The following is a 57,671-nucleotide window of genomic DNA, read 5'->3' on the forward strand; positions in this document are numbered from 1 at the left end:
GCTCCTGCGGCCTTTTTTCATGCCTTGATTACATAGCCATAGGCCCGTGTACGGCCGTTTTCTTCCTGCTTCAGGTAAACCCCTTGCAGCTCCGGCGTGAAGCCCGGCAGGGAGTTGATGCCTTCTTCCAGCGCGAGGAAGTACTTGAGCACCGCGCCGCCCCAGATTTCCCCCGGCACCACGCAGAGCACACCCGGTGGATAAGGCAGTGCACCTTCGGCAGCGATGCGGCCGTCGGCCTCGGCCAGCGGTATCAGTTCGACGTTGCCACGGATGTATTCGATCTGCGCCTGTTGCGGGTTCATTGCCTTGGTCGGGAAGTGTTCCTTGCGGAACATCTCTTTCTGCAGTTGCTGCACGTTGTGGGTGCGGTAGAGGTCGTGCATTTCCTGGCAGAGCTGGCGGATGGTGTAGTTGCGATAGCGCGCCTCGTTGTTGGCGTAGATCGTCGGCAGCACGCGACTCATCGGCGCATCGTCACTGATGAAGCGCTCGAAGCGGGCAATCTGCGCCGCCAGGTGAGTCATCTTCGCCCAGTCTTCGGCCGGGGTGAGCAGGAACAGGATCGAGTTGAGGTCGCATTTCTCCGGCACGATGCCGTTCTCGCGCAGGAAGTTGGCGAGAATCCCGGCATGGATACCGAAGTCGGTGTAGCTGCCATCGATCGGGTCGATCCCCGGCGTGGTGAACAGCAGCTTGCACGGGTCGATGAAATATTGCTTCTCGGCATATCCGCCGAAGGCGTGCCAGCGATCCTTCGGATGGAATTCGAAGAAGCGGATGTCGTTGGCGATTTCTTCGGTCGGGTAGTCTTCCCAGGCACGGCCTTCAATGGTTCTCGGCACGAACGGCCGCACCAGGGTGCAGGCTTCGAGGATCAGCTTGCGCGCCTCGATGCCGAACTTCACGCAGTCTTCCCACAGGCGCAGGCCACTGCGGCCGGAATGAATCCGCGCGTTGACGTCCAGCGAAGCAAACAGCGGGTAGAACGGACTGGTGGAAGCCTGGGCCATGAACGCGTTGTTCAGGCGATGGTGGTTGCAGTAACGGGCCTGGCCCTTGATGTGGCGGTCCTTCTTGTGCACCTGGGACGCCTGGGAGAAACCGGCCTGCTGCTTGTGCACCGATTGGGTGACGAAGATGCCCGGATCGTTTTCATCGAGTTCCAGCAACAGCGGCGAGCAGTCCTTCATCATCGGAATGAACTGCTCATAACCGACCCACGCCGAGTCGAACAGGATGTAGTCGCAGAGCTTGCCGATGCGGTCGACCACTTGCCGGGCGTTGTACACGGTGCCGTCGTAGGTGCCCAACTGGATGATCGCCAGGCGGAATGGCCGGGCTTCCTGCGCCTTGTCCGGCGCCACTTCGGCAATCAGTTCGCGCAGGTACTCTTCTTCGAAACAGTGGGAATCGATACCGCCGATGAAACCGTAGGGGTTGCGTGCGGTTTCCAGGTAGACCGGCGTCGCGCCGGCTTGCAGCAACGCGCCCTGGTGGTTGGACTTGTGGTTGTTGCGGTCGAACAGCACCAGGTCGCCGGGGGTGAGCAGGGCGTTGGTCACCACCTTGTTCGAGGCCGAGGTGCCGTTGAGCACGAAGTAGGTCTTGTCGGCGTTGAACACCTTGGCCGCGTGTTTTTGCGCCAACAGTGCCGGGCCTTCGTGAATCAGCAAGTCACCGAGTTTGACGTCGGCGTTGCACATGTCGGCGCGAAACAGCGTCTCGCCGAAGAAGTCGAAAAACTGCCGGCCCGCCGGGTGTTTGCGGAAGAACTGGCCGCCCTGGTGACCGGGGCAGGCGAAGGTGGCGTTGGCCGATTCGGTGTATTTTCGCAGGGAGTCGAAGAAGGGTGGCAGCAGCGATGCTTCATAAGCCCGGGCTGCGGTTTCCAGCTGGTTGCCGTGGTATTCGACGTTGGTCCGCGCCAGATCGAAAATCCCGTTCACTTGCAGCAGGACGTCAGTCAGGTGTTTGTAGACTTCCCGTGGATGGGTGTCGGAATCCGGGGAGGCCACGAGGAAAATCGGAATGTCGAAACCGGTGCGTTGAATGGCATCGAGGGCACCAGCCATTACATCGTTGACCGACACCACCGCCACGGCGACGTTGGTGAAGTCGGTATTGTTGAGCGCTACCACCTCCCGAGCATTCTTGAAGGTTGCAGTGGTGCCTTCGCTGGCAGCTATTTTCAAGGGTTTCATCGTGGTGTCTCCAGGCGGGCATTCATTTGTCCGCAGCGTTTTTCAGAGATCGATCGCCGAGGGAGCCTTCCCGTTACCCTGATCGGAAATCGTGTCACCACTGGTTATAGAGCATTTTTTCGATCTGTCAGGCTTTTCCCGGGCTGTTTAAGGAAAGGCTGACAGACGTCAACAAAAAGGGCTGTAACGACGCATTTGTATCAGCTGTGGACCAGCGCTATCGCGAAAGAAACGACGATCATGCAGGCGAAAGCAAAGTTGAGGTTCATGAGGTGTCCATCCGAAACATGAGTGATGGCGCGATTCTGAACAGGTCCCCTGCAAATAAAAAATTCGATGTAATGATGTGAAAGATCGAAAGAAATGATACTTCGCTGGTCGTTGTGTTTAACCGGGGCTTTGGCTAATCTGGTTTAAACACGCAATTTCATGCACAAACGAGCAAAAACATGCACGACCAACATTCCGCCGCCGAACTGCCCCACCTGCGTCGGCAAAAAATCCTCTTGATACTCGAGCGTGACGGCAAGGTCATGGCCTCGGAGTTGAGCCAGCACTTCGCGGTATCCGAAGACACCATTCGCCGCGATCTGGCGGAACTGGCGAGCGCCGGCCTGGTGCAACGGGTGCATGGCGGTGCGCTGCCACGACCGAAAGACACCGGCAAGGATTACTTCACCCGCATCAGCGAAACCGATGAAGTGAAGATGCAACTGGCGCAACTCGCCGCGCAGCGGGTGCAGGACGGGCAGATCGTGGTGTTCGACTCCGGTACCACGACTTTGCAGATCGCGCGCTCGTTGCCGGTGGACATCGCCATCACCGCGATCACTGCATCGCCCATGACCGCGATCACGCTGTCCGAATACAAGGGCATCAAGGTGATCCTGGCCGGCGGGCAACTGAACCCGGCGACGATGTCCGCCAGCGGCCATGAAACCTTGCGTTTGTTGGCCGGTATCAAGGCCGATCTGCTGTTCACCGGGGTTTGCGCGATTCACCCGCAGGTGGGCTTGAGCTCACTGCATTTCGAGGAAGTGCCGGTGAAGCAGGCGATGCTCGATTGCGCCTCCCATGTGATTGCAGTGACCACGGCGGACAAGCTCGGAGCGGTGGAGCCTTTTGTGGTGGCGCCTTGCAACCGGGTGCACACCTTGATCACCGAGCAGCATGTGGCCTCCGGCAATGTCGAGGATTACCGCGCCTTGGGGGTCGAGGTGGTGCAGTGGGTGGGTTGAGTTTTACCGCGGCAATCTGAGCTCGGCACACAAGCCGCCGCCTTCGCGATTGCTCAGGGTCAACGCGCCACCGAGGGCCACCGCCAGTTGCTGGGCAATCGCCAGGCCCAAACCTGTGCCGCCGGTGCTGCGGTTGCGCGAGTTTTCCACGCGATAGAACGGCTCCATGACCTGCTTGAGCAGGTCGTCGGCGATGCCCGGGCCACGGTCCATGACGGTGATGGACAGGCTGCCATCCACCCGGGTTTCTACCCACAGCTCGGCTGCGCCGGCAAATTTCAGGGCGTTGTCCGTCAGATTCACCAGCACCCGGCGCAAGGCGTGGGGACGGGTGTCGATGACGGCGGCGCTCTTGCCGATCAACTGCACGTCCTTGCCCATGTCCTGATAATCGAACACCAGGCTGTCGAGGAACGAGTCGAGGTCGGTGCGCCGGCTTTCCTCGGTGGAACCGTGCACGCTGCGGGCATAGGCCACGCCTTCGCGCACCAGGTGTTCCATTTCGCCGAGGTCGTTCCAGAGTTTGTCTTTCTCGCTGGAGTCGTCCATGAATTCGGCCCGCAGTTTCATGCGGGTGATCGGCGTTTGCAGGTCATGGGAAATCGCCGCCAGCAGTTGCATGCGTTCCTTGAGATACGCGGCGATACGCGCCTGCATCGAATTAAAGGCCTTGGCGGCGTGGGCGACTTCAGTCGGGCCCTTTTCATCGAGGGGCACCGGATGAGCGTTGGGGTCGAGGTTGTCGACCGCTTCCGAGAGGCGGGTGAGGGGACGGATGGCGATGCGCACGGCCAGCCAGGTGCAGGCGATCATCAGGCCCAGTTGCCCGAGCAGGACGATCGGCAGCCAGGGCGACAGTGGCACCATCGAGGGGCGTACGTCGATGGTCAGCGGACTGCCATCGGCGAGCTTTAGGTGCACCTGGAAGTGTTTGTTCGGCCCCGGAATGTCGGTGAAGGTCATCGGATAGTCATGCCCGATTGCGTCCTTGATCGAGGCAATGGCGATGGGCGCGTTGGGCAACGAGGTGTCCATGGGCGTGCCGGGCGAGCCTTCATTGAGCAGGTAGCTGTAGTTGTGCCGTTCCAGTTGTTGCAGCCAGCTGGCCCGTTCCTCGGCGGGCAGGCGGTCGAGGATGGCGATGGAGGTTGAGACGTCGGTCTCGAGGTTGCCGAGCATGGTGTTTTTCGAGGTTTCGTAGCGCTCGTAGTACTGCGCGCCGAAGGACAGGGCCTGGGCAAGAATCAGCCCGATCAGGAAGATCAGCGACAGCCGTGAGGCCAGGGTGCGTGGCCAGCGCAAGGTCCAGCTCATACCGAATCACCGAGGATTTCCACCGGCAGGGAAAACACGTAGCCCTCGCTACGCACGGTCTTGATGTAGGCCGGCTCGCGGGCATCGTCGAGCAGGCGCTGGCGCAGGCGGCTGACCAGCAGGTCGATGGAACGGTCGAACAGGTCGGCATCGCGGCCCTGGGTCAGGTTGAGCAGTTGATCGCGGTTGAGCACCCGCTGCGGATGATCGAGGAACACCCGCAACAAGCGATATTCCGCGCCGCTCAGGGCGACCATGGTGCCGTCGGTGTCGAGCAGGTGGCGGGCCGAGGTGTCCAGGCGCCAGCGACCGAAGGCCAGCAACCGACCGCTTTCGGTCACCACCAGGTTGGGCGGCAGCATGCGCGTGCGCCGCAGCACCGCGTTAATGCGTGCGAGCAGCTCGCGGGCAGCGAAGGGTTTGACCAGGTAATCGTCGGCGCCCATTTCCAGGCCGATGATGCGGTCAGTTTCATCGTTGCGCGCGGTGAGCATCAGCACAGGCGTGGCCTTGTGCTTGCCGGCGCGCAATTCACGGCACAGCAGCAGGCCATCGTCCCCGGGCATCATGATGTCCAGCACTATCAAGTCCACCGGCGTGGTTTCGAGGAACGCACGCATCTGCCGGCCATCGGCGACGACCGTGGTGCGCAGGCCGTTCTTCTTCAGGTAATTGCCTACCAGTTCGCGGATCTCGCGGTCATCGTCAACGATGAGAATGTGATCGACATGCTCCATGTGGCCAAGCCTCTGCAAGTGGGAATGCACACAGTCTATCGGGCCTTGTTCGGCTTGCCCGCTGCCCTTTGTATTGCACTGTATCTAACCGGTCAACGGATACAGGGCGACGCAAAAACGTGGTTTTTCCGGAGGATTGTATCGCTGTGTATCCCGGCCGGGTGTTGATACGCAGCGATTTACATCCGCCGATTTGCGACACATGCGCGATACCTCGCGGGCTTCAAATAGGTTCCATCGAGGCAAGCCCAGACGCCTCGCTCGAACCTTTCACACATTGAGGACCGTGCCATGAACACCAAAGCCATCTACGCCGCCTGCCTGTTTGCCGCGCTGAACATCTGCACCTTGTCGGCCCGCGCCGAAGCCGATGTGGCACACGAAACCTACACCTACGGCAGCCATCCGGACATCCGCAAAGTGGTGTCACTGAGCGAGGACGCCGAGCCTGCCTGCGGGGTCGTCAATGCCCGGCTGACCTACCTGGACTCCCAGGACCAATCCCACGTCCTGGATTACCGCAAGTTTTCCGACAACTGCACTTCGCAAAACTGAATACACCCATCGCCTATCCCTTTGAACAGGAGTTTCACCATGAACAACCTTACCCGCTATCTGACCGCTTTCGCTTTTTCCGTCGCCGGTGTGGCGGCCCACGCCAATGCCTCTGTCGAACAAAGCGCCTGTGGCAGCAGCACCTGCTTTCAAATGACGCCGGTGGCCGAGAAGGGCGATCACGGCTTCCTTGCCGAGAACGGTTCCAGTCACACGCCGCAGGGCCAGTATCTGGACAACCAGACCGCGTGAATATGCCCGCGATGGTCGTGATGACGGGGTTTTACCGACAGCCCGCGTTGTTCTTGCCTCCATCGCGAGCGTGCTCGCTCCTACAGAAATTTGTGTGAACCGCCGCCCCTGTACTTTTCCAAGGTGATCCCCATGTTTCTCATCGCTTTCCTGGGCGGCATATTGACCGTCCTCAGCCCGTGCATCCTGCCGGTCGTGCCTTTTCTGTTCGCCGGGGCCAACCGCTCGCGTGCCGCGATACTGCTTACCCTGACAGGCATGGTCCTGACCTTTGCCCTGGTCTCCAGCCTGGCAGTGGTCAGCAGTGCCTGGGTGATTCAGGCCAGCAACACCGGACGCCATGTGGCGCTGATCGTGATGGTGCTGTTCGCCCTGTCGCTGATTTCCGCCCAAGTCGGTGACTGGCTGGCACGCCCGTTCGTGCTGCTGGGCAATCGGCTTGACCCCAACTCGCGAAAAAACTCCGGCGCCCTGGCGTCGATCATGATCGGTGTAGCCACCGGCCTGTTGTGGGCGCCCTGTGCCGGACCGATCCTCGGCGTGATTCTCACCAGCGCCATGTTGCAAGGCGCCAACGCCGACACCAGTCTGTTGCTGGTTGCCTACGGCGCCGGCAGTGCCTTGTCCCTGGGTACGCTGATCTTCGCTGGTCGCGGTCTGGTCAATCGCCTGAAACCGTCGATACCGGTCACCGGCTGGTTACGCCGTGGCGCTGGCGTGGCGGTGCTGGCCAGTGCTGCTGCGATTGCCACCGGAGCCAGTGACGTGCTGTTGGCCAACACCTCTTCGCAAGGTGTCGGCCAGGTCGAGCAGGGCGTGCTGGAAAGCGTGCCGAAAGTAGTCGATTACCTGGTCAGCAAGGTCAGGGCAGACAACGCCGCAGACAACGCAAAGGGCGCCATGCCTTCGCTGTCCGGTGCGGTGGAGTGGATCAACTCGCCGGCCCTGAGCAATGAATCGCTCAAGGGCAAGGTGGTGCTGGTGGACTTCTGGACCTTCGACTGCATCAACTGCAAGCACACGCTGCCGTATGTGAAGGACTGGGCGAAGAAGTATGCGAAGGACGGCCTGGTGGTGATTGGCGTGCACACGCCCGAGTACGGCTTTGAACGCATCCTCGACAACGTCAGGGCCAAGGTGAAGGAATACGGCATCACCTACCCGGTGGCGATCGATAACAACTACGCGATCTGGCGCAACTTCGATAACCAGTACTGGCCGGCGCACTACCTGATCGATGCCAAGGGGCAGGTGCGCTACACCCACTTTGGCGAAGGCAGTTACGAGGCGCAGGAGCAGATGATTCAACAACTGCTCAAGGAGGCCGGCACCCAGGCCCCCGCTGCAGGTTGAGTCCGCAGGATCAATGGCTCAGAGTTCACGGGACATGAGCCATTGCTCCTTGCCCCATGCCTGGAATCGCTCCAGCGCCGACCAGCCGCGCTGGGCGTAGTAATCGCTGCGGTCTTGGGTGTGCAGGTAGATCCGGCTGACACCGTTGTCCCGGGCCTTGGCGCAAATCCCCTCGATCAGTCGCTGTGCCAGGCCGGTACCGCGGGCCTGAGGTGTGACGAACACACAGGCAAGCCAGGGGCCGAGATCGGGTCGATGAGCCAGATCTGCCCTGGCCAGCGCCGCACCACCGAGCAGCAAATCGTGATCGTGATCCAGGGCGATCAGGCATTTCCAGTCGTCATTGCGCTGGCCCTCGGAGAATTCCCGTTGCCAGTCGGCCAAGGGCTGCTGTGCGTATTCATAGTGAAACTGTCGGTGGATCCAGGCGGCGAAGGTGTCGCTGTGGTGCATGTGTTCGGTGAGCCAGTCCAGGCGAAGCGTCATGGGGTGAGTCCTTTCCGATAAATGTGAGCACCTGCGCGAGCGTAGCGGATTCAGCCGGTTCGGCAACCCGTGCAACACCTCTCAGGACAGCCTCGCCGTTGTCCCGTGTCCACCGCTCACCTGGCTTCGCCGCCATGCCGCCGGCGGCGCGCCGTACTCGCGCCGAAACGCGCGACTGAACGCGGTATCGGTCTGGTAGCCGACTTCCTCGGCGATCTGCAGCAACGTGCCGCTGCCACTGCGCAGCAGGTTGGCGGCCAGCAGCATGCGCCACTGCGTCAGGTACTGCATGGGCGAGACGCCGACCAACAGTTGGAAACGTTCGGCCAGCACCGAGCGGGACGTGCCGGCGGTGCGCGCCAGCTCATCCAGGGTCCAGGCGTGGCAGGGCTTCTGGTGCAGGGCATTGAGCGCGGCGCCGACGATCCGGTCATGCACCGCCGCCAGCCAGCCGGTACGTCCATCGCTCTGTTCGTTCATGTACAGGCGCAGCACCTCGATGAACAACACCTCGGCCAGCCTGGCCAGTAGGCTCGCGCCACCCGGGCGCGGCGAACGGGCCTCGGCCAGGGCATAACGCACCGACGATTCCAGCCAGACTCCGGCGTTGGAGCCGCGCACATTGACTCGCACCACCGCCGGCAAGCCCTTGAGCAGCATGCCCGCCAGGCGTGTTTCACAGGCCAGGTAGCCGCAGACCAGACGCGTCACCGCGCCACCGCCGCCGTAACTCAGCTGGCGTGGACGGCGCGCCAGCACGGCGTCGAGTCGTGCACCGCTGGCCGGCGGCAAACCGGGGGCGGAGCACATGCGGTGGGCGTCGCCCTGGGGGAAGACCACGACATCACCGGCGCGCAATTGCAGGGGCGGCTGGTCACCCAGTTCGACGAAGCATTCGCCCTCGGTGATCAGGTGAAAAATCACCACGCGCTCGGCGCCGGGCTCGAGAAAGGGCGCCGCCGTATCGGCACGGGGCGATTGATAGCACCAGGGCGCGGAGAAGCGCGCGTTGATGAAGATCGCGCCGACCAGGTGCACCACGCGCAAGGTCTGAGACAGAGCATCCATAGGCATTTCCCGTGGTTTTAGCCCTGATTGTGAGCGCTCGGCGGCGCAGCGTGGAATCTCCGGACGATCGGACAGGGTTGAGCGACGATCGGACAGGACGCCACCGCGTGGCAGCGCGATAGTTTGCCCACAGGGCCACTGTCGGTCCTGACATCGATAACAACAAAGAGAGGTTGCCATGCCCAAGTTCGTCATTGAACGCGAGATACCCGGCGCCGGAGCGATGTCGGAAAGAGACCTGAAAGCCGCGTCGCAAAAATCCTGCCGGACGCTGCGTGATCTGCCGGAGGTGCAGTGGCTGCAAAGCTACGTCACCGGGGACAAGCTGTATTGCGTGTACATCTCGCCCAGCGAAGAGCAGATCAGGGAACACGCCCGGCAGAGCGGTTTTCCCGCCAACCGGATTTCCCAGGTCATGAACATCATCGATCCGACGACGGCGGAATAATCGTTCGCGGACTCGATACCGTTGCACTCCCGGAGACTGTGCAGATGAGTACACCCATTGATCTGACTGCCCTGAAAACCCGTCAAATGGCTTCCTGGGCCAGTGGCGACTATGCCGTGATCGGCACCACCTTGCAGATTGTCGGCGAGCAACTGGCCGAAGCCTGTGATCTGTTGTGCGATGAAAAAGTACTGGATGTCGCCGCCGGCAACGGCAACGCCACCCTGGCCGCCGCCCGTCGTGGCTGTCACGTCACCTCCACCGATTACGTCGGTGCCTTGCTCGAGCGTGGCGAACAGCGCGCCCGTGCCGAACACCTGGCCGTGACTTTCCAGGAAGCGGATGCCGAAGCCTTGCCATTCGCCGACGGCAGTTTTGACGCGGTGCTGTCGACCTTCGGTGTGATGTTCGCGCCGGACCAGGGCAAAGCCGCGTCCGAACTGGCGCGGGTCTGTCGGCCAGGTGGCCGCATAGGTTTGGCCAACTGGACGCCTGAAGGATTTGTCGGCCAGATGTTCAAGACCCTCGGCCGCCACCTGCCGCCGCCACCGGGGGCGCAGCCACCGTCTTTGTGGGGCACCGAGGCCTGGCTGCACGAGTATTTCGACGAGCGCGAGTTCCTGCTGCAGGTGACCCGGCGCACGTTCAATTTTCGCTATCGCTCGGCGGCGCATTTCATCGAAGTGTTTCGCCAATGGTACGGCCCGGTCCACAAGGCTTTCGCCGCGCTGCCGGGGGACGCGGCCAAAGCGCTGGAAGCGGATTTCACCGAGTTGCTGAACAGGATGAACAGGGCAGGAGAGCGGTCGCTGGTGCTACCGGGTGAGTACCTGGAGGTAGTCATCACCAGGCGTTGAGTGTCCCTGTGGGAGCGAGCTCGCTCCCACAGAAATTGCGGTGTGGCGGACCTATTTGTGCCCCTCAAACCACTCCAGCGCCGTGCGCCAGAAGCAGATCCCCAGGAAGTAAGCCGACATCAACAGCCACAAGCCCATCACCAGCGGATTGATCACAGGATGGTTGATCACCAGCGACAGGCTGCACAGCAACCAGATGGCAGTCACGGCAATGTTGATCGGCATGAAGCGGCGCACGCGGAACGGGTGCAGGAATTTCATACGGGTGACGGTCAGCAGCGCCAGGCCAATCACCGTGAGCAAGGTGATCCAGGGTGACGGGGCGATGATGTACAGGCACAGGGCAACGACGTTCCAGGCGGCGGGGAAGCCCTGGAAGTAGTTGTCCTTGCTTTTCATGTTGACGTTGCAGAAACAGAACAGCGACGACACCAGAATCAGCGACACCGTGAGCAGCAGGGTGTATTCGGGCAACGGGATATAGCGGTAGATGAACAGCGCCGGAATGAACACATAAGTCAGGTAATCGATGACCAGGTCGAGGATCGAGCCGTCGAAACTCGGCAGCACCGATTGCACATTGACCTTGCGCGCCAGTGCACCGTCCAGCCCGTCGACGATCAAGGCCACGCCGAGCCACAGCAGGCAGTTGGTCGGTTGATTGTCCAGTAAGGAGAGTGTGGCGAGGAAAGCGGTGACCACGCCTGTGGCGGTAAAGCCATGGGCGCCCCATGCTTTGAGCCTGGCGATGTGTAGAGTCGAAATCACGGGGCGTTCTCCAGAAAATGAAGCCAGCCAGTCAACACCCCCACGCATCGGGGCGGCGGCGAACCGGGTCGGTCTGCAGCTATCGACCGGGTTTTCGCGGGTAAGGTTCACCTATGAATCTTAGCTGCGCTGCAAAAAAATACCGTGCAGAAACCCGCGATAAGGCATGAATGGCCGCCCAATCACCCCGGCGTCGGCCCAACGGTGGTGGCACATTCACCTGCGAGGACTATCGTTGCCTGACCGTATAACCCTCTATAAAGGAGGACATGGTCATGAACACCAGCGATCTGCTTGAACAATTACTGCGGGCCGGGCAGGGCTCGATGACACAACAGGGCGGCGCAGCACCGGCGCAGGGCGGTCTCGGCGATCTGGGCGGCTTGCTTGGCGGCCTGCTCGGTGGTGGTGGCGCCAGTGCCAGTGCGGGCGGCGGCGGATTGGGCGGCCTGCTTGGCGGCCTGTTAGGCGGCGGTTCAGCGATGGGCGGCGCCCCGCAGGGTCGTTCCTCAGGCGGCACCAACTACGCGGCGTTAGCCTCATTGGGAATGATGGCGTTCCAGGCCTATCAGACCTGGCAGCGCAGCCAGGCGTCGGCACCGCAAGCGGCCCCGCGCACCGTCGACCTGTTGGCCGGCCCCGAAGCCGACGAGCACAGCCATGCAATCCTGCGCGCCTTGATTGCCGCGGCCAAGGCCGATGGGCGCATCGACGACAGCGAACAGCAGATGATCAGCACGGAAATCGGCCGGCACACCGATGACCCGCAGTTGCAGCAATGGCTCGACGATGAGGTGGCCAAACCGCTGGATGCCAGCGATGTCGCGCAGTCGGCAACCGACCCGGCGATCGCTTCGGAGATGTACCTGGCCAGCGTGATGGTGATCGGTAACCAGGAAGGTGCCGAACGGGACTATCTGGATGAGCTGGCGGCGGCCCTGCAACTCGATCCGCAGCTGCAATTGCACCTGGAGCAGCAAGCCAGGGGCGGCGCGGCCTGAATCCATCGGCGCCCGTTGGTCCGGGCAAACCGAAGGCCGATGGAATTATTGCTCCCAAGGCTCGCTCTGCTGAGTGACAGGCGTGTGGATTCCACGCGTCGGCACGGACAGCAGGTGAGCCATGGGCCGCAACCTCGATGACTACAATCGCATGCGTGACTTTTCGGCGACCTCCGAGCCCGCCGCGAGCAAACGCAGGCACAAAAAAAACGCCTCGGCCCATGCCTTGCAGTTCTGCATCCAGAAGCATGACGCCTCGCACCTGCATTACGATTTCCGCCTGGAACTCGACGGCGCCCTGAAAAGCTGGGCCGTGCCCAAAGGGCCGTCCCTGGACCCCAAGGTCAAGCGCCTGGCGATCCATGTCGAAGACCATCCGCTGGAATACGCGACCTTCGAGGGCAGCATTCCCGAGGGGCATTACGGTGCCGGTGAGGTGATCGTCTGGGATCGGGGCGTGTGGATTCCCGAGGGGGATGCGCAGAAGGGTTATGCCAAGGGGCACTTGAAGTTCGAATTGCAGGGCGAGAAGCTCGCCGGTCTTTGGAACCTGGTGCGCACGCACATGCCAGGCAAGCAGGAACAGTGGTTCCTGATCAAGCATCAGGATGGCGCGGCGCGGCCACAAGGTGACTTTGACGTCCTCGTCGCCGAGCCGGACAGCGTGCTCAGCGACCGCAGCATCGTCACCGCGCCGAAGACAGCCGCGGACAAGCCCGCACCCGCCAGAAAAGCCAGCGCCAAGACAGTAAAAACCGCGTCACCCAAGCTGACAGGGGCGCGTAAAGCCAGGCTGCCCGCCACGCTCAAGCCTGAGCTGGCAACCCTGGTGGAAAGAGCGCCCGAAGGCCAATGGAGCTATGAAATCAAATTCGATGGCTACCGGATCATGGCGCGCATCGATCACGACGACGTGAAACTCATCACCCGCAACGGCCACGACTGGACCCATAAACTGCCCAGGCAGGCCCAGGCGCTGGCCGCGCTGAAACTGGAATCGGCCTGGCTGGACGGAGAAATGGTGGTCACCGACGAAGAGGGTGTGCCGGACTTTCAGGCACTGCAAAACGCCTTCGACGCCGACCGCAGCGACGACATTCTCTATTACCTGTTCGACATGCCCTACCTAAATGGCGTCGACCTGCGCGAGGTACCGGTCGAAGAGCGCCGCACCGCGCTGGCGACCCTTCTGCGATCCAATGAAGAGCCGTTGCTGCGCTTTTCCGAGTCCTTTGCCGAGGAACCGAACGCGCTGCTCAACAGTGCCTGCCAGATGCGCATGGAAGGGTTGATCGGCAAACGCCTGGGCACGCCTTATGTGTCCCGGCGCAGCAGCGACTGGATCAAGCTCAAATGCCAGCATCGACAGGAATTCGTCATCGTCGGCTTCACCGACCCGAAAGGCTCACGTTATGCCTTCGGTGCGCTTCTGCTGGGGCTGCATGATCGCGACAGTGGCGAGTTGCGCTACGCCGGCAAGGTTGGCACCGGGTTCAACGAGGCGACCCTGCGCAGCATCCATGAGCAACTCAAACCCTTGCAGGTGAAAAAGCCGGCGGTGGTCAACCCGCCGAGCGGGTTCGAGGCAAAGGACGTGCATTGGCTCAAACCCAAATTGCTCGCCGAAGTGGCCTTCGCCGAAATGACCCAGGAGGGCTCGGTGCGGCACGCGGTGTTCCATGGCTTGCGCGATGACAAGCCGGCCCGCGACATCACCGAGGAGCGTGGGAAAACCGTGAAGACATCCTCCCCTGCAAAACGCGCTGCCGAGAAGTCGACGACCTCGCGCAAGACGACCACTGTGGCGCCCTCACAAACCGGCCTGGATGAAGGCAAGGTGCGCATCACCCATCCCGAGCGGGTCATCGACGCCGCCAGCGGCACCACCAAGCTGCAACTGGCGCAGTATTACGCCAGCGTTGCCGAGTGGTTCCTGCCCGAACTCAAGGACCGCCCGGTGGCCCTGGTGCGCGCACCGGACGGAATCGGCGGCGAGTTGTTCTTCCAGAAAAACGCCGAGCACCTGGCGATCCCCGGCATTGTGACTCTCGACCAGAAGCTCACAGGGCAACCCATGATGGTCATCAACAACGCCGAAGCGCTGATAGGCGCGGTGCAGATGAGCACCGTTGAACTGCACACCTGGAACGCTACTTCGGACAAGCTCGACAAGCCTGACCGCTTCGTCCTCGACCTCGATCCGGATCCAGCGCTGCCATGGAAACGCATGGTCGAAGCGACTCAGTTGGTGCTGTCGGTTCTGGATGAATTGGGGCTCGCGGCCTTCCTGAAAACCAGCGGCGGCAAAGGTATTCATATCGTCGTGCCCCTGACCCGCAAGGCTGGTTGGGATGAGGTCAAGGACTTCAGCCACGCCATTGTCAGCCACATGGCCAATTTGCTGCCGGAGCGTTTTTCCGCGGTGTCGGGGCCGAAGAACCGCGTCGGGCGGATCTTCATCGACTACCTGCGCAACGGCCTGGGGGCGACGACCATCTGTGCCTATGCGGTACGCACGCGTGAGGGCTTGCCGGTGTCGGTGCCGATCTTTCGCGAGGAGGTGGCGAAGCTCAAAGGGGCTGATCAGTGGAAGGTGCACAACGTGCAGGAACGCCTGGCCGAAGTGGGGGATGAGCCTTGGGCGCAGATGGGCAAAACCCGACAGTCGATCACCGCCGAGATGCGCCGACGGGTCGGGATGAAGAAGTAACGGCGGGTGCAGGCTGTGGCGAAGGAGCAGGCTCCTTCGCCACAGGGTGGATTACTTCATGAACGCCTGGAAGTCGCTGCCCAGTTTGTCGATGGCTGCCTTGAAGTCCTTGGCGGTGACTTTCTGGCTTTCGTTGTCCAGGGTGCCGCCAAACACTTTACGCACCACTTTGGCCACGGTCTGATTGGACTTGGCGTCGATGAACTCCGCCTCGATGAACAGCGTGGTTTCCTGGTCACGGTGACCGGTAGCGGCCTGGGTCGCGCCGACGACGGCGGCGATGGGCACCACTTCATACCACTTCATGCCTTCGTTTTCGGCATTCACCCCGGTGATTGCCGCACGCATGATCAGGGTTTTCGAGCCAGCCGGTGCGGCGGAGGCGCTGGAGACTACGCGGTATTTCTGACCCAGGCTGCTCTTGGCCTTGTTGGTCATGTAGTTCTGAATGTCGGTGAGGGTCTGCTGGTTGACCCGCTCATTGGGTTTGGGTGCCGGATACAGCTCAAGCTTGTTGAACACCACGGTGTCATAAGCGTTCGGGTTCCACGACGGGGACACCCAGCGCATCGCCGTGCCGCCGCTTGGCGTCTCGACTTCTTGAAGGTTGTTGTAGTTGGAGAGGTAACCGGAGTACTGCTCTTTCTCTGTGACTTTCGAGGTGCAACCGCCCAGCATCAAGGCGGCCAAAGTAGCGCCGACCAGCAGGTTTCGAGACAGGTTCATATTGGTGTGTACTCCTTGGGGAAAATCGTCGTTTCGATCAAGTCATGTTTTGCGGTTTTCGCTTCAATCCGGGTCTTGTCAGATCGATCGGGTAGGCATACGCGCAAATTGTAGACGCCGACTGGGGCGCCGCTAAATTTTCAGTCCCTCGGGAAGAGCGTAGGTTTGAATGGTGAAATATCCAGTACCAATAGATTAAAAATCAGCGTTTACAACGCTTTTGCCGAGTACGTCGCAGGGAGCGGGGGGAATCAGGCGTCACGCAACAGGTCGTTGGCGTTGAGCAAGTCGTAGGCAATTTCCGGGCGTTTTTCCATTGCCCGGCGGATGGCCGCGGGGATCGCTGCACGGGTCTTGCGGCACAGCCCGGGCAGCTCGCCGATCTGGATGGCGATGCCGCGCATGGTGCGCACTTCGTTGAAGCCGGGGGCCACGTCCACGGCAATCCCCAGCTGCTTGAGCATCAGGTGTTGCATACGTTCCAGATCGCTCAGGCTTTGCAGGTTTTCCAGGCGCTCGATCAGGCGTTTCTCTTCGGCCCGGGTCAGAAACAGGATGCGCACATCCGCCCCCGGTGTTTCCAGCAGTGGGTCACGGCCGCAGTCGCAGGCGCCGGGCGGGCAGGGTTGGCGGATTGGAACGGAGGTGTTCATGGGCTCAATCATAGAGCGCCGGGAGCCGATTTGCCCATAGGCTTTGGGCCCGAACATCCACCGCAAAAAAATGTGGGAGCGAGCTTGCTCGCGATGGCGTCATGTCAGTCAACAACGAGGTTGGCTGCACAATCGCTATCGCGAGCAAGCTCGCTCCCACAGAGTGTTGCGTTGTAGCGGTTTACCTTATTTCAGCACCAGCATCCGGTACACGCCGTCTTCGACTTCGATCCCGTGGGTGTCATGGGTGAAGCCCGGGAAGGACAGGTCGAACGCTTCCAGTGCCTTCAGATAGGCCAGCAACGGCCCGTCTGCCGGCCCCGCATTCTCGCCCGGCATCAGCAACGGAATGCCTGGTGGATACGGCACGATACCGGTTGCCGCAAGGCGCCCGGCGGCTTCGTTGAGGGTGACCAGTTCGATGTCGTTGCGTACCAGTTTTTCGTAGGCCTCCACTGGGCTGAACTCGGCTTGCGGCAGAGTGCCGAAGGCCTGGGACATGTTGAAGGTGGTCTTGTGCTTCTTCATGGCGGCGAAGATTTCGTCGGCCAGGTCCTTCAGGCCCATGCCGGCATAACGTTGCTGGTTGGCGCTGTACAGGTCAGGCAGGCACAGCTCCAGTTCGGCGTTGTCATCGTAGTCGCGCTTGAAGTCGAGCAGGGCGTTGAGCAGGGTGCCCCACTTGCCTTTGGTGATACCGATGGAGAACAGGAACAGGATGGTGAAGTCGGTGGTTTTCTCGACCACGATGCCCTGGCGACCCAGGTACGCCGTTACCACGCAGGCCGGGATACCGCTGGCCAACAGGGTGCCGTCGTCGCCCATGCCCGGCGACAATACCGAGACCTTGATCGGGTCGAGCATGCAGTAGCCGTCTTCGATGTCGCCGAAACCGTGCCATACCGCGTTCGGGTGCAGGACCCAGCAGTTAGGATCGGTTTTCAGCGTGGCTGGATCGACTTCATGGAACGGCACCGACGCGGCACCCACTTGCACACTCGGTGGCTGCCAGCAGGTGAAGAACCAGTCGTCCTTGCTCAACATCTCGTTGTGCATGCGCGACAGCACCTGACGGAAACTGATCGCTTCTTCGATCGATTCACCGGTGAGGATCTGCCCGCTCGGCGCTTCCATCATCGCCGAGCTGACGTCGCAGGAGGCCATGATCGCGTAGTTCGGCGAAGTCGAGGCGTGCATCATGTACGACTCGTTGAAGCGTGCATGTTCGATCGGGTTGCGCCCGTCACGCACGTGGATCATCGAGGCCTGGGACAGTGCGGCCAGCAGCTTGTGGGTCGACTGGGTGGCGAACACGGTCGGGCCGTTCTTGTCGTGATCCGCCGGGTCGCCGTGCATTGCATGACGGCCGGTGTACAGCGGGTTGAAACGTGCGTAACCATACCAGGCTTCGTCGAAATGCAGACGGTCGACGCTGGCGCCCAGCAGTTCCTCGACGCGGGTGACGTTGTAGGTCAGGCCGTCATAGGTGGAGTTGGTGACGATGGCGTGCACCGGTGTCGGGTCGATGCCTTTCTTGACCAGCGGGTTGCTGGCGATGGCGGCCTTCACGCCTTCGGCGCTGAGGGTCTGTGGCAGGATCGGGCCGATGATGCCGTAGCGGTTGCGGGTCGGTACCAGGTAGGTCGGAATGGCCCCGGACAGGGTCATCGCGTGTTCAGCGGATTTGTGACAGTTACGGTCGCACAGGGCGATCTGGTCACGGGTCACACTGGCCATCAGGATGACGCGGTTGGACATCGACGAACCGTTGGTCACGTAGTACGTGCGGTGTGCGCCGAAGACCTTGGCCGCGTAACGCTCGCCCTGGCCGATGGGGCCGCTGTGGTCGAGCAGGGAGCCGAGTTCGCCCACCGAGATCGACAGGTCGGAACGCAGCAGGTTTTCGCCGAAGAACTCGTAGAACGCACGTCCCGCAGTACTCTTCAGGAAGGCGGTACCACCGGCATGGCCCGGGGTGTGCCAGGAGTATTCATAGGTGCGGGCAAACTTCACCAGGGCACCGAACATCGGCGGCAGGGCGGCCTGACGATAACGTTCGATGGCCGCCAGGATACGGCCGCTGAGGAAGCCCGAGGTGTCTTCCGGCAGCCAGATGAAGTCGTCCGCGTGTTGCATCACCAGCAACGGAATGCTCGAGGCGGTGGTGCGGTCGCTGATCAGGAATACCGGTACGCGGGTGTTGCGCTCGCGCAGTTTGACTAGCAGCTTGATGCAATCGGCGTGGCCTTCGCTGGTGTCCATTTCCCAGCGGATGAGCACGCACTGAACGGCAGGGTCCGAACGCAGGATCGATGCCGCGTCGGTCAGGCTTTCCGAAGCCAGTACGCTGACACCGCGACCTTCCACGTCATGGACCAGGTGATCCAGGGCGCGGCCGAAGACGGTACGTTTGTCCGGCGGGCTGCTGACCAGCAGCGCCAGCATGCCCAGTGAGTGTTTATAGTCCGTCACGATTGAACCTCCAGAGTGGCTTTATTCAGATTGTTGACCGGCACCGGATCGGCGCTGAGGTGCTGCGCACTGACGGTTTGCGTCGGTACGCTGTTGTTCATTGCTTCCAGGCGGATCAGGCGGTTGTTGACGAAGCCGAACAGGGTGTAGCCAAAGATGGTGGCGACGCCGCCGAGCATCAGCGCCTGTTCGCCGGAGCTGTACAGGGCGAGGTAGCTGTAGGCTGCCGCGACCACAGCGATGAAGTTGGTGACCATGGCCTTGTTTGCCGGAACGTTGGAGACCTTCTGCATGGTCATCAGGGCCGCCATGGACAGGATGTACGGCACCAGGTTGGTGACCACCGCGAGGTTGACCAGGGTGTCGAACTGCTTGCTCAGGTTAGGGCTGATGGTGAGCAGGGCCAGTGCGGTCTGTGCTGCCAGCAGCACCAGCATGCCGATGATCGGCGTACCGGCCTTGTTACCCTTGGCGAAGATCGGCAGGAAGTAACCGGTGTTCGCCGAACTGGCGTACACCTGGGCAATGGTGAACTGCCAACCGAGCAGCGAACCGATACAGGCCAGGACCATTGCCGCCATCACGATGTCACCCACCAGCGGGGTGAACATGTGGGCGAACACCAGGCCGAACGGTGCGGTGGAGGAGACCAGTTCCGCGTTGCCGACGATGCCGAAGATCACGTTGGTGGACACGATGTAGATCACCGCCGCTCCCAGGGTGCCGCCCAATACCGCAATCGGTACGTTTCGCTCCGGGTTTTCCACCGCGTCGGTGTTGGCGCAAGCCGATTCGAGACCGAGGAAAGCCCACAGGGTGATGGCGACCGAGGCGCCGGCCGCTTCGTACCAGGCCTTGTCGTGCGGGTTCCAGCCGGCGGCGTAGACGCTGCTGTCGAACCAGAACCAGCCAATGGTGGAGACCAGTACCACCGGCGCGATAACGCCCCACACCGTGACCGCACCGATGCGACCGGTAATGCGCGCACCGCCGAAGTTGGCGAAGGTGGTGATCCACAACAGGGCAATAGTTGCCAAGCCTACTTGCAGTGAGTCGAGTTTGATATTGAACAACACCTGAATATAGCCGACCGCCGTAATACTGATTGCGACGTTGGCAATCAACAGTGACAGACCATAGGTGTAGTTGGTGATGTAGTTGCCTGCTTTACCGAAGGTGTATTCGGCGTAGCCACCCATGCCGCCGGTCTTTCGACTGAGCATCCCGCATCGCGCAAAGGCGTATGCCAGAGCGAGCGAGCCGGTGGCCGTGACGAGCCAGGAGAGGATGGAAATCGCACCGACTTCAGCAAGTTTTGTCGGAAGTAGTACGATGCCTGAGCCCAACATGTTGACGGCGGTCAACATAGTCAGTTGCCCCACACTCATTTTCTTTGCGGCTGACATTCCGTTGCCTCACTAGTTGGCTGTATGGATTGTTAGCTATAGCAAAGGATTGAGAACTAGCAAGGAACCCAGATCAGTGTTTCATGCTTTTGTTGAATTTCGTTTAAGGCATTTTGCTGGCCCCCAAGTGCTTGAACAGTCGGCAAAATCAGCCGAATTTCAGGTACTTGGATGGTTTGGATGGGCACTACATGGAAAGCATTAATCCCTCTGGTTGTTGTGGGTATCGCCAATTCTGCTCAAGGCAGGCCGTTGACGACCAACGATCAATATATGTGCAGTTGGGGCGCGGGCACGGCGGCCAGGGCCCAGGAACTCAAGCTCTCCGGGGTTTCGCTGTACGCGGCGCGGCAGAAACTGCAGACCTATAAATTCGCCAAGCCCTGGATGCGCATGATGGCGATGGGCATTACCGAGCAGACCTATGACAGCGCTTCGAAGATGAAACCGGCCGCCGTGCGCCAGGGTTTTTACGACGACTGCCTGCGTTACAAGGTGGCGCGAAAGTAGTTTTTGAAAAAAACTGCCCTGCGGCTGATACCTTTTTCCCTGTCGTTCGGTGTGTAGAGGAATTCTGAATTTTCCTTGTTCCCACAGGCATGCCGAATGATTTCCCGACCGCACCTGCGCTTGCGCACCCGCCGTTTCGCACCACCTCCCTTGAATGTATTGGGCCTGGCCATCGCCCTGACGGCCATGGCGCCGGTGCACAGCGCTGGTGCAGCGCAGGTCGGTGAAACGAGTGCCGTGCGCAGTTATGCCATCGAGTCGGGCTCGTTGGGCAATGTGCTGGCGCAGTTCGCGCTGAAGTCCGGGGTATTGCTGTCGTTCAATGCCGCGCTGCTCAATGATCGGCCAAGTGACGGCTTGCACGGCAGCTTCACGGTGCAGGACGGTTTTGCCCGGCTGTTGCAGGGCAGTGGTTACAGGCTGATGAGCACCGGTGCCAACAGCTACACCCTGGCACCGGTGGCAGAGGTCGGCGGGGCTTTGGAGTTGGGTGCGACCACCATCAGTGGCGTCAACAATGAAACGGCCGAGACCTACGAAGGCGGTCAGGTGGCGCGCACGGCGCGTCTGGGCGTATTGGGCAATCGCTCGATCAGCGACGTGCCATTCAGCGTGGTCAGCTACACGGCGAAAACCATCGAAGACCAGCAAGCGCGAACCGTCGGTGACGTGCTGCTCAACGATGCCTCGGTACGCCAGTCGGCGGGCTTCGGCAATTTCTCCCAAGTGTTCACCATTCGCGGCTTGCCGCTGACCACTGACGATATTTCCTTCAATGGCCTGTACGGTGTGCTGCCGCGGCAGATCATCACCACCGAGGCCCTTGAACGCGTCGAGCTGTTCAAGGGCCCGAACGCCTTCATCAACGGTGTGGCGCCGTCAGGCAGCGGCATCGGCGGCAGCGTCAACCTGGTGCCCAAGCGCGCCCAGGATACGCCGACCCACAGCGTGACCCTCGATTACGCCAGTGACAGCCAGGTCGGCGGCCACCTCGATCTGGGCCAGCGCTTCGGTGAGGACAATCAGTTCGGTGCGCGGGTCAACCTGGCCCGGCACGGTGGCGATACCGCGGTCGATGATGAATCCCGGCACTCGCAGCTGATCGCGGTCGGCCTCGATTATCGCGGCGAGCGCCTGCGTGTCTCCACCGACCTGGGTTATCAGAAAGAGCGCATCAACAACGGTCGCTCGGTGGTGTACCCGACCGGCACCAAGGTGCCGCATCCACCGTCGGCGAGCGACAACTACGCCCAGGACTGGAGCTGGTCCGAGCTGGAAGACACCTACGGCATGCTCAACGCCGAATACGACCTCAATGACAACTGGACGGCGTACGCCGGCGCTGGCGCCAAGCACACCCGGGAGAACGGCGAGTATTCTTCGCTTTACGTGGCCAATGACGGCAGCGGCAAGGTCGGCTTTCTGTACTCGCCCCATGACGAGGACAACAAAAGCGCCATGGCCGGTTTGAACGGTCACTTCAACACCGGCCCGGTGACGCATCAGATGAACTTCGGATTGTCGGGGATCTGGGGTGAACAACGTTCGGCGTTCGAGGCGATCCTGGTCGCCAACCGCGTGCCCGGCAACCTGTACGACCCAACCCAGGTGCCACGACCGACCAACACCTATTTCGGCAGCGATATTCATGACCCGCGCATCGTCGGCAAGAACCGCATCAAGAGTGCGGCGGTGTCCGACACCCTCGGCTTCATCGACGACCGTGTGTTACTGACGCTCGGCGCTCGGCGCCAGACCCTCGAGGTCGACAGCTGGAACACCACCAGCGGTGCGCGCTCGGCCAACTATGAGGAGACCATCACCACGCCTGTCTATGGCCTGGTGATCAAACCGTGGGAGCACGTGTCGTTCTACGCCAACCGCATCGAGGGCCTGGCGCAAGGGCCGACGGCGCCGACCACGGGCGTGAGCAACCCCGGCGAAGTGTTTGCGCCCACCCGCAGCAAACAGACCGAGGCCGGGGTCAAGCTTGACTGGAACAGTTTCGGCGCGACCCTGGGTGTGTACCGCATCGAGCAGCCGAACAGTGCGACCTCAAGCGTGCCTGGGGTGCGCCTGCCAACCTTCAGCGTCGATGGCGAGCAGGTGAACAAGGGCGTGGAACTGAATCTGTTCGGTGAACCGCTGGACGGCTTGCGGGTGCTGACCGGCGCGACCTGGATGCACACCGAGCAGAACAACACCTCCAACGGCCTCAACGACGGCAACCGCGCCGCCGGGGTGCCGCGCTTCCAGTACAACCTGGGGGCGGACTGGGACATACCGGGGGTGCAGGGCGCTGCGCTTAACGGGCGTCTGCTGCGCACCGGCGGTGAATACGTGAACGCGGCGAACAGCTTGAGCATTCCGGCCTGGACCCGAGTCGACCTGGGCGGACGCTACAGCTTCAAGGCGGACGACAACACCATCACCCTGCGGGCCAACGTCGAGAACGTGGCGAACAAGGCGTACTGGTCATCGGCATCGACGGCCAACAACTACCTGACCCAGGGCGAGCCACGCACGTTGAAATTGTCGGCAACCGTGGATTTCTAAGGGGAGCGTTGCCGCTCCCACAAGGGATTTGTGCCCAGCACAAAAACTGGAAGCAACCCAAGACAATGTGTGCGAGCTTGCTCCGGGCGGCGTTCCGACGATGGAGGTCAACGATAACGCGTTATGCCAGACAGCCCGCGCCGCCCATGCGTCCATCGCGAGCAAGCTCGCACAAGGGATCAATGCATTTTGCTGTGATCCATGGTGTCGAGGGCCTTGGCGACGGCCTGCACTTCGATCGTTTCTTTCTGGCCCTTGGCATCTTCCACGGTCAGGGTCAGCGGCACCTTGTCGCCTTCCTTGATCTGCGCGGTCAGGCTCATCAGCATGATGTGGTAGCCGTGTGGGTCAAAGCTCACCGGCTTGCCGGCTGGCAGGGCTACCGCGTCGACCTGCTGCATCTTCATCACGTCGTCTTTCATGCTCGACTCGTGAATCTGCACCACCTTGGCCACCGGCGATTGCACGTTCAGCAACTTGCTGTCGCTGTCGGCGGTGAGGGTCATGAAGGCGCCGCTCGAGGATTGACCGGCGACGGTGGCGCGAACCCAGGCATCACTGACCTGGGTCTGTGCCGAGGCTTGAAAAGCCAGGCCGACCAGGGATACACCCAGCAGCAGTTGCTTGCAGCGTTGGGCAAAACGGTTGTTCGTCAGCGGGGCATTCATTTCAGCAAACCTCCATCACGGTGAGCAGGTCTTCTGCACACTCTTTGGCTGTCAGGGACGCGGACAGGCCCAGGCGCAGGTTGCCCCGGGAGTCGAAGACAAAACTGGTCGCGGTATGGGAGAGGGTGTAGGTGTCGCCGCTCGGGACCTTTTCATAGAACACGCCGAATTCCTTGGCGGTGGCGGCGGTTTCTTCCAGGGTGCCGTACAAGGCTTCGAAGCTTGGGTCGAAGGCCTTCACGTACTTGTCGAGCATCTCCGGCTTGTCGCGCTCGGGGTCGAGGGTGATGAAGATCACCTGCAGGCGTTCACCGTCGCGGCCCATCAGTTTCTTCGCCTGGGCGGCACGGGCGAGGGTGGTCGGGCACACGGCCGGGCATTGGGTGAAACCGAAGAAAACCATCGGCATCAGGCCGCGGTAGCTGCTTAGTGTGCGGTATTCGCCCTGGGCGTCCTTGAGCTTGAAGGTGCGCCCCATGATCTTGTCGCTGAGGTCCTTGCCGTACTTGAACGACAGCTTGCTGCTGCCGTCGCAACCGGCCAGCAGACCGAGGCTCAATAGCCCCATGCCCTGGAGGACGGTTCGGCGGGTATACGAAGTACTCATTGAAAAAGCATCCTGTTGAACAGGCTGAAATGACAGCGTGATGACTGTACAGACGAAAAAAACGCAGGGATGGTACCAAACTGTGCTGGTCGCGGATCAGCGGATTCGACCATCGGACCGGCAGGCGGGCGTGACATAGTGTCGCGCCGGTTGGATACAGACAAAGACCCACAAGGCTTTTGTGGCGAGGGAGCTTGCTCCCGCTGGCCTGCGCAGCAGGCCCCTGCACAGTGTCGAGCTGGTTTGATGCAAGCCAGGACCCACAAGGCCTTTGTGGCGAGGGAGCTTGTCGGATCGCCGCACCGTCCCGTTGGCCTTGCGCAGCAGGCCCCCTTGATCCCGGTCGCTGAGTGATTCAGCGACGCAGTTTCGCGCAGTGATCCTGCTCCGGTTGTGCCGCGGTGTACCACACATAGTCGGCACTGGCGGCGGTAACCGTCTTGCCCACTTCGGCCAGCACCAGTACGACATTCCCTGCGCCGTCACCCAGGTCCTTGAGGTGCAGCGGCACGCCGAGGTCCTTGCGCACATGGAAGGCACCGGCCAGCAACAGTGCCGGGGTTGGCGCGGCCATCAGGCGTTCCGCCATGCGCCGGTCGCGTTGTTGCTGCACGGCGAGCATGGCCGGCATCTGCGACTCAGGCAGCAGGCCGCAATGGGACTCACGAATGTCATCAAGCAAGGTCGCCTGCACCTGCTGGGTCGTCGAGGCTTCACCCTTGAGCAGCGGGCGCTGCTTGTAGATCTGCATGATCTGCGCGCGGTCGAGGTTGGCGGCCATGAGCGGGTACGGCTGGCGCAAGGCATAGGTGACCAGCGCGCCATACACGCCCCAGTCCCAATTGGCCTGCCAGCTCAGTGCCTGATAGGCATCGACTGGCGGTTGGCCGGCGCGGGTCGCGGTTTGTGTCGCATCGACCTTGTCCTGCTGATCCGGGTTGAGCATTTCCATCAGCAGGCTGCCCTGGGGGCGTTGCGCTGCCAGTTGGCGCAGCAGCCACAGTTGCAGGGCGTGGTGATCCGGGTTGTCGTGCTGTTCACCGACCAGCACACGAGGGGCGGCGGCCAGGCGTTCGACCAGCTCCTGGGGTGTCAGCGTGCGACCGCTGGCCAGTTCGCGAATCACGCCCAGGTCGGCATGCTCGCGTCCTTGCGGGGCAATAGGCGCCGGAGGCGGCGTTACCTGAGGATGGGTTTGGCAGGCAGCCAGCAGGCTGAATGCACAGAGCAACAGAAAGCGCATTTCTTTTCCTTTATAGACAGTGGCCACCCTCGCTCAGCGAACGAGGGCAGCGGTATCAGCGCGCGATGATCAACGGATGGCCGCGTTCCGGGTGCTGGTGGATCAACACCTCAAGCCCGTACACCGTGGCCATGGCCTCGGTGGTCAGCACCTCGGACGGTGGGCCATAGGCGTGGGGCAGGCCGTCGTGCAGCAACAGCAACTGGTCGCAGTAACGCGCGGCCAGATTGAGGTCGTGGAGGATCACCAGCACGGCGGCGCCGCGTTCGGCGAAGTCACGCACGGCTTGCAGGATGGTGTGCTGATGCAGCGGGTCGAGCATCGAGGTCGGTTCGTCGAGCAGCAGGGTCTGGCCTTCGGCGCCCGGCCATAACTGCGCGAGGACCCGCGCCAGGTGTACCCGCTGGCGTTCGCCACCGGACAGCGCCAGGTAACTGCGCTCGGCCAGGTGCAATGCGTCAGCGGACCTCAGCGCCTCGGCAACGATTTCGGCATCCCGCACGCGGCCAGTGGCATGGGGCAGACGACCCATGCCCACCACTTCGTTAACAGTGAAGGCAAAGTTCAGCGACGAACTCTGCGGCAACACGGCCAGGCGTTTGGCGCGCTCCTGGCCCGGCCAGTCGGCGAGCGCACGTTGGTCGAGGTGCACCGTGCCCTCACTGGTTGCCAACTCACCGCACAAGGCGGCGAGCAGGGTGCTCTTGCCGGCGCCGTTCGGTCCCAGTACACCGAGCACTTCGCCGGGACGCAACGCGACGTCGATGTTGGCCAGTACCGTGCGTGAACCGCGCCGTACCAGCAGGTTGTTTGCCCGCAGCATCAGGTACGCCCTCGCACCAGCAGATAAAGGAAGAACGGCGCACCGATCAACGCGGTGACGATACCGATGGGCAGTTCAGCCGGCGCCAATACCAGACGCGCCGCCAGATCGGCCAGCAACAACAGGCTGGCCCCGGCCAACAGCGACGCTGGCAACAGCACCCGGTGATCCGGACCAACCAGCAGGCGCATCAGGTGCGGCACCACCAGGCCGATAAAGCCGATCAACCCGGCCGCAGCCACCGCCGCGCCGACGCCCAGCGCCGTGCACAACACCAGTTCAAGCTTGATGCGCTCGATGTCGAAACCCAGGTGACGGGCTTCGGACTCGCCCAGCAGCATGGCATTGAGCGCCGCCGCACGACGCGGCAACCACAGGGCGACACCGATGGCGACGATCAGCAGCGGCCACAAGCGCGGGTAACTGGCACCGTTGAGGCTGCCCAGGTTCCAGAACGTCAGGGTGCGCAGCGTGGCGTCGTCGGCCAGGTAGGTGAACAGACCGACACCGGCGCCGGCCATGGCCGTCATCGCCACACCCGCCAGAAGCATGGTGGCGACATCGGTCTGCCCGTTGCGACGCCCGAAGCGGTAGACCACTGCGGTGACGATCAGGCCACCGGCGAACGCGCAAATCGACAGCAGGTACGGTTCGAGGGCGGGTGGGATGCCACCGAGCAGGCTGCCGCCGACAATCGCGAACGCCGCGCCGAGCGCAGCGCCACCGGACACGCCGACCAGACCGGGGTCGGCGAGGGGGTTACGGAACAACCCCTGCATCGCCACGCCGGACAACGCCAGCACCGAACCGACGGCGATGCCGAGCAAACTGCGCGGCAGACGAATCTGGCCGAGGATCAGTTCCGCCTGTTGGGTGTCAGCGCCTTGCAGCGGCAAGCCCAGCAGACGCATCCCGGCCAGCAGGGTATCGCCCAGCGGCAGGCTGACCGGCCCGAGGGCCAGGGACAGCCAGAACACCAGCAGCAACAACAACAGCAAGCAGATCAAGGTCGGCCGCGGCCGAAAAATCGCCGTCATTGGCTGATCTCGGCCGTCTGCGCCTTGACGTCCGGGTAGAACGCCGTGGACAGGCGCGTCAGCGCATCGGGTATGCGCGGGCCGAGGCCACCGACCAGCAGCGTCGGGTCGATCACCACGATGCGGCCATCACGACCGGCCTGGGTTTGCGCGAGGATCGGGTTCTGCTCCAACAGGGTTTTACTCGCTGTTTCTCCGTCCGAACGACTGCTGGCGAAGATGATCACCTGCGGATCGAGGCTCAGCATGGCTTCGTTGGACACCGGCTTGTAGCCATTGTGCTCACCGAGGCTTTTACCACCCGCCTGTTGAATCATCCACGCGGCCAGGGTGTCCTTGCCCGCCACTTGCAGGTTGCCGCCGGAATGACTGAGCAACATCAGTACCCGTGGTGCAGGTTGCTGTTGTTGCGCCGCCTTGACCCAATCGGCCTGAGATTGCAGGCGCTTGAGATAGCCGCCCATCAACGCCTGCGCTTCGGCGTCCTTGCCCAGCAACTGGCCGAGTTCGGTCAGGTTGTGTTGCAAGGCCGGCACGTCGGGCTTGGCCGAGAGTAATTCAATGCGCACGCCGGCGGCCTTGAGTTGTGCCAGCACCGGCGGCGGGCCCATCTCGTCGCTGCCCACCAGAATGTCCGGTTTCAACGCCAGAATGCCTTCGGCGGCCAACGCACGCTGGTAACCGACACCCGGCAGGCTGTGCAGCGATTGCGGGAACTGGCTGGTGCTGTCGACACCCACCAGTTTGCTCTCGCCGCCCAGGGCCACGACCCATTCACTGAACGCACCGCCGGCACTGACCCAGCGCTGGGGCAGGGCGTCGGCGACGGCCATCTGGGTGACGAGCACGCCGGCGCACGCCAGCAGTGTTTTCATTCGCATCGGGACTGTTCCTTAGCCGATCAGGGGAGTGGCGGTTTCAGCCAGGGCACGCCAGTCGTCACGCTCCGGGATGCCCGGCTTGCGCACGCCGAACAGCTGGATCACCAGTTCGCCGTCGGCGTCGAAACCTTCGTAGCTGGTGATGATGCCATCGACGCTCGGCTTACGCACACGCCACAGTTCGGTGACGCCGGTGGTTTTCAGGTGCAGGTTGAACATCGGGTCGAGTACGTTGAACCAAGTGTCCATCCAGCGCAGGTTGCTCACCGGGCCGGAATGGATCTGGATGCAGTGCTTGTTGCCGACGAACACCATGATCGGCACTTCACCCTTGCCGGCGGCCTCGATGACCCTGGTCAGTTCGACGGTGGCCAAAGGTTCCGCCCACTCGTGACCGGCCAGGCGCAGGGCCTGGGTGCGCGCCACGTCATTGCGCTTGAGCAGCAGGAAGAAGTCGTGGGTGTCCTTGAGCTGCGACCACTCGCTGCGCAGGGTGGCCACGTCCACTTCGCTGTCGGCACGAGGTGCCGGGGCTTGCGGCAACGGTTGCAGGTCCAGCTCGGCGCTTTGTTCTTCGGCGCGGAAACGCTCGATCAGCGGTGCCCAGGCGGCTTCCTCGCTGGTGGCGGTGAGGTAGACCTTGTGCACGGCAACGCCCTGGCGGTCGAACACCTGGATGCTGCGCTGCGGTCCGCGTGGGGTGGCTTCGTCGACCGCGAACACGCTGGCCCAGCCGCTGAGGAACAGGCGCAGGTCGATGTCCGGCGACAGCACCATGCCCATCTGGCCGCTGCCCATCACCGTCACTTCGCTGTACACGCCCTTGCGCTCGTGCACGCAGTGCTCGTTGCGGGTCAGGGCCATGATGGTGCCCAGCTCGCCGAGGGCCGGCAGCAGGTCTTTCCATTCCGCGCGCAGGCGCACGGTATCGGTGCCCAGGCGGCTGGCGGTCAGTTCGGCTTCGCTGACGCCCAGCCGGGCGGCGGCATCGCGGGCGCGCAGGCCCGGTTGCTCGGCGCGCAGTTGTTGCCAGTCCTGATAAAGGGCCGGGGCAACGGGCAGGGCGGAAGTGTTTGCGGTCATGTGAAGCTCCTTCAGGATCAACGGTTCGCCGTGAGGGCGAATTCTATTGGTATCTCTACGCGGCTGGGCACGGCCCGGCCGTCGACGATTTCGGGGCGAAAGCGCCAGCTGGTCACGGCCTCGAGGGCTGCCTGGTCAAGGCTTTCAATCCCGGAAGAACGGATCAGCGTGAGTTTTTGCTGCTGGCCGCGTTCGTCAAGGCGCACCTCGACCCGCACCACGCCTTGCTGATTGCGCCGGCGGGCAGTGTTGGGGTAGCGCGGCGGTGGTGGCGGGGTGACGAAGGTCGGACGCAAGCTGACCACGGGGGTGAGCTGCGGCGCCGGGGTGGCTGCGACCGGCGTGGTCGGGCTGACGGTTTTGTCGGTCGAAGCGGCCGGTGCCGGGGGCGTTGGGCGTTGGCTTTGCACCATGGCCGCCGGCAATTCAACGGGCTGTGCGGGGCGCGATTCTGCGCGAGGCTGCGGTTTGGCTGGCGCCTTGGTCGCAGTGGGCGCCTTGGCGATTTCGCCCCGTGGGCTGGCTGGCAAGGGCCTGACCGGCTCGGCCACAGGTGTGGCAGGTTCGATCTTCGGCACGACCGAGGGTTTTGTCGGGGTGCTTGTGGTCACCGGCAGTTGCACAGGTCTTGGCTGAACGGCGGGCGCCGGAGCGGGCGGGCTCAACGGCGCCAGGCTGACCAGCTGGATCGCCATCGGTGGCTGGAAGGGCAGCGACTCAGGGGCGGCGTGCAGCTCGCGCACGAGCCAGCCGGCGCTCAGATGCAGCGCAATCGAGATCCCCAGGCAAGTTTGTAAGTGCTTCATGCACGCTCGTTCTTATTCTTAAAAAGAACGCACATGGTAATAATTTGCATTTACAAGTCAAGCTGGTTATCTTCGCCGCCGCTGTCGACAAGCGTTTTTGTATACAGCCCTTCGACAGAAAGGGTGCAAACGCTTTGGTCATAACAAAATCAAACACACGCCGGACAGTGTCCGTCACCCGCGCAGACCCCCTTGAATCCTGCATGCGTGTGACCGCTGTCAGACCCAGGAGTAAAAGTTAGATGTCGATCCGCCCGCCATTCGCCCAGCGTCCCTGGCTGTCCTTGCTGCTGCTCTCGCCTTCGCTCGCCTTCGCCGCCGAACCTGTGACCCAGTTCGATACCGTCAGCGTGACCGCCACTCGCACCGAGCAGACCCTGATGCAGGTGCCAAGCACGGTGTCGGTGCACACCGAACGTGAAATCGACCAGCAGAACGACAAGGACCTCAAGGACCTGGTGCGTTATGAGCCGGGCGTGTCGGTCAGCGGCACCGGCAGCCGCTTCGGTCTGTCCGGGGCGAACATCCGCGGTATCGACGGCAACCGTGTACTGACCCAGGTCGACGGCGTGCGCGTGCCGCAGAGCAACTTCTTCAGCCCGTTCCAGGACGTGCGCAGCAACTACGTCGACCTCGACACCATCAAGCAGGTGGAAATCATCCGCGGCCCGGCGTCTTCGCTGTACGGCAGTGATGCCATTGGCGGCGCGGTCAGCTACATGACCAAGGACGCCGGTGACTACCTCGAAGAGGGTGACGATACCTACGCACGCTTCAAGACCGGCTACGACGGCAGCGATGACAGCTGGCAGCGCAGCGCCACCTTCGCCGGCCGCACCGGCAGCGTTGATGGCTTGCTGCACCTGGGGCGCCGTGACGGCCAGTCCACCGATACCGCCGGCAGCACCGGCGGCGTCGGCGCCAGCCGCGAAGAGGCCAACCCGCTCGACTACACCACCGAAAACGTGCTGGCCAAACTCGGCTGGGACTACGGCGACGGCGATCGCCTGCAGTTCACCTACGAGCGTTATCAGGACGATGCCGACAGCAACCTGCTGAGCGATATCGTCACCCGAGCGACCGTCACCAGCCCGGCGATCCTCGGCTCGCAGGCCAAGGACAGCATCGACCGCACCCGCTACAGCCTGGCGCACACCCTGAGCCTGGACAGCGCGATGGCGGACAAGCTGCAATGGCAGTTGAACTACCAGGAAAGCAGCAACCATCAGGACACGTTGCAGCAGCGTCAGACCACCGCGCGGGTCAACCGCCTGCGGACCCGCGAGTCGTCCTACGATGAGCGTCTGTGGAGCCTCAATACCCAGCTCGACAAAGAATTCGCGATTGCCGACACCCAACATCACCTGATCTACGGCGGCGAGTACAAGCGCATCGAGTCGAGCAACCTGCGCACCGGCAAGGAAGTGCGCCTGGACACCGGCGCCACCGTGCCCGCCACCGAGAACTTCCCGGTCAGCGACTTCCCGGACCCGACCAGCGAATCCCTCGGCCTGTTCGTCCAGGACAGCATCGAAATCGGGCGCTGGACCTTGCTGCCGGGCCTGCGCTACGACTACTACCGCCAGACGCCGCACGTCACCAATGAGTACCTCAACGGCCTGCCGTCGGACACCGATCCGTCGCGCATCACCGACGATCACATCTCGCCGAAATTCGGCGTGACCTATCAGCTGACCGACCACGAAAGCCTGTACGGCCAATACGCCGCCGGTTTCCGTGCTCCGAACCCGGTCAACATGTTCGGTGAGTTCAGCAACCCGCAATTCGGCTACAAGCAGATCGGCAACCCGAACCTCAAGGCGGAAACCAGCGACAGCTTCGAGACCGGCCTGCGCGGTCGCTACGACCTGGGCAGCTTCGGTATCGCGCTGTTCTACAACAAGTACAAGGACTTCATCGACACCGTCAGCTTTGTCGATCCGACCAGCGACATTCCGCTGACCTTCCAGTCGCAAAACGTCAGTAAGGTCACCATCCGCGGTGCCGAGGCCAAGGGTGACGTCAAGCTGGACGCCTTCATGCCAGCCGGCACCCGCGCCCTGGGTTCGATCGCCTATGCCCGTGGCAAGAACGAAGACACCGGCGAGGCACTCAACAGTGTCGACCCGCTGAAGGCCGTCATGGGCCTGGCCTACGATGCGCCGAACGGCGTGTACGGCGGTCAGTTGATGTGGACCCTGGTTCAGGCCAAGGACCGTGTCGACCACAGCGGCGATGCCGACCAGTTGATCACTCGCCAGTTCGAAACCCCGGGCTACGGCACCCTCGACCTGAGCGCCTGGTGGCAGGTGACCCAGCAAGTGTCGATCAACGGTGGCCTGTTCAACGTTACCGACAAGAAGTACTGGAACTGGGGTGACGTGCAGGGCCGCGACGAAAATGCCGCGGGTCTTGATCGCCTGACCCAGCCGGGGCGTTATGCAGCGGTCAACCTGATCTGGGAGATCTGATCGGTCCTGTAGAGGCAGATCATTTCTGCCTCTACAGGCATGATCCATGAAATTAACTGGGGCAATAATTGTGGCGAGGGAGCTTGCTCCCGTTGGGTCGCGAAGCGGCCCCAGCTCTTCACTCGAAAAGCTGGGACTGCTGCGCAGTCCAACGGGAGCAAGCTCCCTCGCCACATTGGGTCTAAGGCTAGGGCCGTGCCTGCATCATGTGCAGCAAGGGCGCATATTCGGCGTGAGTGACCGAGACGATGCCGCTGGCTTCCTGGGAGTCGAGGAAGCTCGCCAGTTGTTCTTGGTTGCTCAGCATGGCCGCGCGAATGCGCTTTTTCAGCGGCGCGCAGAGGCTGCCGCTGAACACGAACGGGTCGTAGTAGATCGGGTCCGAGCGCCACAGCACCTTGAAGGTGTCGCGGCCGATCTTGCCGCTGTTCAGGTAGGCGTCGGCGCGCACGCTGGAGACAAACGCCGCATCCACCTTGCCTTCGAGCAGCGCATCCATGGATTTGTCATGGGAGCCCGAATAGACAATGGAGCTGAAAAACTGCAGCAGCGGTTGACCCGCCAGCGTCGAGAACTCGGTGTTGGGTACCACGCTGCCGGAGGTGCTGGCCGGGTCGGTGAGCACCACGCGTTTGCCGCGCAGCGCGGTCCAGTCGCTGGCCTGGTCACCGCGTGCCAGCAACAGCGCCTGGTAGTGATGGCCCGCCGGGGTGAAGTAGCCGCCGCTGATGGTCAGGCTGGCGAATGGCTCGATCCGCGGGTCGCGCTGGTAGGCCAGCATGTAGGACGCCGGGCCCAGCCAGGCGATGTCCACGCCGCCGGAGACGATGGCGTCGACCACACTCTCATAAGAAGAAGAGGGCACGATGTCCACCGGCATGTGCAGCTCGGCGCTGAGTCGATCCGCCAGGGGTTTGTGCTCGCGCAGCACGTCCATGTTCTTCTTCGGAATGACGGCAATGCGCAAGCCCTGCTGGGTGCATTTGGCGTACGCCGGGGTGGTGAGAAAACAAGCCATTACCAAAGCGGTGAACCATTTCACTGCACGCATGGAGTTTCCACTGAGTTGATGAAAGGGGCGTATTGGTCAAGTTGCGCCGCCGACAACGGCCGGCTGAAGTGATAACCCTGGGCCACGTCGCAGCCGGCCAGTTTCAGGCACACCACCTGCTCGCGGGTTTCCACGCCTTCGGCGACGATTTCCAGCCCCAGGCGTTTGGCCAGGATGATGGTCGACGAGACAATCGGACTGTCGTCGGGGCTGTTGGAGAGCGGTGCGATCAGCGTGCGGTCGATCTTCAGCTTGGTCAGCGGCAACGATTGCAAGTGGGCAAAACCGGCGTAACCCTTGCCGAAGTCGTCAAGGCTGATGTGCAGGCCGGCATTGCGCAGGCGCTGCAGGTGTTCGATGGCCTGGCCCTGATTGTCCAGCACTGTGGTTTCGGTGATCTCCAGTTCCAGGTAGTGCGGCTCAATGGCGTAACGATCCAGTTCGGCCAGCACCCGGTCACTGAAGTCGGCCTGGCGCAACTGGATCGTCGACACGTTGATCGACAGCGGAATGTAGCGACCTTGCCGTTGCCACAGGATCAGGCTCTCGCAGGCCAGGCGCAGCACCTCCCAACCCAGGGCGACGATGAAGCCGCTGCGCTCGGCCAGGGAGATGAAACGATCCGGGTAGAGCAGGCCGAACTCCGGGTGTTCCCAACGCACCAGCGCTTCGTAACCGTCGACCAGCAGGGTGTCGAGGCGGATCTGCGGCTGGTAATGCAGGATGAATTGCCGCTCGCTCAAGGCTTCGCCAAAGGCTTGCTCGAGGGTGAACTCTTCAATGTCGGCAACGTTCAGCGAAGGGTCGAAATAACGATACTGGCCGCGACCGGCGCGTTTGGCCGAATACATCGCGGCATCGGCGCTGCGGATCAACTCATCGATGTCCTGGCCATCCCGCGGGCACAGGCTGACGCCGACGCTCGGGCTGGTGCGCAGTTCGTGATGGTTGAGCGAATAGATCGCCGACAGCTTCTGTACCAGGGTCCGCACCCAGGTATCGATTTGCTCCTCGGTGCGTTCACCCGCCAGCAACACCACAAATTCGTCGCCGCCGAAACGCGCTGCTTCGTCGCCGGGTTCCAGCAGCCGTTGAATGCGCCCGGCCACCGCTTGCAGCAACAGGTCGCCGACCTTGTGCCCGAGCGAGTCATTGATCGATTTGAAGCGGTCCATGTCGATGAACAGGATCGCCAGCAACTGGCGTTTGCCACGCTGACGCGACAGGGTGAACGCGGCGACTTCGAGGAACTGCCGACGGTTGTGCAGGCCGCTCAGGTGATCGGTGGCGGCGGCATGGCTGCTGCGTCGGTGCTCTTCTTCGAGGCGGCCGATCAGTTGCTGGTTGACCTGTTGTGCCTGCTCCAGGGCGTTGAACGCCTCCTGACGTTTGCGCAGCACCCGTAGGGTCCACATCAGGCTGACCAGAATCAGCACGGTCATGCTCAGGTTGAGCCAGAACTGGCGCCTGTAGGTCTGCCGCGACGACTCGAGGATTTCATCGTCGGCCTGGCTGACCATCACCGTGAAGCCGCGCTGGGGCACGCGCAGGTACATGCTCTGGAACGGTTCGATGCCGACAAACTGGGTGACCTTGCCCGCCAGGTCACCGCTGCCCGGCAATTCCGGGGTGATGGGCACGCCGGACAACACCACGCCGCTGTTGCTGATGCGTAAACGCTCCTGACCGTCGCTGTCGAGCAAGCGCAGCATGCCGCTCTGGCCCAGGTCGATGTGCTCGAACAGGCCGGCCAGATAGCCGATGTCCAGTTGCACGACGAGGATGCTGTCCATTTTGCCGCTGGCCGAATCCACCAACGGCAACAGGAAGGGCAAGCGCCAGTTGGGCAGCGACGAATTGACCGGCGACGACAGGTCGGGCAGCAGCGGTTTGAAACCGTATTGGCTGGTGTGCCGGCGCAGTTGCGTCATCCACTGTACCGGCAGCTCTTGCGGTTCTTCGGAATGGCTGGTCGACAACAGGCGCCCGTCGCTGTCGTACAGGCTCATGCGCTTGAACACCGGGTCTTCGGCGAGCATGCGCACCAGCCCGCGACTCTGTTGCCCGAGGTTCTCGATGTCGCTGCGTGTCACCTTGCCCACGGCCTGGGCACGATCCACCAGTTGGCGCAGGTTTTCCGCGGCAATCGTCGCCAGGTTCAGGTGTTCGGCGGATTTGGCCGCCAGGGCCTCATGCTGCGAGGTGGCTTCCTGCTGGAAATGCAGGGCCCATAGAAATACCAGGGTCGCCGCGCACAGACTCATGAGCAGCAACTGCAGAAAGTTCAGAGAGGAGAAGGACCGGCGGATCACTCGTTATTATTCCTGCCGCGAAGTGGTGGCAGATTAGCATCAAGCACCGCTCCGATAATGAACATTTGATGTCTGGCGCCATGAAGTTGTCGTGATACGGGACGGGACAACGGGCGATGCGCTGCTAGACTTTTTGCCGGATCAGCCCGGGGGGAGGTTGTTTGACAGGTGAAGACAAACACGACCGGAGACCCGACATGACTACGCATTCGACTGACGCTGAACAGATTGACCTTGCCGTGCGCAACTACGTGCAGGGCATGGTATTTGCCGACGAAGCCTTGTTGCGCCAGGCCTTTCATCCCGCCTGTTGCATCATCGGCCACTATCAGCAGGAACTGGAATGGGCATCGCTCGATGATTTCATCGCCGCCATCAAGGTAGAAGGGCCGGCGGCAGCGGGGGTGCAGCCGTTCTGGCAAGTATTGCATGTGGATGTCACGGGGGACGCGGCCACGGTCAAAGTCATCGACGACTATGCCGGCATGCGCTTTACCGATTACCTGTCGCTGCTGAAAGTCGACGGCCGCTGGGTGATCATCAACAAGCTGTATTACCTCCACGGCTAGGCTGCGATTGAACGGAATCAGGGGGCGATGGGCCGCTGAACATGAATCTGCCTTGATGAGCAAAACTCGTGATCATCACGATTAAAATGAGTTTGTCTCACAAGTACCCGAGTTACGACAATGACGCCATCAACCACATGGAGTTTTTGTCATGGCTTTGGCCCATTCCCTTGGATTTCCCCGCATCGGTCGCGACCGCGAACTGAAAAAGGCTCAAGAAGCGTTCTGGAAGGGCGAACTGGACGAAGCCGGCCTGCGCGCCGTTGGCCGTGACCTGCGCAAGCGTCACTGGGATTTGCAGAAAGACGCCGGCATCGAACTGCTGCCGGTAGGCGATTTCGCCTGGTACGACCAGGTGCTGACCCACTCGCTGATGTTTGGTGTAGTCCCGGAACGTTTCCGCCCTCATGACAGCAAGAACACCCTGCAAACCCTGTTCGGCATGGCCCGTGGTGTCAGCGACAGCTGCTGCGGCGGTGCCCACGCCCAGGAAATGACCAAGTGGTTCGACACCAACTACCACTACCTGGTCCCGGAATTCAGTGCTGACCAGCAGTTCCAGCTGGGTTGGGAGCAACTCTTCGAAGAGGTCGAAGAAGCCCGCGCACTGGGTCACAACGTCAAGCCGGTGATCATTGGCCCGCTGACGTACCTATGGCTGGGCAAGGCCAAGGGCGCCGAGTTCGACAAGCTGGACCTGCTCGATCGTCTGTTGCCGCTGTATGGCCAGATCTTCCAGCGTCTCGCTGCGCAAGGCGTTGATTGGGTACAGATCGACGAACCGATTCTGGTCCTCGACCTGCCGCAAGCCTGGAAAAATGCCTTTGAGCGCGCCTACAACCTGATCCAGCGCGACCCGCTGAAGAAACTGGTCGCCACCTATTTTGGTGGTCTGGAAGAGAACCTTGGCCTGGCCGCCAACCTGCCGGTCGACGGCCTGCACATCGACCTGGTGCGCGCACCGGACCAGTACCCGACCATTCTCGATCGCCTGCCGGCCTATAAAGTCTTGTCGCTGGGAGTGGTCAATGGCCGCAACGTCTGGCGTTGCGACCTGGAAAAAGCCCTGGTGACCTTGCAACACGCCAGCGAGCGTCTGGGCGATCGCCTGTGGGTTGCACCGTCCTGCTCGCTGTTGCACAGCCCGGTGGACCTGGGCCGCGAAGACAAGCTCGATGCCGAGTTGAAAAGCTGGCTGGCCTTTGCCGTGCAGAAGTGTGAAGAGGTGGCGGTATTGGCCCAGGCCGTCAATCAACCGCAGGCACCCAGGGTCGTTGAAGCCTTGGCGCAAAGCCGTGCCGTTCAGGCCGCCCGTGCTGCTTCGCCACGTATCCACAAGCCTGCGGTTCAGGCCCGCGTCGCAGCGATTACCGCCAAAGACAGCCAGCGCCAATCGCTGTTCGCCCAACGCATCGAGAAACAGCGCGCCGGTTTGAACCTGCCACTGTTCCCGACCACCACCATCGGTTCGTTCCCGCAAACCGCGTCGATCCGGCTGGCGCGTCAGTCGTTCAAGCAAGGCAAGCTGACCGAAGCCGAGTACACCGAAGCCATGCACAGCGAGATCCGTCACGCCGTGCAGGTGCAGGAACGCCTGGGCCTGGATGTGCTGGTGCACGGTGAGGCCGAACGCAACGACATGGTCGAGTACTTCGCCGAGCAACTCGACGGCTACGTGTTCACCCGGTTCGGCTGGGTGCAGAGCTACGGTTCGCGTTGCGTGAAACCGGCGGTGATCTTCGGCGACCTGAGCCGCCCGAACGCCATGACCGTGGAGTGGATTCGCTACGCCCAGGGCCTCACCGACAAGGTGATGAAGGGCATGCTCACCGGTCCCGTGACCATGCTGATGTGGTCGTTCCCCCGCGAAGACGTGAGCCGTGAAGTGCAGGCGCGTCAGCTGGCCCTGGCCATTCGCGACGAAGTGGTCGACCTGGAAGCGGCCGGCATCAGGATCGTGCAGATCGATGAAGCGGCGTTCCGTGAAGGCTTGCCGTTGCGCCAGGCGCAGTGGCAGCACTACCTGGACTGGGCAACCGAAGTGTTCCGCTTGTGTGCCAGCGGCGTGCGTGACGAAACCCAGATCCACACGCACATGTGCTACAGCGAATTCAACGACGTGATCGAGTCCATCGCCGCCATGGATGCCGACGTGATCACCATCGAGACCTCGCGGTCGGACATGGAGCTGCTGGACGCGTTCGAAGCCTTCGCGTACCCCAACGAAATCGGCCCGGGCGTGTACGACATCCATTCGCCACGGGTACCGGACTCGGCGGAAATGGCCAACCTGTTGCGCAAGGCGGCGCAGCGAATTCCGGCTGAACGCCTGTGGGTCAACCCGGACTGCGGCCTGAAAACCCGCGGCTGGCCGGAAACCGAAGCGGCACTGGTGCACATGGTCAACGCCGCCCGCAAGTTACGCGTCGAATTGGCCTGACATTTATCGCGAATAAAAAAACCGGAGCACCTCACTGTGCTCCGGTTTTTTTATGCAGTCGCGATCAACCGTTCGCGTGTTTGTTCAGCGCCGCTTCCGCCGCGGCGATCTCTGCCTGACGCTTGACGATCACGTCGCCAATCGGTGGGCCCTGGAAGCGCCGGGCTTCAAAGCCGAACCAGACGATGGCGGTCAGGATCAGGAAGCCGATGGTGATGTACAGCGCCCAGTCGTTCGGTGGCTGAATGCCAATGATGAAAATGATCACCATCGACAGCACCGAGAGCAGGGCGACCACCGTGTACCAGAAGCGGCCCATGCTCCAGGGGCCCATGGTCGGCCATTTCGAGGTGCCGTAGGCGAACAGCCCGAGCACGATGGGGATGATGAACGAGAAGAACAGGAAGATCACCGTGCAGGAGACGACGATGGTGTAGACCGGCGTGGCGCCGACCGAGATCACCGACGAACCCCAGTCGAACAGTACCGCCAGCACGGCACCGGTCCAGATCGCGGCCACCGGGCTGCGAAACTTCGGCGAGACCGAAGACAGCGCCTTGGAGCAGGGCAGGCCGCCATCCCGGGAGAAAGCGAAGATCATCCGCGACACTGAGGTCACGGTCGCCAGCCCGCAGAGGATTTGCGAGACGAAGATCGCCAGGTACAGCGCCTCTTTCACACCGGGGCTGACCTGGGTGTTCATCGCCCAGAAAAACACGTTCCAGCCTTGCTTGGCTGCATCATCCATGTTCGGTAGCAACAGCACGAACGAGCAGAGCATCAGCCAGCCAAACAGCAACGACCAGACCACCGACATGACCATGCCGCGCGGCACCGAAACCGCCGCATTACGGGTTTCCTCCGAGGTGTGCGCCGAGGCGTCGTAGCCGGTGATGGTGTAGATCGGCAGCAGCAGGCCGAGCATGAAGATCCAGCCGTTGGACACTTGCGGCCAGACCGCGCCGCCGGCATCGCCCGAATAGTTGCTGAAGGTCCACAGCCGCGAGAACTCGTAGCTGGGGGCGAAGATCAGGCAGACGATGGTCAGGGCCAGTGCCGTGGCGAAAATCAGGTAACCGGAAAAATCGGTGAGCCTGGCGGTCAGGCCGATACCCAGGTGGTTGCACAGCGCCTGCAGACCGGTCAGCACCGCGAGAAAAATCACCCGGACAGTGGTCGTGTCTTCCATGCCCAGCGCCGGACCAAAGGCGCCGAAGAAGAAGTAATAGGTGCCGACGTTGATCGCCCCCAACACCGTCACCAGCCCGAGCAGGTTGAACCAGGCGGTCAGCCAGCCGGTGAAGCGGTTGCCGAGGATCGAGCCCCAGTGATACAGGCCGCCGGCGGTAGGGTAGGCCGAGGAAATCTGCGCCATGGCCAGGGCAAAGACCCCGGAAATCAGGCAGCCGATCGGCCAGCCGATACCGATGGAAGCACCGCCCGCGCCCGAAGTGCCCTGGGCCAGTGAGTTGATCCCGCCGGAGAGGATGCAGATGATCGAGAAGGAAATCGCGAAATTGGAGAATACTCCCATCCGACGCGAGAGTTGCTGGGCATAGCCCATGCTGTGCAGCGCCTTGGTGTCATCGTCCAGCGGTGCGCCCGTATCGGGCTGATTGTTAGAGTTCATTGCATGTGCCCCTGCAGGTTTTGATACGCATCCACCCGGTTCTCGGATGGCCTGGCCTTCAACCCCTTGTCGTACTGCTCCTGTTGTCTGTTGCCTGAAACCTGCCCCTATGGCGACGCCGGGCAGTCGATTGCTCTACAGGCGGCCGTGATACGCCGCGCTGAAAATCTCCGCCACGCCGGCCCGGGTCAGGGGCAGCGGGTTGCCGCCGGCCGACGGGTCGACGATGGCCATGTCCGCGATCAGCTCGGCCTGCTTGTCGTCCACGCCCAGCTCGAACAGCGTGTGCGGCACGGCGATGTCCTTACGCAGCTTGAGGATGAACGCGAGAAAGCTGTCGAAGCCCGGGGAGGGCAGGCCCAACCAGGCGGCCAGGCGCGTAATGCGTTCCTCGATGGCCGGGCGATTGAACTTCAGCACATAGGGCATCAACGTCGCGTTGGTCATGCCGTGATGGGTGTCGTACAGCGCGCCGATGGGATGGGCCAACGCGTGCATGCCGCCCAGGCCTTTCTGAAAGGCCGTCGCACCCATGGCCGCCGCGGCGAGCATCTGCCCGCGGGCTTCGAGGTCGTCAGGTACGTGCACGGCGCGCACCAATGCCTGGCTCACCAGACGCATGCCCTCGACCGCAATGCCGTCGGCCAGCGGGTGGAAACCGGGGGCGCAGTAAGCTTCAAGGCAATGGGACAGGGCGTCCATGCCGGTCCCGGCGGTGATTTTGGCCGGCATGCCGACGCTTAGGGTCGGGTCACTGATGACTACGCGTGGCATCATTTTCGGATGGAAGATGATGCGTTTGGTGTGCGTGCGCTCGTCGATGATCACCGCCGCGCGGCCCACTTCGGAACCGGTGCCGGCCGTGGTCGGCACGGCGATCACCGGGGCGATGCGACTCTCATCGGCGCGGGTCCAGTAGTCGCCGATGTCCTCGAAATCCCAGACCGGACGGGACTGACCGCTCATGAACGCAATGAGCTTGCCCATGTCCAGGCCGCTGCCGCCGCCGAAAGCCACCACGCCATCGTGCTTGCCGTTGCGCCAGGCGTCGAGACCACCGGCCAGGTTGGCTTCGACCGGGTTGGGCTTGAGGTCGCTGAACAGCGCCGCACCCAGGCCGGCATCGCGCATGGCGTCCAGTGCGGCGAGGGTGATCGGCGCTTTCGCCAGGCCACTGTCGGTGACCAGCAAGGGTCGCTGGATTCCCTGGGCGCGACAGACCTCGGCCAGCTCGGCGATGCGCCCGGCGCCGAAACGAATGCTCGTGGGGTAGTTCCAGTTTCCAGTCAGGCTCATGGTTCAGATCTCGTGGCGCAAATGGAAGGATTTGGCGCGGGTCAGGTGCTCGTAGCCCAGGCTCGACAGGGTGACGCCGCGTCCGCTGTTCTTCACCCCGGTCCAGGCCAGGGCCGGGTCGAGGTAATCGCAGCGGTTCATGAACAGGGTGCCGGTGTCGACCTGCTCGCCCAGACGCTCGGCGGCATCAAGGTCGCGGGTCCAGATCGAGGCGCTGAGCCCGAACTCACTGTCGTTCATCAGGGCGATGGCTTGGTCATCGCCCTTGACCGGCATGATGCCGACCACCGGGCCGAAGCTTTCGTCGCGCATGACTGACATCTGATGGCTCACATCGACCAGCACTTGAGGGGCGAGGTACGCGCCGCCGGGCACATCGGCAGCAAAAGCCTGTGGATCGATCAGCGCCCGCGCACCCTGGGCCAGCGCTTCGGCGATCTGCCCGCGCACGAACATGGCCGCACCGGGTGTCACCATCGGGCCCAGCGTGGTCGCCTCATCCAAGGGGTTGCCCAATACGTACTGGCGGGTGAGGGCGGCGAAACCCTCGACGAATGCCGGGTAGATTTTTTCATCGACGTAGATCCGCTCCACGGCGCAGCAACTCTGCCCGGAGTTGAAGAAACTGCCGTCCACCAGGTTTTCCACGGCATGCTCCAGGTTGGCATCGGCGCGTACATAGGCCGGGTCCTTGCCGCCCAATTCCAGGCCCAGACCGAGGAAGCGTCCGGTGGCGGCGCTCTCCATGGCTTTGCCGGCATCCACCGAACCTGTGAAGTTCACTTGCTGCACGCGTCCGCTGGCAATCATCGCGCCGGTGTCGGTATGGCTGAGCAGCAGGTTGTGGAACAGCCCCTCGGGTAAATGCGCGCGGTGCATGGCTTCGGCGAATCGTTCGCCCACCAGCAGGGTTTGCGAGGCATGTTTGAGGATCACGCTGTTGCCGGCCATCAACGCCGGAATGATGCTGTTGACCGCCGTCAGGTAAGGGTAATTCCACGGCGCAACCACCAGCACGGTGCCCAATGGATCACGTTTGATGAAGCGACGAAAACCCGCGACGGGCGAGGGTTCGACCACTGCCAGAGCTTGCGCGGCGATGGCGATCATGTGCCGCGCCCGCTCCTCGAAACCGCGCAGCTCGCCGGCGCCAAAACGCACCGGACGGCCCATCTGCCAGGCCAGTTCCGGGACGATCTGGTCTTTCATGCCGAGCATGGCGTCAACCACGGCATTGCAAAACGCCGCGCGTTCGCTCAGGGGCCGGCGTTGCCACTGCGCCTGGGCGCTGGCGGCGGCCTGCAGTGCCTGTTCGATCTGAGCCGGCGTGGTGTACGGACGTTCGGCATAGACCCGGCCATCAACCGGGGAAATCAGTTGAATCGTTGCAGTCATGATGTTCTCAACCACCCTGGTGTCAGTAACGTTCGAAGCCGCGCTGCAGTTCCCAGTCGGTCACGCGCCGGTCGTACTCTTTCTGCTCCCATTCGGCGGTGTGCACGTAATGGTCGACCACCTCGTCACCGAAGGCTTCGCGCAACATGCCCGAGTGCTTGAGGGCGGCGCTGGCCTCGCGCAGGGTCTTGGAGACTTCCGGCAATTGCTCGTCGAGGTAGGCATCACCTTCGAAGGGCGGGGTAAGGCTGAGCTTTTCGTCGATCCCCGCAAGGCCGGCGGCGATCAGCGCGGCGAACGCCAGGTAGGGGTTGAGATCGGCCCCGCCGATGCGGCATTCGATGCGGATGGACTTGCTGCCTTCGGCGCACAAACGGAAGCCGGCGGTGCGATTGTCCAGGCTCCAGACCGCACGGGTCGGCGCGAACGTGCCGGCCTGAAAACGCTTGTAGGAGTTGATGTAGGGGGCGAGAAAACAGGTGATGTCGTTGGCGTATTTGAGCTGCCCGGCGACCCAGGAACGCATCAGTTTCGACATGCCAAACTCGGCCTTGGCATCGAAAAACAGCGGCTTCTTGCCGTGCTTGTCCCACAGTGAATTGTGGATGTGGCTGCTGGAACCGGCAGCGTCATAGCGCCACTTGGCCATGAAGGTGATTGCCTTGCCCTGGAGTTGGGCGATCTCCTTGCACGCGTGTTTGATGATGACGTGGTGGTCGGCCATGGTCAGCGCATCGGCGTAGCGGATGTTGATTTCTTCCTGGCCCGGTCCCCATTCGCCCTTGGAGTTCTCCACGGGAATGCCGCAGGCCTGCAGGTGCTTGCGAATGGCGCGCAGCACCGGTTCTTCGCGGGTGGTCTGGAGGATGTTGTAATCCTCGATGTAATGACCGGCGGTCTTTGGCTTGAAGTAGTTGCGCTTGTGGATGGCCTCGTAGCTCTCGTCGAACAGGTAGAACTCCAGTTCCGAGGCGAACATGCCGGTGTAGCCGCGCTCACGCAGGCGTTCGACCTGTTTTTTCAGGATCGCCCGGGGGCTGTGGGGCAGGTCTTGCCGATGGTGGTGATCGAGCACATCGCACAGCACCAGCGCCGTGCATTCCAGCCAGGGCACCTTGCGCAGGGTGCTCATGTCCGGCTTGAGGACGAAGTCGCCGTAGCCTTTGCTCCAGCTGGCTGCCGCGTAGCCGGGCACCGGCTCCATGTCGATGTCATCGGCCAGCAGGTAGTTGCAGCAGTGGGTTTCTTCGTGGCCGCTATCAATGAAAAATTCGACCTGGAAGCGCTTGCCGACCAGGCGTCCCTGCATGTCGACCATGCACACCAGAACGGTATCGATTTCGCCTGCGGCGGCAGCACGCTTGAGTTCGTCAAAACTGAGGGTGGGCTCGGTCATCACGGCAGTCCTGCGCAAATTGTCGGGTCTTTCTGAAATAGCTGTTGCAGACGCTCTCCAGGAAAAACCAACTACTGCAGCCGCGAGCATCGGGGGCAATTAGCTGACCCTTAGCTTAGCCTACTGTCGCTTTTCGCAAGTTTTGCCGAAAGGAAATTTGCCCATGGGTGTTAAATGGGGCGCTCGGGATCATCGGCTTTTCTGAAGTCGGCTGCGGCAACCTGCTGCTCCAGCCACGCCAGAAATTCGCAAAAGCCGCTCGAGCGTTTCACCCGCTTCGGGTAGACCAGCGTGTAGCGGCCCCCCGTCACGATGCGACCGGCATGCACCCGCACCAGTTGCCCATTGAGCAGCTCATCGCGCGCCAGCACTGCGTCGACCAGCGCGATGCCTTGGCCACACTTGACCGCGACAATCGCCGACTCCAGCGTATCAAACGTCAGGTGTGGATTGTCGTTGCCGGTGGAGCCGGGGTAGTACTCTTCCCAGCGCCGCCAGTCCAGGCGGTCCATGCTCGAGTCCACCAGCCGTGCAGTGCGCAGCAACGCCTCTGGCGAAGTCCCGGCCAGCAGCGCCGGTGAGCACACCGGTATCAGTTGTTCTTCCCACAACTCCAGCGCTTCGAAGTCCGGCCAGGTGGCCGTGCCGTAGGCGATCATGGCGTCGACCGACTCGAAGGCAAAATCGGGGAAGCGGTGATACACGGTGTCGACGCTGACGGTGACCTCCGGGTGCCAGCGGAAAAACTCCGTCAGTTGCGGGATCAGCCAGCGTGCGGCCATGGTCGGGTGTGCGCGCAGGCTGACGCTGCGGCCCACGGTGGTGAGCATCTGCGAGGCATCCGACAGCAGTCCGATCACTTGCTCGGCCACAGGTTCCAGGGCCTTGCCCTCGTCGGTGAGCACGATCCGCCGGGTGTGACGCTCGAACAGGCGACTGTCCATGCGCGCTTCCAGTTGCGCCACCTGCCGGCTCACCGCGCTCTGGCTGAGGTTGAGCAGCTCGCCGGCCTTGCCGAAGTTGCCGGTCTTGGCCACGGTCAGAAAGGCTTGCAACAGCTCGATGGAAGGCAGTTGTCGACTCACGTTTCTATGCGCTCCTGGCATCGGATTAATGCAGATACATCACTGTCATTTCCCGGGGACGGGGCACATTCTTAACGCAAACCTCGATGCCGCGCCATGCGTCATTCTCAATCTGACGGTTTCCACTATGAATATTCCAGAAGCGGCATTTGCCAGCGCGTCGGTCCCCCGGAACGGTGGACTGCCCCATGAAGTCGACGTGGCGATCATTGGCGCCGGCCTGATGGGCTGCGCCTGCGCGTACTACCTGAGCAAGGCGGGCGCCAAGGTGCTGCTGCTCGATAAAAGCGCCCTGGCGGGCCAGCAGTCTTCGCGGGCCTGGGGCTTTGTGCGCCAGCAATCGCGGGATGAAGCCGAGGTGCCGATGATGCAGGCCAGCATCGAAATCTGGCGCTCGCTGGAGCATGAACTGCAGACCGACCTGGGCTGGCGCAACGACGGTTGCCTGTTCGTCGCCGCCAACGAAGCGGAGCGTGACGGCTACGAGTCGTGGCTCAGCGTCGCGCGCAGTTTTGCCCTCGACACCGTGATGCTGTCGCCCCGTGAGGTTACGAAAAAATTGCCGGGTTATGCCGTGCCGCAGCTTGGCGGCCTGTTTACCGCCAGCGATGGCCAGGCTGAGCCGACCCTGGTGGCACGGGCTTTCGCCAAACGCGCCCGTGAGCTGGGTGCACAGATCGTCGAGCAGTGCGGCGCCAAAGGCATCGACGTTGCGGCCGGTCAGGTGGTGGGCGTTGAAACCGAACTCGGCTACGTCAAGGCGAAAACCGTGGTCTGCGCCGCCGGCGTCACCACCTTTCGTTTGCTCAAGCGCCTGGGGATCAACTTGCCGCAGCAACTGGTCCGCGGCACCGTGGCGCGGACCACGCCCGGCCCGGCGTTGAGCGGCATCTCCACCATTGCCAATGGCGTGGGCTTCCGCCAGCGCCTCGATGGCAGCTTCAACATTGCCGACGATGCCCATGTCGACGTCGACATGACCCTGGGCCATCTGCGCGCCCTGCACTGGTACGCGCCTTCGCTGTGGGCGCACCGCAAGTCCTTTCGCTTCAATCTCAACGGCGCCTGCCTGAGCGACCTGCAGCAGCGCATGCCGTGGTCGGAAGCCTCACGCCTGGGCCCCGGCATTCACCAGCGCAACCCGCTGATCCCGCCCAACGACAAAGGCCTGGGCCGGGCCATGCACGCGCTCAAGGCGGCGTTCCCCGGGCAGGTGCATACGCAGATCGCCGACCGCTGGGCGGGGGGGATCGATGTCTTGCCCGACGGCATTCCGGTGATCGACGCCAACACCACGCCCCGTGGCCTGGCGGTGGCTACCGGTTTCTGCGGGCACGGTTTCGCCATGGGGCCGATCGTCGGCAAGACCCTGGCGGACTGGATCGACTCGGGCGACCCGGGGCTGGACATGCATCAACTGCGTTTGTCGCGCTTCGCCGAGGGCGACGTCAAGCCGCCGTCTTCGCTGTTCTAGTCGATAGCCACGGGTTTTCATTTCACATCTGCCGGGGGAAACACAGTGACCAAAGCCATTTATTACGATCCGGCCTCGGTGGCCGGCAAGGCGCCGCCGATCAACGATGACACCGATATCCTTATCGTCGGTGCCGGCCCGGCGGGGCTTGCCGCCGCGCTGGCGGCCGCCGGGCATGGCCTGAGCGTGACGCTGGTGGACGAAAATCCGGTGCCCCTGGAGACCATGGGCGAAGAAGTGCCGCTGCATTTTGGCGGCAGGATGGGCGCTGCCGCCGGCAACCGCAACAGCGTGCTGCAAACCTTGCTCGATGCTCGTCCGCAGATCGCCGAGGCGCTCGAGGCCGGGGTCGATGTGCGGCTCGGCACGGCGGTTTGGGGCCTGTTTCCCCAGCAACCTACTACGGCCTGGATCGACGGCGCCGTGGCGGGGCTGGCCGATGATGATCATGCCTGGCTGTTGCGCTTCAAGCAGGTGATCGTTGCCGCAGGCCGCCGCGACATGGGCCTGGCCTTTGATGGCTGGCAGCGTCCAGGGGTCATGGGCGTCAGCGCGGCGCATCGATTGGCGAGCGTGTATGAGGCGCTGGACTGCCAGCGTGCCGTGCTGATCGGCAGTGATACGCAAGCGCTGGCCTCGGCCTGTGGGTTGCTCGACAAGGGTGTGCGCATTGTCGCCATCGTCGAGCAGGCCGCCGAGCCAAGCGGTGACGCGACCTTGCTGAGCCGGCTGGTCGGGCAGGGCGCGCGAGTGCTGACCGGACAGGTCATTCGTGAAGCCCTCGGCGATGCCTTGGGCGTCAAGGGCATTGTCGCGGTCGCCGTCGATTCCACGGGCAAGCCGATTGAAGCTACGGCGATTGAAATTGAGTGCGACACCGTGCTGCTGGGTGTAGCGGCCATTCCGGCCATCGAGTTGGTCGAGGCTGCCGGCTGCCGTACAGCGTTTCAGGCCGACCGCGGCGGCCACGTTGCGCTTGTCGACCCGGCGCAGCGCACGTCCTTGCCGTTCGTATTGATGGCCGGCGATTGCGCGGGTGTCTGGCCGTCGAAAAGCCTCGAAGAAGAGATTGCCCGCCGTGAAGGCCGGATTGCTGCGCACACGGCGCTGGCCGCACTGGGCGTCGACATTGCCCTTGAAGACTCGGCGTCGCCGCCTGATGTGCCGGCCATTGATATTGGCGAGCGACGTACCGCCTGGGTCCGCGCCGTCACGCTTCACGCTCGAAAAGAACCGTTTGTGTGCCTGTGCGAAGAAGTCACCGCCAGCGAGATTCTTGGTCAGCAGCCACCGCGTTATCTCGGCTGGAAACCCAGCGATCCTGCACAACACAACATCATGACGTCTTCACACAAGGCGTCACCCAACCCGGATGTGACCAAGCGTCTGACCCGCGCCTGCATGGGCCCATGCCAGGGCCGTCGTTGCCGTGAACAGGTGGCGACCCTGCTCGGCATTGGCGCGGGCATGAAGGTCGAGGACATTGCCCTGGCCTCGTTTCGCCCACCGGTACGGCCGTTGTCGCTGCACCAGGCCGGCCAGGTCGAAGAAGTCCCGCAGATGCAGAGCCGTTGGGATACCTGGTTCGACATGCCGTCGCAATGGACGCCGTTCTGGTTGTGCAGCGGTCAGCCGACCGTCGCCAGACGCGCCCCGGACGTCCGTCCCGCCAACCCGCTGCCGACCGAGGGCTGAGTCATGCAGGTCATCAAGAAATCGTCGAACCGTGCGTCCGTGGTCATAGTCGGTGGTGGTGTCACCGGTTTGAGTGCCGCCTGGTGGTTGGCCCGCGAAGGCGTCGATGTGCTGGTGCTCGAAGCCGGCCTGATCGGCTGGGGCGCCTCGGGGCGTAATGGCGGTGGCTGTTCCCATCACCACAGTCCGTTGTTTGCCGAGGAGCAACGGCTGTGGCCGATGATGGACGAGTTGCTGGGTTATCCGACCGAGTATCGCCCGGACCGTATCAGCATCGACCTTACCGAGCACCAGGTTGCACTGGATCAGAAAGTCGTGAACGAGGCCGCCTGGTATGGCCTGCGCGTCGATTCCCTGGACCCGCAACAGGTGCGCGAGCTGGTGCCCTTTGCCGGCGATAACGTGCTGGCGGGCTTTTATTATCACTTCGGTGGGCACGCCAATCCCCATCGCACCTTGCAGGCTTATGCCTGGGCGCTGAACAACCTCGGTGGCAGGGTGCTGGAACACTCACCGGTGGTCAGCATCGAACGCCAGGGTGAGCGTGTGACGGGTGTGCGCACGGCCAATGAGCTGATTGCCTGTGATCACCTGGTGATTGCCGCAGGTCCCTATACCGGTGAACTGGCCGCGCAACTGGGTGTACATATTCCGCTGGTCACGGCTCGCGCCGAGATGATCGTCACCGAGCCGCTGCCGTTGCTCGACATCGGTGGCGTGGATGGCAACGGCCTGTACGGCCGGCAAACCCTGCGCGGTAACCTGGCCTACGGCGGCGGGCCCCATGAATGGGTCGATCTGGCGGACCTGCAAGGCACCCGCGCGCAGTCGACGCCGCTGCAATGCAACATCGCCAGACGGCTCGCCGAACTCTTCCCCAAGGTCGCGCACAAGCGGGTGATTCGCAGTTGGGCCGGGTTCATTGAGAACACGCCGGATGGCCGCCCCGTCATCGATCGTGCGCCGTCGCTGGACAACCTCACCGTGGCCACGATGTCCGGTGTCGGTTTCGGCCTGTCGCCGGCCAGCGGTCATGCCATTCGCGATCTGGTGATGGACGGGCGCTGCGGTTTTGCCGACCTGTCGACGTTTTCGCTTTCACGGTTTTCTGCACTGGAGCCTGACTGGCAGGCCATCCAGGGTTGGCTGCCTTTGCCCGTACCCGCGGCCTAAACGTTTTTTGCAACATCGCTGCACGCCATTGGACCGTTCCATCCATAACAATCCTCCTGATAAAAAAGGATCGACCATGAAACGAATGTTCCGCAATCTGACATTGCTGGCCTCAATCGGCATGACGTTGTGTTCCTTTTCGACAGTCGCCGGCGCCTCCCAGGACAAACTGCGCTTTGGTGTCGCCGCCGAGCCGTACCCGCCGTTTCTGGTCAAGACACCCAGTGGGCAATTCACCGGTTTCGAACCCGACCTGATCCGTGCGTTGTGCGAGCAGATGAAGGCCGATTGTGAAATCAAGGAAGTGGCATGGGACGGCATCATCCCGGCCTTGATCGCCAACAAGTTCGATGTGCTGTTCAACTCCATGGGCATCAGCCCGGAACGGCAGAAAGTCATCGCCTTCTCGCGGCCTTACTACGAAACCACCGGCATTTTCGTTGCCGCGAAAAACGTCGAGCTAACCCTGACACCAGAAGGCCTGGCCGGCAAATCCATCGGTGTGCAAGGCTCGACCACCAACGCCGAATTCATCCGTACCGCCTACGGCAAGACTTCGGACATCCGTATCTACAACACCCAGGACGATTGCAACGCCGACTTGCTGGCGGGGCGCATCGACGTGATGTTCCTCGACAAGCTCGGTGACATCGACTTCCTCAAGTCTCGCGACGGCCTGGCCTATGAAGAAAAAGGCACCGGCAGCGTCAAGATGGACCCCTTGCTCTACGGGCTGGGTGTCGGAGCCGGGCTGCGCAAGGGCGATACCGCACTCAAGGCGCGCATCGACGACGCGCTGACGCAACTTTATGCCTCGGGCCAATACACGAAGATTTCCGAGAAGTACTTTCCGATTGATCTGTGGCCGCACTGAGTGGCGCGCGACGGGGAGCCATGGGTTGCGGCTCCCCCGAACCTGCAAGAGGCGCTGTTCTAGAGAGTAAGAACAAACCGGCGTTCGTTACCTGTTTGCTGGATAGCAACGGGGTCAGGCACGAAGCCGCAGCGCTCCAGCACCTTCTGCGAGCCCGCATTGTCCTCGAAGACGTACGCCAGCAACTGCGTCAGCGCCCAACGCGACCTCGCGGTCTCGATCAGGTGCCTGAGCGCCAGGGTCGCCAGTCCCTGCCCGCAGAACTGCTCGCCAACACGGTAACCGACTTCCGCGCAGCGGCTCGTCGCGTCGATGTTTTTCAGGTTGGCGCGCCCGACGATGTTTCCCTGGACGTCTTCGATCACCAACGGGTGCCAGGCGCCAACGGCAAAACCGGACAGGTATTCACCGATGTGTTCGGCCACCCCTTGTAATGAGTAGAACGCCGGCTCGCGGGCATCGATATGCGCTTCGAACCATTCACGGTTCTGCACTTCGAAGGCCAGCAATGCCTGGGTGTCCGTGGGTGCGAGTTCGCGGATGTTGAATGACGTCATTGATCACCCTGGCCCAGTTGCCCGGCGATGCGCTGACGCAAGTCGCCATGGGTTTCTTCGCAGTAGGGAATGGCGTTTTTCCAGTCATAGAACCAGACCGGCATCTTGCGTTGACCTTCCGGTTCTGAGGCGTAGCGAGGGAAGAGGTGGCAGTGCAGTTCCGGTTCGCTGTTGCCGAGGATTTCATAATTCATGCGCAGGGCATCGGTGACCTGCAGCACGGCGTCACCCAGGCGAGCCATGTCCAGCAGGTAGCTGGCTCGGGCTTCGGCGTCCAGATCGTTGAGGCTGGGCACGACCGGGTCGGGCAGCAGCAGGCAGTAACCAGGGAGAAACTGCACATCGCCCATGACCGCCCAGCCGGACGGCATGCGGCAGATGACTTTGTCATTGAGGCCCTGGCGGGCGAGTTCCACGCGTTGCGTAATCAGCGACATTCATGATCCTTGATGAAAGAGCGGCATCCGGGCCGGGCCTGAAGTTATCAGGCTGGAACGACCATTTAAACACGAACTGCGACGGGCGCACCCGGTGCAACCGGTCGGCGGCCACGGCGGAAAGCACGAGACTTCCCGCGCAAAAGCCGGATAATGGCGGCCAATTTGTTTAGCTCGTTATTCTGGTACTCGCGCATGGAAATCAAGGTCAACTTTCTCGACAACCTTCGACTTGAGGCCAAGTTCGACGACTTCACGGTGATCGCCGACCAGCCAATTCGCTACAAGGGCGATGGCTCGGCCCCGGGACCGTTCGACTACTTCCTGGCCTCGTCGGCCCTGTGCGCGGCGTACTTCGTGAAGCTGTACTGCGAAACCCGCAACATTCCCACCGACAACATTCGCCTGTCGCAGAACAACATCGTCGACCCGGAAAACCGCTACAACCAGATCTTCAAGATCCAGGTCGAGCTGCCGGCGGACATCTCGGCCAAGGACCGTCAGGGCATCCTGCGTTCCATCGACCGCTGCACGGTAAAAAAAGTCGTGCAGACCGGGCCCGAGTTCGTGATCGAGGAAGTCGAGAACCTCGACGCCGATGCCCAGGCGTTGCTGATGCCGAGCTCGGTGTCCGACGGCGGTACTTACATCGCCGGCAAGGACCTGCCGCTGGAGCAGACCATCGCCAACATGTCGGGCATTCTCGCCGACCTTGGGATGAAGATCGAAATCGCTTCGTGGCGCAACATCGTGCCCAATGTCTGGTCCCTGCACATCCGTGACGCGCATTCGCCGATGTGCTTCACCAACGGCAAGGGTTCGACCAAGGAAAGCGCCCTGGCCTCGGCATTGGGCGAGTTCATCGAGCGCCTGAACTGCAACTTCTTCTACAACGACCAGTTCTGGGGCGAGGAGATCGCCAATGCGCCGTTCGTGCATTACCCGGACGAGCGCTGGTTCAAGCCTGGCGCGAAAGACGAACTGCCGACCGAGATCCTCGACGAATACTGCCTGAAGATCTACGACCGCGAGGGCGAGTTGCGTGGCTCGCACCTGTACGACACCAACTCCGGTAATACCCAGCGCGGCATTTGCTCGCTGCCGTTTGTGCGCCAGTCGGACAACGAAGTGGTGTACTTCCCGTCCAACCTGATCGAAAACCTCTACCTGAGCAACGGCATGAGCGCCGGCAACACCCTGGCCGAAGCGCAGGTGCAGTGCCTGTCGGAAATCTTCGAGCGGGCGGTGAAACGCGAAATCCTCGAAGGCGAGATGGCGTTGCCGGATGTGCCGCAGGAGGTGCTGGCCAAGTACCCGGGCATTCTGGCGGGTATCAAGGGCCTGGAAGAGCAGGGCTTCCCGGTGCTGGTCAAGGATGCGTCGCTGGGCGGTGAGTTCCCGGTGATGTGCGTGACCCTGATGAACCCGCGCACCGGCGGCGTGTTCGCTTCGTTCGGCGCCCACCCAAGCTTTGAAGTGGCGCTGGAGCGCAGTCTTACCGAATTGCTGCAAGGCCGCAGTTTCGAAGGCCTGAACGATTTGCCGCAACCGACTTTCTCGGGTCAGGCGGTCACCGAGCCGAACAACTTCGTCGAGCACTTCATCGACTCCAGCGGTGTGGTGTCGTGGCGCTTCTTCAGCGCCCAGTCCGATTACGAGTTCGTCGAGTGGGATTTCTCCGGCCAGGGCGAAGACTCCAACGCCGAGGAAGCCTCGACCCTGTTCGGCATCCTCGAAGACATGGGCAAGGAAGTCTACATGGCGGTCTACGAGCACATCGGTGCCAAGGCCTGCCGCATCCTGGTGCCGGACTACTCGGAAATCTATCCGGTCGAAGACCTGATCTGGGACAACACCAACAAGGCCCTGCAATTCCGAGCCGACATCCTCAACCTGCACAACCTGAGCAAGGTCGGCCTGCGCAACCTGGCCAAGGGCCTGGAAAACGCCGAGCTGGACGATTACACCGACATCACCACGCTGATCGGCATCGAGTTCGACGACAACACGCCGTGGGGCAAGCTGACCATCCTCGAACTGCGCCTGCTGATCTATCTCGCGCTGCAGAAGTACGAGCAGGCCAAGGACCTGGTCGAAGCCTTCCTGCAGTACAACGACAACACCGTCGAGCGCGGCCTGTTTTACCAGGCGGTGAACGTGGTGCTGGAGATGGAGCTGGACGAAGACCTGGAACTGGCCGACTACGAAGTCAACTTCCGTCGCATGTTCGGCGACGAGCGCATGGACGCCGCCATCGGTTCGGTGAACGGCAGCGTGCGCTTCCACGGCCTGACCCCGACCAGCATGAAGCTGGAAGGCCTCGACCGCCATCTGCGCCTGATCGACAGCTACAAGAAACTGCACGCGGCGCGGGCCAGTGTGACGGCTTCGTCGCGCTGAACGGACGCACTTTCTGTAGGAGCCGGCTTGCTCCTACAGGGGAGAAGGCAATCACACCTCGATGTGCAGCCTCTGTCTTTTCTGGTCCGGATCTGTTTCGGACTTTTTGTGCAGTTGATCCAGCCAGGAATCTGAACTGCTCAGGTCAAGCGCACCCTTGTTCAGCAACAACCCATAGTCGATCAGCTTGTGAAAGTTGCTCAGGTCCAGGGTCACCTTGCCTTCGAACTGTGGCTTGTCCAGCTGGACCATTTCGATCACCAGTTTGGCGTGCTTGAGGGTCAAGGGTTGCAAGCCTTTGGTCTCGTTCAGCAGGGCGGTCAGGATTTCCTCATCCCGGGCGGTCAGCGTATTGGGAGGCGAGGTGACTTTCAGCTGGCCGTCCTCGCTGACCGTGAAACCGGTGGCGAGGTGTGCCAGGCCTGACCACTGGCTTTGCAGGTTTTGCTTGAAGTTGGCGTAGAGATCTTCCATTTCACGGAGGGCGATTCCGGCCTGGATTTCTTTGCCGAGGAGGAAGTAGCCTTTGGTTCTTTTTAGCTGCATACCTACTCCAAAATCATCAGGGGTCAGGTTGTTCGCCTCTAAAAATGCATCCAGCGCATCCACATCTTCGCTGGTGATTCCTTTTTGCTCTGAGCGACGCATAAGTATGTCGATGGCCAGCATTGCTCTTTTTTCATCAACTCCCGGTATTTCAACCTTATCGGACTTGGGGGTTTCCAAAAAAGTCTTTGCGACTTGCGAAAACGCAATTTGAAGCGATATAGCACCTGTTACGTTCATTTCAATCTCTCATGGCAGGAGGGGTCTAATGACTTAACGGCCAGTTCCTGAATTGGATGACCTGATAAACATGTAGGAATAATCCGAACAGGAAGTAGGTGCTTTCACATGTGCCGTTTTTATTGGAGTTGTATACATATCTACCGCTTCTCACCTTGGGCAGGTCGATCAAATGCAGATGCCATTTTGGTGGAGAAACTCCGGGAATTTTTGATTTCCGGTATCTGGTTTAAATGATGAGAGCGTTGCTATGTGGATTACTTCAATTAAAAAGTTTTGGTTGAAACTGGTATTTTTGTTTGGGGGGGGATTGTTGGTAGCAGGTACAGCGGGGGCGATGTCTTTCATGAGTGGGGCGGCTGTGTCGGGTGTTGCGACTCAAATCACGTTGATGCCAGCGGTGCTGCCGGACAAACTCAACACTCTGGTGGAGGGACTGGCTGACGAGACGGAAGTGAAGCACTACAGTTTCACTTCAGTTCGGGGACAGGACGTATTGATCCATGCACACGTGAAGAACAACCGACCTTTGACTGTGGAATATAATCACGAAGGAAACTGGTCGGTTATTCCTTGGGGAGAGGCTTTAAAGTTGACAGGGTTGGCGCCTGATCAGGAGGTTCAGGTTCGTATCTCGAAGAAACCGTCCAATGCTTTCGTAGCGGGGGATACCTATATTCTTGAATTGGGTTCAGCGCCTTATTACGCAGACAGCCGAGTCCGGGGTGATGCCGCTGAGATACCACTCTACTGGGCAACCACTCAGGCATACCGGGTTTTGAACTGGTCAGTCTTGTTGAAGGACTCGACAGGTCATCCGGTCGAAGGCGCTACTGCGACTTTGATCTTGAACAAAGGTGGAACTGATATTCCTTTCCCTCTTGTAACGGATAGTACCGGAAGCGCAGCCGATGCCATTCAGTTGGGCAGTTGTCACGGTCTTCTGACCTCCAACCCGTTCTGGACCAGCAGTGGCAAATACCGCTACAAATGGGAAGTGGAATACAACCGCGGATATTGGCTGATTCAGGTTCAAGGTAAAGAGGCCTCCGGAGTCGGGGGCCATAACGTACCGAACGTTTCCTTTGCGCAGATTTGCTATCAAAGAATGTTGCGCAGCTAAATCGTTGTGTTCCCGGCGAAGCGAAGGTTCACAAACGTTTTGTCGGGATTCTTCAAGCTATCAGAGCCAGATGCAGGCTCTGTCATTTCTGTTCCGGATCCTCCTCGGATTTCTTGTGCAGTTGGCCCAGCCAGGGACCCTCTGCTCAGCTCAAACGTTCCATTGTTCAGCAACGATCCGGAGCGAATCAGCTTGAGTTGGAGGCATCCGAACAGTTTGCAGGCGCTTTCGAATGTGCTGTTTTCCGCCATGGAAAGCGCTTGTATTGTCATTTCGGTCAATATTTTCTCGGGTGTTACTGAAAAATAATTCAGTTAATGCCTTTCCTGTTATTGAATGTATTTTCAGTATCGCCTAGCATCGCCTCCGCCTGACAAGAACAAGATGAGGTGTTGCGGTGGCAGATTTGAAAGACCAGGCCTACTGGCTTGCACAAGCGAAAACGCTCGAGATCGAAGGCCGGGCGTTTGTCGATGGCGTCTATGTCGACGCCCACAGTCGTGAGACCTTCTACTCCTACAGCCCGATCGATACCGCGCCGTTGGCCGCGGTTGCCCGGTGTGAAAGCGTCGATGTTGATCGTGCGGTAGCGGCAGCGCGGCGCAGTTTTGAGGCTGGGGTCTGGGCAGGGCTGGCCCCCGGCGAACGCAAGGCTGTGCTGTTGAAATGGGCCGCCTTGCTCGAAGCGCACACTGAAGAACTGGCCTTGCTGGAAACCCTGGACAGCGGCAAGCCCATCGCCGATACCCTTGGCGGAGATCTGCCCGGAACCATTTACTGCCTGCGCTGGTTTGCCGAGTTGATCGACAAGGTGCACGGCGAGGTACCCGCGACATCCCCAGCGTTTTTCGGCACCGTCACGCAACAGCCCATGGGCGTTGTGGCGGCGGTCGTGCCCTGGAACTACCCCTTGCTGATGGCGGCCTGGAAGTTCGCTCCGGCCCTGGCGGCCGGTAACAGTGTGGTCCTCAAGCCCTCGGAAAAGACCCCGCTCAGCGCCTTGCGTATTGCCGCACTGGCGATGGAGGCGGGGATGCCTGCGGGT

General features: G+C 61.8%; 48 protein-coding genes (1 of these 48 running past the window's edge). 20 read left to right on the top strand and 28 right to left on the bottom strand.

The genetic code is table 11. The annotated features are described in order from the left end of the window. Positions 1–17: 17 nt before the first annotated feature. Positions 18–2,204: an ornithine decarboxylase SpeF gene (gene speF / locus EIY72_RS11535; protein ID WP_093223092.1), complete on the bottom strand. Its 2,187-nt coding sequence runs from the start codon at positions 2,202–2,204 to the stop codon at positions 18–20. Between the two features lie 449 nt (positions 2,205–2,653). Between speF and EIY72_RS11540 the strand changes: the two genes are divergently transcribed. Then, entirely contained in the window at positions 2,654–3,442 is a 789-nt protein-coding gene (locus EIY72_RS11540; protein WP_093223090.1) for a DeoR/GlpR family DNA-binding transcription regulator, read from the top strand. A 3-nt stretch (positions 3,443–3,445) separates the two neighbouring features. Here the strand turns inward: EIY72_RS11540 and EIY72_RS11545 are convergent, their stop codons facing one another. Further along, entirely contained in the window at positions 3,446–4,756 is a 1,311-nt protein-coding gene (locus tag EIY72_RS11545; RefSeq protein ID WP_093223088.1) for an ATP-binding protein, read from the bottom strand. Continuing rightward, a complete protein-coding gene (locus EIY72_RS11550) occupies positions 4,753–5,493 on the bottom strand; it encodes a response regulator (protein ID WP_093223085.1) in 741 nt (246 codons plus the stop codon). Before EIY72_RS11550 ends, EIY72_RS11545 begins: the two co-directional genes overlap by 4 nt. Before the next feature lie 291 nt (positions 5,494–5,784). Here EIY72_RS11550 and EIY72_RS11555 point away from each other — a divergent pair, with 291 nt between their 5' ends. The 3 genes from EIY72_RS11555 to EIY72_RS11565 all read left to right on the top strand — a co-directional run bounded on the left by EIY72_RS11555 (position 5,785) and on the right by EIY72_RS11565 (position 7,653). Next, positions 5,785–6,048, top strand: coding sequence for a DUF2790 domain-containing protein (locus EIY72_RS11555; protein WP_093223082.1), 264 nt, complete (start codon positions 5,785–5,787; stop codon positions 6,046–6,048). 39 nt (positions 6,049–6,087) lie between these two features. Continuing rightward, entirely contained in the window at positions 6,088–6,300 is a 213-nt protein-coding gene (locus EIY72_RS11560) for a hypothetical protein (RefSeq protein WP_093223079.1), read from the top strand. A 132-nt stretch (positions 6,301–6,432) separates the two neighbouring features. Then, complete coding sequence (locus EIY72_RS11565) at positions 6,433–7,653, top strand: cytochrome c biogenesis protein DipZ (protein ID WP_093223077.1); 1,221 nt, start codon at positions 6,433–6,435, stop codon at positions 7,651–7,653. An 18-nt stretch (positions 7,654–7,671) separates the two neighbouring features. Here EIY72_RS11565 and EIY72_RS11570 read toward each other — a convergent pair whose 3' ends face one another. After that, positions 7,672–8,139 carry a GNAT family N-acetyltransferase gene (locus tag EIY72_RS11570; protein WP_093223075.1) on the bottom strand — a complete coding sequence of 156 codons (468 nt, stop codon included), beginning with the start codon at positions 8,137–8,139 and terminating at the stop codon, positions 7,672–7,674. Between the two features lie 81 nt (positions 8,140–8,220). After that, positions 8,221–9,207 carry an AraC family transcriptional regulator gene (locus EIY72_RS11575; RefSeq protein ID WP_093223073.1) on the bottom strand — a complete coding sequence of 329 codons (987 nt, stop codon included), beginning with the start codon at positions 9,205–9,207 and terminating at the stop codon, positions 8,221–8,223. Positions 9,208–9,385: 178 nt separating this feature from the next. Between EIY72_RS11575 and EIY72_RS11580 the strand changes: the two genes are divergently transcribed. Beyond that, complete coding sequence (locus tag EIY72_RS11580; protein WP_093223070.1) at positions 9,386–9,655, top strand: DUF4242 domain-containing protein; 270 nt, start codon at positions 9,386–9,388, stop codon at positions 9,653–9,655. A gap of 44 nt (positions 9,656–9,699) precedes the next feature. Beyond that, positions 9,700–10,512, top strand: coding sequence for a class I SAM-dependent methyltransferase (locus EIY72_RS11585; RefSeq protein ID WP_093223068.1), 813 nt, complete (start codon positions 9,700–9,702; stop codon positions 10,510–10,512). 51 nt (positions 10,513–10,563) lie between these two features. On the opposite strand, the gene pcsA is transcribed toward EIY72_RS11585, so the two are convergent. Further along, positions 10,564–11,280 (bottom strand): phosphatidylcholine synthase, encoded by a 717-nt coding sequence (pcsA, locus tag EIY72_RS11590; protein ID WP_093223066.1) that lies wholly within the window; start codon positions 11,278–11,280, stop codon positions 10,564–10,566. A gap of 275 nt (positions 11,281–11,555) precedes the next feature. Between pcsA and EIY72_RS11595 the strand changes: the two genes are divergently transcribed. Both EIY72_RS11595 and ligD read left to right on the top strand, forming a co-directional pair. After that, positions 11,556–12,281 (top strand): tellurite resistance TerB family protein, encoded by a 726-nt coding sequence (locus EIY72_RS11595; RefSeq protein WP_093223064.1) that lies wholly within the window; start codon positions 11,556–11,558, stop codon positions 12,279–12,281. A gap of 121 nt (positions 12,282–12,402) precedes the next feature. Beyond that, positions 12,403–14,991, top strand: coding sequence for a DNA ligase D (gene ligD / locus EIY72_RS11600; protein WP_093223062.1), 2,589 nt, complete (start codon positions 12,403–12,405; stop codon positions 14,989–14,991). A 51-nt stretch (positions 14,992–15,042) separates the two neighbouring features. On the opposite strand, the gene EIY72_RS11605 is transcribed toward ligD, so the two are convergent. The 4 genes from EIY72_RS11605 to potE form a co-directional block, all read right to left on the bottom strand. Continuing rightward, positions 15,043–15,717: a DUF3313 domain-containing protein gene (locus EIY72_RS11605; RefSeq protein ID WP_093223059.1), complete on the bottom strand. Its 675-nt coding sequence runs from the start codon at positions 15,715–15,717 to the stop codon at positions 15,043–15,045. Positions 15,718–15,968: 251 nt separating this feature from the next. Next, a complete protein-coding gene (locus tag EIY72_RS11610) occupies positions 15,969–16,370 on the bottom strand; it encodes a hypothetical protein (RefSeq protein WP_093223057.1) in 402 nt (133 codons plus the stop codon). A gap of 186 nt (positions 16,371–16,556) precedes the next feature. After that, positions 16,557–18,842, bottom strand: coding sequence for an Orn/Lys/Arg family decarboxylase (locus tag EIY72_RS11620; protein WP_093223054.1), 2,286 nt, complete (start codon positions 18,840–18,842; stop codon positions 16,557–16,559). After that, positions 18,839–20,248: a putrescine-ornithine antiporter gene (gene potE / locus EIY72_RS11625; RefSeq protein ID WP_093223051.1), complete on the bottom strand. Its 1,410-nt coding sequence runs from the start codon at positions 20,246–20,248 to the stop codon at positions 18,839–18,841. Before potE ends, EIY72_RS11620 begins: the two co-directional genes overlap by 4 nt. 180 nt (positions 20,249–20,428) lie before the next feature. Between potE and EIY72_RS11630 the strand changes: the two genes are divergently transcribed. Next, the gene (locus EIY72_RS11630) at positions 20,429–20,758 is read left to right on the top strand and encodes a hypothetical protein (RefSeq protein ID WP_093230608.1); all 330 of its coding nucleotides are present in this window, start codon (positions 20,429–20,431) and stop codon (positions 20,756–20,758) included. A 96-nt stretch (positions 20,759–20,854) separates the two neighbouring features. Next, positions 20,855–23,314: a TonB-dependent receptor gene (locus EIY72_RS11635; RefSeq protein WP_093223048.1), complete on the top strand. Its 2,460-nt coding sequence runs from the start codon at positions 20,855–20,857 to the stop codon at positions 23,312–23,314. Positions 23,315–23,493: 179 nt separating this feature from the next. Here EIY72_RS11635 and EIY72_RS11640 read toward each other — a convergent pair whose 3' ends face one another. The 8 genes from EIY72_RS11640 to EIY72_RS11675 all read right to left on the bottom strand — a co-directional run bounded on the left by EIY72_RS11640 (position 23,494) and on the right by EIY72_RS11675 (position 30,462). Further along, on the bottom strand, positions 23,494–23,982 hold the full coding sequence (locus tag EIY72_RS11640; RefSeq protein ID WP_093223045.1) for a copper chaperone PCu(A)C: 489 nt from the start codon (positions 23,980–23,982) through the stop codon (positions 23,494–23,496). Position 23,983: 1 nt separating this feature from the next. Then, on the bottom strand, positions 23,984–24,589 hold the full coding sequence (locus EIY72_RS11645) for an SCO family protein (RefSeq protein ID WP_093223042.1): 606 nt from the start codon (positions 24,587–24,589) through the stop codon (positions 23,984–23,986). Between the two features lie 355 nt (positions 24,590–24,944). Beyond that, complete coding sequence (locus EIY72_RS11650) at positions 24,945–25,832, bottom strand: ChaN family lipoprotein (protein ID WP_093223039.1); 888 nt, start codon at positions 25,830–25,832, stop codon at positions 24,945–24,947. Positions 25,833–25,887: 55 nt separating this feature from the next. Continuing rightward, positions 25,888–26,655, bottom strand: a complete 768-nt coding sequence (locus EIY72_RS11655; protein WP_093223036.1) for a heme ABC transporter ATP-binding protein — start codon at positions 26,653–26,655, stop codon at positions 25,888–25,890. Beyond that, positions 26,655–27,638, bottom strand: a complete 984-nt coding sequence (locus EIY72_RS11660) for a FecCD family ABC transporter permease (RefSeq protein ID WP_162276459.1) — start codon at positions 27,636–27,638, stop codon at positions 26,655–26,657. The genes EIY72_RS11655 and EIY72_RS11660 overlap by 1 nt, the downstream gene beginning before the upstream one ends. 50 nt (positions 27,639–27,688) lie before the next feature. Then, positions 27,689–28,573: a heme/hemin ABC transporter substrate-binding protein gene (locus EIY72_RS11665; protein WP_093223031.1), complete on the bottom strand. Its 885-nt coding sequence runs from the start codon at positions 28,571–28,573 to the stop codon at positions 27,689–27,691. A 12-nt stretch (positions 28,574–28,585) separates the two neighbouring features. After that, positions 28,586–29,656: a hemin-degrading factor gene (locus tag EIY72_RS11670; RefSeq protein WP_093223028.1), complete on the bottom strand. Its 1,071-nt coding sequence runs from the start codon at positions 29,654–29,656 to the stop codon at positions 28,586–28,588. A 17-nt stretch (positions 29,657–29,673) separates the two neighbouring features. Next, positions 29,674–30,462, bottom strand: coding sequence for an energy transducer TonB (locus EIY72_RS11675; RefSeq protein WP_093223025.1), 789 nt, complete (start codon positions 30,460–30,462; stop codon positions 29,674–29,676). 242 nt (positions 30,463–30,704) lie between these two features. Here EIY72_RS11675 and EIY72_RS11680 point away from each other — a divergent pair, with 242 nt between their 5' ends. Beyond that, positions 30,705–32,933 (top strand): TonB-dependent hemoglobin/transferrin/lactoferrin family receptor, encoded by a 2,229-nt coding sequence (locus EIY72_RS11680; protein WP_093223022.1) that lies wholly within the window; start codon positions 30,705–30,707, stop codon positions 32,931–32,933. A 187-nt stretch (positions 32,934–33,120) separates the two neighbouring features. Here EIY72_RS11680 and EIY72_RS11685 read toward each other — a convergent pair whose 3' ends face one another. Together EIY72_RS11685 and EIY72_RS11690 are read right to left on the bottom strand one after the other, a co-directional pair. After that, positions 33,121–33,984 (bottom strand): phosphate/phosphite/phosphonate ABC transporter substrate-binding protein, encoded by an 864-nt coding sequence (locus EIY72_RS11685; protein WP_093223019.1) that lies wholly within the window; start codon positions 33,982–33,984, stop codon positions 33,121–33,123. Beyond that, entirely contained in the window at positions 33,972–36,296 is a 2,325-nt protein-coding gene (locus tag EIY72_RS11690; RefSeq protein WP_093223016.1) for a bifunctional diguanylate cyclase/phosphodiesterase, read from the bottom strand. The genes EIY72_RS11685 and EIY72_RS11690 overlap by 13 nt, the downstream gene beginning before the upstream one ends. A gap of 197 nt (positions 36,297–36,493) precedes the next feature. Here EIY72_RS11690 and EIY72_RS11695 point away from each other — a divergent pair, with 197 nt between their 5' ends. Beyond that, entirely contained in the window at positions 36,494–36,865 is a 372-nt protein-coding gene (locus tag EIY72_RS11695) for a nuclear transport factor 2 family protein (RefSeq protein WP_093223013.1), read from the top strand. A 151-nt stretch (positions 36,866–37,016) separates the two neighbouring features. Then, entirely contained in the window at positions 37,017–39,305 is a 2,289-nt protein-coding gene (gene metE, locus EIY72_RS11700; RefSeq protein WP_093223010.1) for a 5-methyltetrahydropteroyltriglutamate--homocysteine S-methyltransferase, read from the top strand. Positions 39,306–39,369: 64 nt separating this feature from the next. On the opposite strand, the gene EIY72_RS11705 is transcribed toward metE, so the two are convergent. The 5 genes from EIY72_RS11705 to EIY72_RS11725 form a co-directional block, all read right to left on the bottom strand. After that, on the bottom strand, positions 39,370–40,935 hold the full coding sequence (locus EIY72_RS11705) for an amino acid permease (RefSeq protein WP_093223007.1): 1,566 nt from the start codon (positions 40,933–40,935) through the stop codon (positions 39,370–39,372). A 135-nt stretch (positions 40,936–41,070) separates the two neighbouring features. Next, positions 41,071–42,231: an iron-containing alcohol dehydrogenase gene (locus EIY72_RS11710; RefSeq protein ID WP_093223005.1), complete on the bottom strand. Its 1,161-nt coding sequence runs from the start codon at positions 42,229–42,231 to the stop codon at positions 41,071–41,073. Positions 42,232–42,234: 3 nt separating this feature from the next. Then, complete coding sequence (locus tag EIY72_RS11715) at positions 42,235–43,626, bottom strand: aldehyde dehydrogenase family protein (RefSeq protein WP_093223004.1); 1,392 nt, start codon at positions 43,624–43,626, stop codon at positions 42,235–42,237. A 22-nt stretch (positions 43,627–43,648) separates the two neighbouring features. Further along, complete coding sequence (locus EIY72_RS11720; protein ID WP_093223001.1) at positions 43,649–45,022, bottom strand: glutamine synthetase family protein; 1,374 nt, start codon at positions 45,020–45,022, stop codon at positions 43,649–43,651. A 170-nt stretch (positions 45,023–45,192) separates the two neighbouring features. Further along, positions 45,193–46,107, bottom strand: coding sequence for a LysR substrate-binding domain-containing protein (locus EIY72_RS11725; protein WP_162276445.1), 915 nt, complete (start codon positions 46,105–46,107; stop codon positions 45,193–45,195). Positions 46,108–46,234: 127 nt separating this feature from the next. Here EIY72_RS11725 and EIY72_RS11730 point away from each other — a divergent pair, with 127 nt between their 5' ends. From EIY72_RS11730 to EIY72_RS11745, 4 genes are all read left to right on the top strand, one after another. After that, positions 46,235–47,581, top strand: a complete 1,347-nt coding sequence (locus tag EIY72_RS11730; protein ID WP_093222995.1) for an NAD(P)/FAD-dependent oxidoreductase — start codon at positions 46,235–46,237, stop codon at positions 47,579–47,581. Positions 47,582–47,626: 45 nt separating this feature from the next. Further along, the gene (locus EIY72_RS11735) at positions 47,627–49,276 is read left to right on the top strand and encodes an FAD-dependent oxidoreductase (RefSeq protein ID WP_157720941.1); all 1,650 of its coding nucleotides are present in this window, start codon (positions 47,627–47,629) and stop codon (positions 49,274–49,276) included. A 3-nt stretch (positions 49,277–49,279) separates the two neighbouring features. After that, on the top strand, positions 49,280–50,449 hold the full coding sequence (locus tag EIY72_RS11740) for an NAD(P)/FAD-dependent oxidoreductase (protein ID WP_093222989.1): 1,170 nt from the start codon (positions 49,280–49,282) through the stop codon (positions 50,447–50,449). Between the two features lie 76 nt (positions 50,450–50,525). Beyond that, positions 50,526–51,323 carry a transporter substrate-binding domain-containing protein gene (locus EIY72_RS11745; protein WP_093222986.1) on the top strand — a complete coding sequence of 266 codons (798 nt, stop codon included), beginning with the start codon at positions 50,526–50,528 and terminating at the stop codon, positions 51,321–51,323. A 59-nt stretch (positions 51,324–51,382) separates the two neighbouring features. Here EIY72_RS11745 and EIY72_RS11750 read toward each other — a convergent pair whose 3' ends face one another. Beyond that, a complete protein-coding gene (locus tag EIY72_RS11750; protein WP_093222983.1) occupies positions 51,383–51,880 on the bottom strand; it encodes a GNAT family N-acetyltransferase in 498 nt (165 codons plus the stop codon). Continuing rightward, positions 51,877–52,317, bottom strand: coding sequence for an HIT family protein (locus EIY72_RS11755; RefSeq protein ID WP_093222980.1), 441 nt, complete (start codon positions 52,315–52,317; stop codon positions 51,877–51,879). Before EIY72_RS11755 ends, EIY72_RS11750 begins: the two co-directional genes overlap by 4 nt. A 195-nt stretch (positions 52,318–52,512) precedes the next feature. Here EIY72_RS11755 and EIY72_RS11760 point away from each other — a divergent pair, with 195 nt between their 5' ends. Then, positions 52,513–54,717 (top strand): OsmC domain/YcaO domain-containing protein, encoded by a 2,205-nt coding sequence (locus EIY72_RS11760; protein WP_093222977.1) that lies wholly within the window; start codon positions 52,513–52,515, stop codon positions 54,715–54,717. A 51-nt stretch (positions 54,718–54,768) separates the two neighbouring features. Here the strand turns inward: EIY72_RS11760 and EIY72_RS11765 are convergent, their stop codons facing one another. Continuing rightward, positions 54,769–55,503, bottom strand: coding sequence for a hypothetical protein (locus EIY72_RS11765; protein ID WP_132680131.1), 735 nt, complete (start codon positions 55,501–55,503; stop codon positions 54,769–54,771). Between the two features lie 250 nt (positions 55,504–55,753). Between EIY72_RS11765 and EIY72_RS11770 the strand changes: the two genes are divergently transcribed. Further along, positions 55,754–56,626 (top strand): hypothetical protein, encoded by an 873-nt coding sequence (locus EIY72_RS11770; RefSeq protein ID WP_132680132.1) that lies wholly within the window; start codon positions 55,754–55,756, stop codon positions 56,624–56,626. A 397-nt stretch (positions 56,627–57,023) separates the two neighbouring features. Then, on the top strand, positions 57,024–57,671 hold the 5' end (the start) of the coding sequence (locus tag EIY72_RS11775; protein WP_093222968.1) for an aldehyde dehydrogenase family protein. Its footprint extends 849 nt past the window's final position; 648 of the gene's 1,497 nt are visible here — the first part of the coding sequence; its start codon is at positions 57,024–57,026; its stop codon lies beyond the right edge, outside the window.

Source organism: Pseudomonas vancouverensis, assembly GCF_004348895.1.
GTDB classification, from domain to species: Bacteria; Pseudomonadota; Gammaproteobacteria; order Pseudomonadales; family Pseudomonadaceae; genus Aquipseudomonas; species Aquipseudomonas vancouverensis.

Excerpts from the sequence above, each read along its gene's own strand:
- speF (WP_093223092.1), bottom strand. The coding sequence starts at position 2,204 with ATGAAACCCTTGAAAATAGCTGCCAGCGAAGGCACCACTGCAACCTTC.
- EIY72_RS11540 (WP_093223090.1), top strand. The coding sequence starts at position 2,654 with ATGCACGACCAACATTCCGCCGCCGAACTGCCCCACCTGCGTCGGCAA.
- EIY72_RS11545 (WP_093223088.1), bottom strand. The coding sequence starts at position 4,756 with ATGAGCTGGACCTTGCGCTGGCCACGCACCCTGGCCTCACGGCTGTCG.
- EIY72_RS11550 (WP_093223085.1), bottom strand. The coding sequence starts at position 5,493 with ATGGAGCATGTCGATCACATTCTCATCGTTGACGATGACCGCGAGATC.
- EIY72_RS11555 (WP_093223082.1), top strand. The coding sequence starts at position 5,785 with ATGAACACCAAAGCCATCTACGCCGCCTGCCTGTTTGCCGCGCTGAAC.
- EIY72_RS11560 (WP_093223079.1), top strand. The coding sequence starts at position 6,088 with ATGAACAACCTTACCCGCTATCTGACCGCTTTCGCTTTTTCCGTCGCC.
- EIY72_RS11565 (WP_093223077.1), top strand. The coding sequence starts at position 6,433 with ATGTTTCTCATCGCTTTCCTGGGCGGCATATTGACCGTCCTCAGCCCG.
- EIY72_RS11570 (WP_093223075.1), bottom strand. The coding sequence starts at position 8,139 with ATGACGCTTCGCCTGGACTGGCTCACCGAACACATGCACCACAGCGAC.
- EIY72_RS11575 (WP_093223073.1), bottom strand. The coding sequence starts at position 9,207 with ATGGATGCTCTGTCTCAGACCTTGCGCGTGGTGCACCTGGTCGGCGCG.
- EIY72_RS11580 (WP_093223070.1), top strand. The coding sequence starts at position 9,386 with ATGCCCAAGTTCGTCATTGAACGCGAGATACCCGGCGCCGGAGCGATG.
- EIY72_RS11585 (WP_093223068.1), top strand. The coding sequence starts at position 9,700 with ATGAGTACACCCATTGATCTGACTGCCCTGAAAACCCGTCAAATGGCT.
- EIY72_RS11595 (WP_093223064.1), top strand. The coding sequence starts at position 11,556 with ATGAACACCAGCGATCTGCTTGAACAATTACTGCGGGCCGGGCAGGGC.
- ligD (WP_093223062.1), top strand. The coding sequence starts at position 12,403 with ATGGGCCGCAACCTCGATGACTACAATCGCATGCGTGACTTTTCGGCG.
- EIY72_RS11605 (WP_093223059.1), bottom strand. The coding sequence starts at position 15,717 with ATGAACCTGTCTCGAAACCTGCTGGTCGGCGCTACTTTGGCCGCCTTG.
- EIY72_RS11610 (WP_093223057.1), bottom strand. The coding sequence starts at position 16,370 with ATGAACACCTCCGTTCCAATCCGCCAACCCTGCCCGCCCGGCGCCTGC.
- potE (WP_093223051.1), bottom strand. The coding sequence starts at position 20,248 with ATGTCAGCCGCAAAGAAAATGAGTGTGGGGCAACTGACTATGTTGACC.
- EIY72_RS11630 (WP_093230608.1), top strand. The coding sequence starts at position 20,429 with ATGGGCACTACATGGAAAGCATTAATCCCTCTGGTTGTTGTGGGTATC.
- EIY72_RS11635 (WP_093223048.1), top strand. The coding sequence starts at position 20,855 with ATGATTTCCCGACCGCACCTGCGCTTGCGCACCCGCCGTTTCGCACCA.
- EIY72_RS11640 (WP_093223045.1), bottom strand. The coding sequence starts at position 23,982 with ATGAATGCCCCGCTGACGAACAACCGTTTTGCCCAACGCTGCAAGCAA.
- EIY72_RS11645 (WP_093223042.1), bottom strand. The coding sequence starts at position 24,589 with ATGAGTACTTCGTATACCCGCCGAACCGTCCTCCAGGGCATGGGGCTA.
- EIY72_RS11650 (WP_093223039.1), bottom strand. The coding sequence starts at position 25,832 with ATGCGCTTTCTGTTGCTCTGTGCATTCAGCCTGCTGGCTGCCTGCCAA.
- EIY72_RS11655 (WP_093223036.1), bottom strand. The coding sequence starts at position 26,655 with ATGCTGCGGGCAAACAACCTGCTGGTACGGCGCGGTTCACGCACGGTA.
- EIY72_RS11665 (WP_093223031.1), bottom strand. The coding sequence starts at position 28,573 with ATGCGAATGAAAACACTGCTGGCGTGCGCCGGCGTGCTCGTCACCCAG.
- EIY72_RS11670 (WP_093223028.1), bottom strand. The coding sequence starts at position 29,656 with ATGACCGCAAACACTTCCGCCCTGCCCGTTGCCCCGGCCCTTTATCAG.
- EIY72_RS11675 (WP_093223025.1), bottom strand. The coding sequence starts at position 30,462 with ATGAAGCACTTACAAACTTGCCTGGGGATCTCGATTGCGCTGCATCTG.
- EIY72_RS11680 (WP_093223022.1), top strand. The coding sequence starts at position 30,705 with ATGTCGATCCGCCCGCCATTCGCCCAGCGTCCCTGGCTGTCCTTGCTG.
- EIY72_RS11685 (WP_093223019.1), bottom strand. The coding sequence starts at position 33,984 with ATGCGTGCAGTGAAATGGTTCACCGCTTTGGTAATGGCTTGTTTTCTC.
- EIY72_RS11695 (WP_093223013.1), top strand. The coding sequence starts at position 36,494 with ATGACTACGCATTCGACTGACGCTGAACAGATTGACCTTGCCGTGCGC.
- metE (WP_093223010.1), top strand. The coding sequence starts at position 37,017 with ATGGCTTTGGCCCATTCCCTTGGATTTCCCCGCATCGGTCGCGACCGC.
- EIY72_RS11705 (WP_093223007.1), bottom strand. The coding sequence starts at position 40,935 with ATGAACTCTAACAATCAGCCCGATACGGGCGCACCGCTGGACGATGAC.
- EIY72_RS11710 (WP_093223005.1), bottom strand. The coding sequence starts at position 42,231 with ATGAGCCTGACTGGAAACTGGAACTACCCCACGAGCATTCGTTTCGGC.
- EIY72_RS11715 (WP_093223004.1), bottom strand. The coding sequence starts at position 43,626 with ATGACTGCAACGATTCAACTGATTTCCCCGGTTGATGGCCGGGTCTAT.
- EIY72_RS11720 (WP_093223001.1), bottom strand. The coding sequence starts at position 45,022 with ATGACCGAGCCCACCCTCAGTTTTGACGAACTCAAGCGTGCTGCCGCC.
- EIY72_RS11730 (WP_093222995.1), top strand. The coding sequence starts at position 46,235 with ATGAATATTCCAGAAGCGGCATTTGCCAGCGCGTCGGTCCCCCGGAAC.
- EIY72_RS11740 (WP_093222989.1), top strand. The coding sequence starts at position 49,280 with ATGCAGGTCATCAAGAAATCGTCGAACCGTGCGTCCGTGGTCATAGTC.
- EIY72_RS11745 (WP_093222986.1), top strand. The coding sequence starts at position 50,526 with ATGAAACGAATGTTCCGCAATCTGACATTGCTGGCCTCAATCGGCATG.
- EIY72_RS11750 (WP_093222983.1), bottom strand. The coding sequence starts at position 51,880 with ATGACGTCATTCAACATCCGCGAACTCGCACCCACGGACACCCAGGCA.
- EIY72_RS11755 (WP_093222980.1), bottom strand. The coding sequence starts at position 52,317 with ATGTCGCTGATTACGCAACGCGTGGAACTCGCCCGCCAGGGCCTCAAT.
- EIY72_RS11760 (WP_093222977.1), top strand. The coding sequence starts at position 52,513 with ATGGAAATCAAGGTCAACTTTCTCGACAACCTTCGACTTGAGGCCAAG.
- EIY72_RS11765 (WP_132680131.1), bottom strand. The coding sequence starts at position 55,503 with ATGAACGTAACAGGTGCTATATCGCTTCAAATTGCGTTTTCGCAAGTC.
- EIY72_RS11770 (WP_132680132.1), top strand. The coding sequence starts at position 55,754 with ATGTGGATTACTTCAATTAAAAAGTTTTGGTTGAAACTGGTATTTTTG.